Below are 57671 nucleotides of genomic sequence, written 5' to 3'. Positions count from 1 at the left end.
TACTACGGAATGGCTGATTCTAAAATTGGTGTTGCCATCTACCGTCCATAGCTGTTCTAGTGCCCCTCCAGAAATTCAAGTGGTATACGCTCGATTCCCAATAATCATCGGATCTAAGACAGCAAAAGAGCCTTCAAGCACCCCCCTGGTGCCCAAAGGCTCTTTATGATGGTGGAAAGAATATAGGACTTGAACCAGTAGCGCATCAGATGTATTAAACTGAAGTTTAAAAAAGCAAAGTTGCGAACGCTAACCATTATGACGCGGCAACATCCTTGCAGCATTTTTTCGCTGAGACACCATTGCCATGTAACATTTTCAATATGCTTGTTCCGCACGCGCCAGCTCGACTAGACCTCGGTCTCCATTTACCGTAACAACCTGCCCATCCGTCAACAGCGATGTCGCGTTGCCCGTTGCCACCACGGCCGGAATTCGGTATTCACGTGCGATAATCGCGGAGTGCGAGAGAATGCCTCCCGAATCCGTCACCAATGCCCCAATGTTGGGAAAAACCATCGACCACACGGGAGAAGTGATGGGACAAACCAATACATCGCCTGGCTGAATTTTCGAGAACTCCGATTCTTCTCGAATGACTCGTACCTTGCCCGTGTATTCCCCAGTAGATGCCGATATCCCTTCGATGCGAGACGCGTCGCGTTGCACTCTGCCACTCTGCTCTGTCGCGAAAATCTGCTCCAGTGCCCAAGTGACACCTTCCGCCAAGAAACTCAAACACATCGTCGATACAATCCAAATGTCCTCGCGCCACAAACCGCTTGCCAGCTTCCAAGAAACCGTATCTCAACAAACCGACAGGTACATCGCGATCGTAAAATCCATGCTCTTCACGCAGCGGATACGCTCGTTTTGCGTTGTCAAGCAGGAGGCTGAACCGCGCGCGCTCCACTTCTGTCCGCCCCAGCAATCGTTGCTCCGTCTCGGCCAATCGACGCTGGCGCTGCTGCGCCAGTATGGATGCATGTTCCGCTACCTGCCCTGTATTTCCACTCAATTGGTCTTTCAATAGCTGCAAGAGAATGTGCGAAGACTCCCCAACTGTCGGATAATTCAATTCCGCGCGCAAAGCGCGCAGACCAAACTCGCGAACGTACGCAGCGACCTTTTCTGCGAATTTCGGATGCGAAGCTTCTAAATCCCTGAGGGAACACCCCTCTTGTAGGTCGTGCAACAACGCGGGATGGCTTTGAACGAAATTCGCCATCGCCTCTATAGCGCGTCCAGGAGCGCTGGAGATTTCCGATAACCCACCAAAGGCCTGCATCGACTGCGCCTCGTCCCAATCCAAAAGCGCCCGACACTCGAACACAAATCTTGCAATCATGTATTCGATCGCGCCATTGAGCAACATGTGCTGATCCAGACAGTATTTCAGAAACTCAAATGACTCTGAAAGATACGCTGCCAATTGGTCATCGGAGAAGTCATCTAGTTGAACCAAAGCCAAGTTGGAGGCTTTGCGCGTCAACTCCGGTTTCAACCGCACTTCCCAATCGCGCAGCAATTTCCCGGCTCTATCTTCCCTAACCCATGCGACCGCGCCTGCAAGCCGCGACTTGATCTGCGGCACCAAGCGGATGAGGATAGGCATCAGCCAGGCGGGCGGCGCCTTTCTCTCTTTGCCTCCAAGCGGCACCACGCGTTGATACAGCCAGCCGCCGATCTCCTTCTGTTCGAGTGTTTCAATCATCAACGACATCTCCGTGCACAGGTTGCGCATGGCGTGGTTCATCGCGACAATAAAGGTCGATCTCGTTGCTGGCGCCAACACATCGGGATAATGCGACACTTCCCGTTCCCAAAATCCTTCAGGCACTTCGACGGGAAGCGGAATCTGGCGCTTTGCACCTGCGTTGTCACGCGGTAATGTCGTGATGGGCCGCGCCTGCAGCAGATACAATTCACCTCGGGAAATCGCCCATTCGATGTCCTGGGGCTGACCAAAGTGGAGCGCAGCTTTTCTGGCGAGATGAGCCACACGCAAAATGTCGTCCGCCTCCATCGCCCGTTCCGGCAACTGTATCGGTACCGCCTGTTGACCACGCACCGTCCATTCGTCGGGCGTCGCCTGCCCAGACACCAGACGTTCGCCAAGTCCCTTGACAGCGCTGACCAGCACCTCTTTCCGATCACCGGTGACTGGATTGGCCGTGAAAGCCACACCTGCCGCGTCCGCCTCGATGATTGGCTGAATCAGTACAGCCATCCGCCCCGCCATTGCCTGCTTGACTGTCCGGTACTGCAGGATATGGCGGCTGAACGCGGAAGCAAAGCAGGTTCGCACCGCAGACTCGACGGCGTCGAAGCCATGGACGCCAAGCAACGTGTCATATTGACCAGCGAAAGAAGCGTCGGCGAGATCTTCCGCGACGCCCGATGAACGAACGGCGAAAGGCACATCGCCGAACGGCGTGATCGCCTCGCGCAGTTCCTGCTGCAAACGCTCATCAAGCGGCCTCTCCATGATTGCCCCACGGATCACCGCACTGTCTCCGGCCGGAATATCCAACATATATTCCGCAAAAGCTGTCGTTGTCACCACAGCCCCATCGGGCACTGGGAACCCGGCGCGCCTCAACTTTGCCAGGTTGACCGCCTTTCCGCCAGCTTCGTCGATGACGAGACACTGTTCGTCCTGCAACCGACAAATTTTCTTTTTCTCAGCATAATGGTGACTGTCACTGTGAATATTTTTCTTTTGTATCATCTCCATCTCCCCTTTAATGTGACTGCGCCTCCCGTTCGGTCGCCTTCAAAAAAGCGATTTGAGCCGAAATCCCCGCGTTTACCGCAGCAATCAACCCATGTTCATCAAGCCCGTACCGTCCGTGCAACTCTATCCATGTCGACATGCTCACCAGTAGACGGATCACCGAATAGGAAGCTAGTTGAGCGTCATTGGGCAGATTCGGCGCTGTTTTTTGCACCAGACGCAAAATCCACTCGTCTCTTTCGCGGGTACGTATATGTTTTTGAGGATTGGGAAGCGCGTATAAGATAGCAAACAGCGCTTTGCTGTAGGGAAGTGTGTCATAGATCTGCGGAATCATCCGCTCGACCCAACCCGGCAGTTCTTCCAACGTATCCACATAAGTCGGGACGTGCTGATGATAATCCTGCTCCAAACACCACCCTCTAAACGCTTCCAGAATGGCTTCTCGCGAAGCGTAATGTCGATACACGGATCCATGCGACACACCCGCCCGATCCGCCACTTCCTGAATGGTGAAATTGTGCATGCGGCCTTCCAGAATGAGATCTCTCAAAGCGACCATAATCGCCGTACTCGTCATCTCCTGCTGTTGAAGTCGCAGTGAATTGTCATACCTCCGTTTGTTCTTTGCCATATATATCCACACCATTCGTATTCAATGAATAAGCTTTATATCTAATATAGAGATTTTTCAAGAGGATGCAATTGTGCAAACGAGATATATTGATGAAAAGGAGGGCTGACGCCCCCCTTGTTTTCCTTACTGATTGTCTACCCCATGCGAAAACGGACATTTAAAAGCGGATTACTCATCCAAAACTGGTACAGGGTTCTCACCCATATATGACACAGTGTAATGTGGAGCTGGCGCTCCGGGCACATTCTTAGGAATTGTCAGCGTGATCGTTTCTCCGTCTGAACTCAGCTGGATGTTTGAGACAGATACTGGGGACGCAGTAGCCCACAGGGTAGAACCCGTTGTCCCCTTGACAAGAAGCTCAGATGTCCCAGGAGTCACGACAAACGGATTGTCGAATGTCAAAATGATGCTGCCATTGGTCGCGATGGCCGAGGTGATAAAATTAGGCGTATTGATATCTAATTGTTGAGCATTTCCGTCCCATACCCCTGCACCTAATTCTTCAAAAGCGGCCTGAATAAAATCTAGCGGTGCATAGGCCGTTTCTGTCCCTGTATTCGGCGCAACCTCGTCAACAGTATCGATTTTCGCGAGGAGATTGCCGTTGACTGTGACACTCGTGTTCCCAGTTCCAACGCTTCCGCCCGGCGTCTGTGCCAATGCCTCAAGCACAGTACTGGAAGCTTGCAGATTCCATGTATCTGTTTCACCATTCCATGCGACTTGATCGCCGATTTTCTGCAGTGCTGCGTCTATATCAAATATCGGCAAAAAAGTTTCACCATCTTCATGGAAGGCCTGGGGGGAACTCAACACTTGTCCACCTACAGAAATTTCCACCTGAGACCAAGTCGGTGTAGTCTCTGTCCCTGCCTTCATAACTGGTTGCCCCTTGAATCCTGACAATGACGTTGCGCCCATAGGTCTAAATGCAATTGCTTTCACAATCGGCAACTTCTTGTGCGCTGACTGTGTCGCTGGCTTGGTAAAAGTGGTCGTTGAATTTGCCATCGCAACTGGCAGCGCGGCGCCAATGACAATCGATGCAGCTGCAATTCCCGTCAATACTTGTTTCACTCGAATATTCCCCTCTCAAATTCCTCAGCAACAAAATGATTTTTCTTCTAAATTCCCATTTGTCGTTTCATAAAACGCACAACGAACATGCAGAACGCTCAATGAAAGGCCGAAGCCAGTTTGTTCTCACCCCCTGTCGTGTGCATACAGAATCGCAAGTCATACGATTTGTCTCTTCACCAGCATATACACGAATGAATTTTATATTAAATGAACGATTTATATATTCAATATAAAATTAATTAGGGTATGTTTGTCAATAGGGATCGAAGAATTCAGTTGAGTATTTTATATTTCAAGAGGTGATGTTCATACAGAACAGTGCTTTTCTGCACCGTTTGATGTATACCTCATAGAAGGTAAGGATGAGTGGGTGATTCTCGATTTGTCCATCATTTGCGATTCGTCCAAGTTGCACGATATGGGTTGTGTCTGCGCACCTGATCTAGTGGTGGAAATTCTGTCGAAGGGAACTGCTGCAAAGGATAGAACGGTGAAGCTCCAACGCTATTGGGCGACCGAAGTCAAAGAAACTGGATTGTCGATCCGAATTTAGAAACGGTTGAAATGTACAAGTTTGGGGATCATGTGTTTTCTGCCTTTGCACTGCCAGTGCAACGCTCTGCCACCGTGGTCAGTTTCACTACCCAATTGATCATTCCTATGGATTTTTCTCTCCTCAGTTCCGTCATGTCACAGATTAGCTTGAGTCAATCACCCTGGGAACGTCCCTCGTATCATGATCAATCTGTTCATATTCAGTTCACAAACATCAATTATGCTTTGGCTACAGTATCTCATTCTGGATTCCGAACGAAATAGGAGGACTTATGTTTCAGTTCATTTTGGCATTTATCAATCTATTCTTTGTAGGCTTGTTGGCTGGTGAAGAGTTCGTTATCCGATTAGGTGTGCGAGATACTCTGCTTGTGTTAGATGACCCTTCACATATTAAGCTCCGACAGGCTTTAATTCGAACGCTTCGTGTCCTAGTACCAGTGATTATGCTCCCAGCCATTATATCGGGAGTTACGTTAGCCATTGTAGATGCCACGAGTAGAGGATGTGTATTCAGTTGGGCGGGTGCTGTAGCTTTGCTTGTGTTCCTCGCCGTGACGATGTTTGGAACCGTACCCATTAACGCCGGGGCACTCGAATGGAATCCGAATGTTCCACCACAAAATTGGAAATCGTTAATCAACCGTTGGGAAAGTCTAAATAACGTCCGCTGCCTTCTTGCTGTCGTGTCATTTGTTCTCTTTCTCGTATCGGCCGCATTACACTTCTCATAGTCGAGACTATCTAGAATTTCTGCTTCAATTAGTACTTTTCCCTGCGCCGTTTGGCCCAGAAAAAACTATCATGATGGGCAATCGACTATCAGACAAGTGGATTTTCCTTCTCTCGATCTCTGCCTGTGTACTCCACAACTTGCGTGCGTCTTCCATCAGGGTATTCATTCACCTCTATATGCACTATACCGTACCGATGGTGCGAAGTGCACTGACTGTCTCTTCCGGTAAAACACTGTTGCGAACGCTCTACAAATCCATCGCAAACTAAAAAGAGAACCCTCAGACACCCCTCCGTGTCCAAAGGCCCTCATTAATTTGGTGGAGAATATGGGACTCGAACCCACGACCTTTGCACTGCCAGTGCAACGCTCTCCCAGCTGAGCTAATTCCCCTCATCTATCAAGCTTAAAATTCTCTTTTCCAAGGCAACACATTCAGTCAACGTACTCTCTACTTGAGCTACGGTCACAAGAACGTATTTTATTCTACAGGAATCAACGCCATATCGCAAGATGATGTTTGCAATTTAAAACACAAGCAAAAAAGATTTTTGCAAACACAAAATACATAATTATGGAATGTATGGAGAAGTTATAGATAACGGCGCATTGAGGAGGATATCAATGAAAAAATGGCTGGTTAGTCTTTCGCTATTCAGCAGTCTAGCATGTACAACAGGGACGGTATTTGCCAATGATGGACTTCAACGTCCACAAACCTCAGCCACGCACGCAAACCTGCACCCCGTCACAGCAAATGTCCAAAATACAGACAGCGAAGGCACAGAGCAATGGGATGTGCGCTCCAGCGTCCAAGTTACGCGCGACACGTTGCGCGAGGCATACAACGCGAGCCATGCAGCGTACACTGAAAAACTTCAGAAGTACGCAAAGTGTTCCGAAAAGGATGCAAAAAAAGCGATCCTCGCCGAACACCCTGGCATGACCGTCGAAGAATTGCAACTGCGCAACATTCGGACAAGCCTGGTCTACATGTCCATCGTCCGCGATGACGAAGATAAATATTTAGTCATCGTCGATGCTGGCAATGGACGTATCCTCTTGGACAAGCGTGTCCCAACACATCATGAGCGCGTTTTTGCAAATCAAAACCCTGCGGGAAACGACGCAGAGTAACGAATCAGAAAATACAAAACAGCAGCAACCCATTGGTTGCTGCTGTTTTGTGGTATCCCACGCAGTGTTGACCTCAGAATGCTCGCACTTTGACATCTTGAACTTGAATGGGACCGACACCGCGTGGCACTTCTATCGATTCAAGACGCTGTGCGCCCAATTGTTTCGTAATATAATCGCATGCCACATTCGGATCAATTCGCTCCCCACACGTGTATACGTCGATGCTGGCGTAACCGTGTTCTGGGAAACTGTGAATGGTTAGATGTGATTCGGAAATGATAACCACACCGCTCACACCTTGTGGTGCAAACTTGTGGAAAGCGACTTCCCGCACCTCCGCACCAGCTTCCAATGCTGCATTGACCATCGTACGTTCAATACCTTGTACATCATTTAACTTCTCTGCGCTACAACCCCAAAGCTCTGCAATCACATGACGACCCATCGTATCCATAAGAAAATCCCCCTTTGAGCCAATTCGGCCATGCCGTTTACCCGGCATGTGGAACCGCCCCTACACCACGGGGGAAAGTTAGTCCGTAGAGGTCCTAACCCTTTAAGTGTAAGGCCGTATCCCGTGATTTCCAACCCTTCAAGCAAACATTACGAACAGTAGTATAAGACGTGAGACGACAATTTGCAACATATAAATCATAACGCTTCTAAATGCCAGGAATCGGCATAAACAATGTGAATAACAGACAAACTGCAGTCAAGGTACACAAAACAAAAGCAGACGCGCGCCACAACAAAGGTTTACGTAACGCCTTGACATAACCTATTGTAAGCAAGATACCCGTGAGCATTCCCCCAAGATGTGCTAACCAGTCAATGTCATGATTGGATACATCAAGCACCACATTGACGGCTAAAATAAGCAGCAACTGGTTGCGAACCACCCCCGGCAAAATACGAAGTAACGCCAAGGCCAGCATCGCGCCAAATAGGCCGAAAATGGCGCCAGAGGCGCCGGCACTCGCGTCGTTGCCTGGAAGCAACAAATAGCTGAACAGGTTGCCAACGATGCCGCTGAGCAAGTAGAGAACAAGCCAAACTGCACTGCCCAGCAATTTTTCAACAATCATCAAGGACCAAAGCGAGAACATATTGACCAGCAAATGAAGTGTCGTCACATGGACAAATAGTGCGGAGCACAATCTGTACCACTCGCCTTGGTTTACCAACTCGCCGACCAAAGCGCCAGATTTGACCATCCCGACAATCCCATGTCCAAAATAAGTTTGGACAATCAGGTACCAGGCGATCGTAAATATAATAAAAAACCAAGTGGCAGACCAGCGATTCCGTATTTGCCCGTCATTTATCGCGAAATTCCAGCGTCTCAAGCTCTTCGCCCCTCACGATTCAAACCATACCTGCCCCCTCGTGATCGCCATACATGGAGACGTCAGTAACGTCCACTGCGAAGAATATCCTCTTCGAGCACTGTATAGCCTCGTTCATACGCCTCCAACATCTTTTCGGGTGCAAAATGAGGCAATACTTGCGTGTGGAAATTTTGCACATATCGCTGACGCAATGTCTCGTTCTGTGATAATTCATCCAAGCGCTGTGCGAGCGATTCCACATCCCCGACGGGCACCACCGGACCCGCCTCACCGTCACGAAGCAATTCACGTAGACTTGGGATGTCCGATCCGACGTTGACAACGCCATAGTGACCCGCTTCAAGCATACTGAAAGGGGTACCCTCACTTTTCGATGGGAGCACGTGAACGTCCAAAGCAGCGTAAAATGCGGGCATGTCCGTAAGGAAGCCAAGAAAATGAACCCGATCCTGCAAGCCCAACTGCGAAACAAGCGCTTCGAGCGTCTGGCGCTCCGGGCCATCTCCAGCCAAAAGCAGATGCGTGTCGTCAGATGTCAACTTGGCGATGGCCCGAATGAGCACATCGATGTTTTTTACGGGATCAAATCGCGCCGCCATGCCGATAAACCGAGTGGACAAAGGCAGTTGCAAACGTTCTTTCAACTGCGTGGCATACGCCTCTCGCGGCTCCTGTAAAGCAGGTAGGTCGATGGCGTTTGGCACATCTAAAACCGTTTTGACCGGCAATGCGTCAGCAAGCGCGCTCTGCACAACGAACAAGCCTATCGCTTTCTGCAGGCTCCAAATGTTCAAACGAGGATAAATACGGGACTTCAAACGACTTCCCATAAAATCAAAATAAGGATGACTGTGAATGGTCGATGTCCAAGGGACATTCACCTGTTTCGCAGCCAATGCTGCAAGGATATTCAACCGTGGTCCATGTGCATGCAACAATGGATTGTGAATGGTGCGCAGATACTGCTTAAGCTGCCGCATCCCGCCGACAGCGCCTGCTGCAATGACCACAGACTTCACACTCGTTGAAACGACGGATGCCGTCAATGGGCCATCACCTAAACTGACAAAATGATAGTGATGGCGCTTTTCAGAACGAGCGACTGTACGAGCATGGGTTGTAATGTGCGCTGCTGCACCCCCTCGTTCGTTTCCCGCAAAGAAGACAATCACCGTGCGCATGCTTTCCCCCCGAATCAGGCTTACGAAGGACGACATCCTTGCTGTGTGCGTCTCAAGATAAGCTTTCCTGTCATTATGAATGAAATCGTATTTATATCGCAGTTCAATGCAAACTGATGCAAACTCAATGTACGATCACGCCAGTAGTTCAAGTATAACGAAACCATTTTAGGCGCACAAACTACCCAGAATGGCTTAAGATTCACTTTATCGTTTATCCAGATATCTTTTCCGCATGGCGCACCAGGTCTGCTTACCATAATATATAGGTAGGGCAAGCGCTCATGTACCTTATGACGTCAAACACACAGAAAGGAAAGATGTGCTTGAACGCAGCGAAAACATGGACCTTGATGGCAGCATTAACCGTGATCCTCGTACTGATCGGACACTTCATTGGCGGATCGAGGGGCATGCTGATATTTTTGCTCATCTCCATCGCCATGAACGCCTTCGCCTATTGGACAAGCGGAACCATGGCCATCCGTCTCACCCAGTCGTATCCCGTCACCGAGGCGGAAGCGCCAGAATTATACCAAATCATCCGCCGCTTGGCGCGGCGTGCCAACTTGCCGATGCCGGAGATTTATGTAACACCGTCAGAACAGCCGAACGCCTTCGCAACCGGACGCAATCCGCAGAACGCAAAAGTTGCCGTGACGGAAGGGATTCTTCGTTTGATGCCTTCAGATGAACTGGAGGGAGTTCTTGCGCATGAAATGGCGCACGTAAAAAACCGAGATATCCTCATCAGCAGCATGGCCGCGGTCATGGCAGGCGCCATCACCAGCATTGCGAACATTTTGCAGTGGACGATGATTTTTGGGGGTGAAGAGCGGGACAGAGAAGGTGGCAATGTCGCGGCGGAGATCGCCATGATGATTCTTGCGCCCCTGGCGGCGACCGTCATTCAATTGGCCATCTCACGCGCTCGCGAGTACCGTGCAGACGCCACTGGCGCTCGTCTGATGGGAGATCCGCGGCCGTTGGCCAATGCGCTCGAACGGCTTGAGCAATATCACGGACGACCGATGTATCAAGCGAGACCAGCCACAGCGCACATGTTCATCATGAATCCGCTGCACGGCCAGTCATTACTCAATTTGTTCAGCACGCACCCGCCAATGGAAGAGCGCGTCCGCCGCCTGCGCAACATGAACATTCACCGCATGAACTGAGGGCACAAACGACTTTTGTCACTCATAACGCAGCGCGTCAATCGGATTGAGACGCGCTGCTTTGTTTGCAGGATACAGCCCACATAAGACGCCAATCAGCGCAGAGAACAAAAAGCTGCCTACGACGATGGGCCACGATACAAACGTCGGCAACTGCGTCGCCATGCTGACGGCAACGCTCACGCCAACACCCAATAGGATCCCCAGAACGCCACCAATCAGCGTGATCATCATCGATTCAATGAGAAACTGCAGCAAAATGGCGCCACGGGTTGCGCCCAAGGACATACGGATGCCGATTTCCTGTGTGCGCTCTGTGACGGAAACCAGCATGATGTTCATTACGCCAACACCGCCGACCAAAAGGGCAATGCCGGCAATTGAACCAATCACCAACGTGAGAATTGACGTCACTTTGCCGATAATTTGCTCAATGCCCGCCAAAAATCCCGACGAGTCCTCGAACGCATCCGCATTATGCGCATTCACATTCAATGCAGTGACCAACCGCTTGCTCAGCGCCGCCTTGTCTGTGCCTGGCGCAACTTCCACATCCATCTCACTGATGCTCCAGTACGGATAGAGATCACGGCACGTCGTGGCAGGCATATACACATACTCAGTGCCAAGAAACAGAGAAAATAGACTGGCTTCCTGGGAGACCGTGACACCCAAGACCTGAAACGGCTCACCGCCGATTTGCACCACCTGGCCAACAGCGCTCCCCCGCGGAAACAACTGTTCGGCAAGCGGCTGGCTCAGCAAAACAACGTGCCGATGGGCAATGACGTCCGCTTGATTGAACATATGCCCCGTCACAACTTGAAAACGCGCGATGTCATTGAGATAACTCGGCCCCGCCTCGATTGAAGCGTTCAGCGTCTGTGTCGATGCTGTGACATTTGCCTGGCCGGAAAGGGTATAATCCACATTTTCAACACCGGAAAACTGCTCAGCAATATTAAAATCTTCCTGGGATATCGACAATACTTGTCCCGGCTGCGGCAGACCCGGCTGAACCAGTTCTTTCGGCAGAATTTCAATGGTTTGCTGTAGACGACTGCTCGAAATGGCGTTGACAATGGCGCGTTCCCCACCGTTGCCGACTGCAACGATGGAAATAATGGAGCCAACACCTATCAGAATGCCGAGCATGGTCAGAAACGCACGCAGCTTATTGGCCAATAGCGAAGAGAGCGCGGCAAGAAACATTTCGAGAATGTTCATTCGCCCCCCTCCTCTCCCTGAATCACACCATCGACTAACCGAATGATCCGCCCGGCTTGCTTGGCTACGTCCGGATCGTGCGTGATGACGACAATGGTCATGCCAGCTTGATGCAGCGACTCAAACAAAGCCATGATTTCCAAGCCAGTGGTTTGATCCAAGGCGCCAGTCGGCTCGTCGGCCAATAACAAGCGCGGCTGGTTCGCCAACGCGCGCGCAATCGCCACGCGCTGCTTCTGACCGCCTGACAACTCGTTCGGCAGGTGTTTTATGCGATCCGCCAACCCCACTTGCTCCAGCAATGCCCGTGCGCGCGCACGCCGCTCGGCCTTGCGCACACCCGCGTAAACCATCGGCAATTCCACATTCCGCACCGCAGACATCCTCGGAAGCAGATGAAAATTTTGAAACACAAAGCCAATCGAGGTATTGCGCACCTCTGCCAAATCACGCCGTGAGCGCTTAGCGACATCTTCCTCATCCAATATGTACGATCCGCTCGTAGGCAAGTCCAGGCAGCCCAGAATGTGCATCAAAGTCGATTTTCCACTGCCGGACGGCCCCATGACAGACACAAATTCCCCGTCGGCAATCCGCAGTGTGATATTTTTCAATACGGTCAATGTCTCGCCGGCAACCTCATAAGATTTGGACAAATTCTCCAAAAGGATCACTTGGTGTTCACCACACGATTGTTTTGCAGATTTTCAGGTGGGTTATTGATGATTTTCTGCCCAACAGAAACGCCTTTGACCACTTCGACCGAGGTATTGTTGGTGATCCCCAATTGTACAGTCACTTTCTTGACCCGGTTTCCCTCAAGGACATACACCGCATAGTTCGTTCCCTCTTGTACCAATGCCGTATAGGGAATGGTCGGCACTTTGCTGTGCGTCGCACTGGCAATTGTACAGTCCACATCATAGCCATATGGCAGTTGAAAAGTACCTTTAGGCGTGACATCGACTTCAACTTGGCCTGTCCCAGAATCTGTTGTCTGCGCATAAGGCGCGACTTGTGACACGACACCCTTGAACGTCTGATTCGGATACGCGTCACTGGTCATGCTCACGCGCATCCCCTTTTGCGCATGTGTGGCGTCAACCTCTGAAAGTTCGATGACAATTTGCTTCGCCGCTCCCGCCAACTCAATCACCGGGCTCTCTTGCCCACTCGCGTCCACGCCTTCCATGTTGGCAATCAGGACGATTCCCGTGAAATTCGCCGTAACCTTGGTTGCCGCCAATTGCGCCTGAGCTGTATCCAACTGATCCTGAGCTTGATCCACCGCGCTTTGCGCCGCGTCCACCTGCGGCAGCCAGACCTGCTTCAATAACGAAGGCGCACTGTTGTAGCCAGCAAGCGCGCGCTGATATGCCGCATTGGCCTGTGCCAAGGTCGATTCCGCCGAAGCGATGGCTGCTTGTTGTGACGTATTATCCAGCTCCAAAAGCGGCTGACCTTGTTTGACATGCTCACCCACATGGACATCCAGTTTTTTGACTGGCACAGACAGCGTACTCGCATAGATAATTTGCCGATCAACCGGTTTCACCTGACCGGCGGCAAAAATGGTTCGCTTCATGGTCTGCGCCCGAACGGTCAACACCTGTACAGTGGCTGGCTGATGGCGACGATGCCAAAGTATGTAACCGACTACACAGAACAGAATCAACAAAAATCCAACGATGACAATGACAATCCAAGATTTCGATCTCGCTTTGGTACGCTCATGTTGCACAAATATTTCCCCCTGCACGTCACACTGCTGTTCTTACCAACATACCACATGAGAGAGGGACTGCCATCATCAATTGCCGCGATGTTCACTTCGTGCGTACTCTGCATACTCAGACTGGCGCGGGACCGTATCTTCCAGCGCGGATACCAGTCGTTGGCGGGGCGAATTCAAATGTGCGTAGCGACCGCCGTAGGAATCGGTTGGTTGGAGTCGTTCTAATGTTTGTTGCATATCTTCTAAGACCAGTTGAAGTTGCTGAACTTGGTGTGCAAGCTTCTCGATTTCACTCTTTGACATTTAACTTCCCCCTGCCGAAATGATGCGTCTATTGTTTAAGGCTGCAAAACCTTTACGTTCGCTTGCAGTATTGCCCGCTTTGTGCGCTTTTCTCATATCACCATATTCTTCGCATCTCACTCACAGGATATTCCAGACACTGGTCAGTCATACAACCCAAGCTTGCGTCATATATGGGACAACCCCGCCATACACATAAATGAACGTGATGATGAGGGAGTCTGACCTATGAATAGTAAAACGACATGTCGAATCATTGGATGGATTTTCTTAACACTCGGCGGGATTGGTGTGTGCGGCGGGCACGTGGGCACATATTTGCAGTTTACGCACGTGGAATCTTACCTAAACTTAGCCTTTGGCTCCATCAGCGTGCTGGCTGCCAGAAGGCGCCATCGAGTCTCTGCTGCGACAGCGATGCTGACCGGCCTCTTATATTGCATCTGGGGAACCTCCGGCCTTTTTTTTCAACATCCGCTGCTCGGCAGCGTAGAACCATTGGATACCATCATGCACGAACTGGCCGCCATCTGGGGAATCGGGACCGCTGCACACGATGTATTGCTTTGGCGCAAGCAAATATCTTCCGCATCATAACCAGCGACATCGCGGACATACTACCCCCGTACGCGAATTTTTCCTGGGAGGGGTATGCAAATGAAAGTGGAACAAATCATGACGACCAACGTTCATTGCTGTTGCACAACAGACACCATCCAGAAAGCCGCTCAAGCAATGAAAAACCACAACTGTGGTTCCGTTCCAGTGTGTGACAACAAGAAGGTTGTCGGGGTCATCACCGATCGCGACATCGTTTTGAAAGCTGTTACGCAAGGCAAAGCTGATCTCAAAGTGGAACAATGTATGTCCAACAAAACGGTAACAGCAACACCTGACACGGATGCGCACGAGGCGGCTGATTTGATGGCACAGCACCAAATTCGCCGTTTGCCCATTGTCAATGCATCTGGAGAATTGTGCGGCATCCTCTCCATTGGCGATTTGGCCACAGTCGACATTCACATCAATGAAGCAGGTAGCGCACTGAGCAAAATTTCTGCACGCACCGATACACAATCAAACGTCTTGCAATAAAGGCGCTGGAAAATGGACGATCCCGATATTGGGATCGTCCATTTCCTTGTCACTGTGCATCCGTCTGTTTGGTCGGTGGCAATTGGCCGCCGTGCATGTGAATGAAAGCCTGCAAATGCGATTCGAGCATGCCAGATGCGACTTTGACCATCCGATAAATGAGCATGAATCCACACACCAAGGCAGCCTGGCCACTGCCGGTCAGAATGGCCGCAACTGTCGTATCCATACCATATCACCTCCTAATAGAAGAGGTGCTGCGAGAACATCATTTGTGGGACAAGCAAAACAAAAAAACCTCAGCGCGCGAAGCGCCGAGGCTTTTTGCAAGAACTTATTCTTCCGGTGTGTTTTCCGCCATATGTTGTTGCGCGAACGCAACCAGCTTACGCGTGATGCTGCCACCGATGGATCCATTTTCAAAAGAGGATACAAAACCCCAGTAGCCATCAGCCGGGGGAGTAATCCCCAGTTCCGATGCCACCTCGTACTTCATATCCTGAAGTGCCCGTGTTGCCTGCTGAATCACCAAACGATTGCTGTTGCTGTTGGCCATTGTCCATCCCCTCCTTGAGGATATGGTCCCCGCGCGAGGAGTGGCATAGCCTAACACATTCTGCTACTTTACGTCGGTTCTACCTGCATTAGCGCTTGTTTAACGGCACATACTTTTGGTCGACCTTGCCGACATATTCTGCGCGAGGGCGGATCAGTCGGTTGTTTTTGTATTGCTCAAGCACATGCGCCGTCCAACCAGAAATGCGGCTACAAGCGAAGATGGGCGTAAACAAATGTGTCGCAATGCCCATGGCATAGTATGTCGACGCAGAATAGAAGTCGACATTCGGATTTAAGCCCTTCGTCTCCTTGACGTACTGTTCGATGGTCTGCGACATTTGAAACCACTTGGTCTCGCCCTTCAGTTCGCCCGCTTCTTTGCTCAACCTGCGCAAATGGGTAGCCCGCGGATCTTCTGTGCGATAGACTCGATGGCCAAAGCCCATGATTTTTCGTTTATGATCCAACGCGTCTTTAATCCAGCCTTGCGCTTTGTCCTCATCGCCAATTTCGAGCAACATCCGCATAACCTGCTCATTGGCCCCGCCGTGCAATGGTCCCTTCAATGTCCCAATTGCCGATGTGATGGCCGAGTACATATCAGACAATGTTCCGGCTGTGACGCGCGCAGAGAACGTCGAAGCGTTCAATTCATGGTCTGCATGCAGAATCAGTGCGGTATTAAACGCCCGCTCCTCAAATTCGTTCGGTTTTTCGCCGCGTAATTGATAGAAAAAGCTTGCTGCTGCGCTCAGCGAGGGATCTGATTGAATGGGTTCGAGACCCTGGCGGATCCGTTCAAATGAGGTGACAATCGTGGGGACTTGCGCCACTAGACGAGTTGCTTTGCGAACATTCGCCTCAATGGATTCATCGCCATCGTCTTTGTCGTACAAGCCGAGATTGGACACCGCTGTCCGCAACACGGCCATTGCATTCGCATTCTTCGGAATGGTGTACAAAAATTTCAAAACTTCTTCTGGCAATTCGCGTTGCGATGCCAATTCTTTACTAAAAGCGTCAAGTTCCGATTTCGTGGGAAGTTTGCCATGCCACAGCAGGTAGACGACATCCTCAAAACTGGACCCGCCATTGACGAGATCATGCACGTCATACCCCTGGTAAATCAGACGGCCTTCTTTTCCGTCCACAAAGCAAATTTCAGATGTGTTGGCAATGACGTCTTCCAACCCGGCTTTAAACGTGGTTTCATTTGCCATGAAGGTACCTCCTCATCCCTCTTACCGTTTGTGAAGAGCTGTTGCTGCATGCGATATGCGTAACCGGACTTCACGAATCTCCTTCGACATTATACTACAAGTTCCAAATAGCTCAAAAACGCGCTGTTTTGAGCATAATGTCAAACACCCCAAAAGTGAGGAGTCACCATGTGCAGATCACTCCTAAAACAACAGAAAAGACGATGCAACATCAGACAAAAGCCATGACACCAGCCACAATCAGTAAAACCACACCCGTCAACTTGTCCGCGGAAATCGTCAAAGATTTTCCCATAGCTCGTCCAAGTTCCAGGCCTAAAATGGTCATCCCCAGACTGACGAGGCCGAAAACCAACGCGGCCAAGCCAAGCGGCGCATGAAACATCCCTGCGCCAAATCCCACCGTCAGATTGTCCAAGCTCAGCGCGATGGCCAAAAAGACAATTCGCGCGCCATGCGCTTTGGCCACCTTGTCAGATTCATCCACGTCCCCATCTCGTTTGAACAAACTGTAGACACCCATCACAACCAGGACAGCGATGCCAATCAGACGCGCTTTATTTCCCACGGCGCCAGCCAATGATTCCCCAACCGCCATGCCAATGACCGGCATAAGCGCTTCAAAAATCGCAAAGATGATGGCCGTGCGAAATTGGGTCCTGCGCGGCAACTGCGATGTGCCTAGCCCGATGGACGCCAACGCATTATTCGCCCCCATCGCCAAGCCTAATAAAATCAATTGCCAAATCAGACGGCATTCCTCCTGTAACAAATTTTACTCAAGGGATCCAAATGGACTCTGTCGGCGTCTCAAACGCGCGCAGCACATCGCCAACATAAGATTGTGTACCTGCGAAGATGAGCACGTCTTCAGCACGTGATTTGTCCAGAGCCATGGCGATGGCTTTATGTACATCTGGCTCCACATCCACTTGATTCACGTATTGCAAGCCCAATTGCTGAAAATCACGCGTGTAGCGCATATGTTTGTTTGTACAATGTGTAAACAGCAGCCAATCGCAGTAAGACCCAAGTTCCTCCAATACCCCCGGCGCATCTTTCCCGTCCGGCAGTGAGAGAATGGCGCCTATTTTTCCCGTCTTCTCACGCGCCTGGAGCCACTTGGCAATAAACTTCGCATTTTCTTTGTGAATGGTGCCATCGAGCAGACAAGTCGGTTTATCCTGAATCACTTGTAAGCGGCCAGCGAGACGTAGACCGGTCAGCTCTACATCCACATCTTGCACTGTGCCCGTTAAGTCTCTCATCACATGCGCAGCTCCGACCAGCGCTACCGCGACATTGCCAACGAATGGAAACAAACTGTCAGGAATCTTCGCACGCAATATCTTACCGCGCCAGGTGGTAGTCACCGTTGCGACCTTCCCGCCTCCGTCAGATTCCTCAGCGACTGAAACGTCAAAATCGCGGCCCAGCGATGCAATCGACAGCCCTTGCGCCACGTCGGCGCCAGCGGCGCCTAACGCCAACAGTCGCTCCTCAACAAACGACGCTTGCGTGTAGCTGATCAACCATTTGACATCTGGTGTGATGACGCCAAATTTTTCATCTGCGACATCCAACCACGTCGGTCCCAGCTTGTCCAAGTGTTCCGGAAAAACAGGCGTTAACAACGCGCCCCGATGACGAATTTGGTTGACGTCATCGTGGCGTGCGCCACGGCCCAATTCAAAGACATTGACGTCTGTCTGCATATCGCGAAAATAAAGAGAAGCCATCACCGCCAATAAACCGACTGGCCCAAAATACTGCCCGTTCGGCAACGGTGCGCGGTTAACCTCATCTTCCACAAGCTTTGCATATGAAACAAACTGTTCGCCAGCTATCATCTGCCCATCCACACGCAAGCGCTCAAGAAAATCGACCAAATGCGGACTCGTGAACAAGCCGACACGCAGGCCCAGTCGCTGTAAGATAGCTGCCATTAAAATGGCGTGCGAACCCTTGCCCTTGCTCCCAGTCACCGCAACGTTGAACTGGTTTGCATCTGGATTGCCCAACTGATTCAACAGCCAACGGGTCCACTCTGGATGCCTGACATCCCGATCATAACCGCGTTCAATTTGCTTTGAGACACGTCCATATGAAGCATAGACGGAATGTATTGCTTGAGTCACCAATTGCTCGATCACGCCTTGGCCCCCGTTCCTAGTAAGTGTAGCACAGACAAAAGCACGCCGCCGACACTCAAAGTCAAAAACCGAGTGAACAGCGACGTACTTCATCACATTTTATTTGAGATTTTCCATCATGCAGAAGTACAGATTCTAGTATACGTACTGATATGCCTTGCGCTTTGCTTCGTATGCTGCAATTTCCGATTCATACTGCAACGTCAAGCCGATGTCATCCAAACCAAGCAACAACATATGCTTTTTGTGTGGATCGATATCAAATGCCACACGCACGCCGTGATCGGTCTCAATCCACTGCTCCTCTAAATTGACCGTGATGTCATTCCACTCTCCGCGCGCATGGCTGGCCGCCAAATCATCGCGCGCCGCTTGTGAAATCACAATCGGCAACAAACCGTTCTTAAAGGAGTTATTGAAGAAGATATCCCCAAATGACGGGGCAATAATGACTTTAAAACCGTAATCGCTCAAAGCCCAAACTGCGTGCTCACGAGAGGAACCGCAACCAAAATTCGTATCTGCCAGCATGATGCTGACCCCTTTGGCCTGAGGCGCATTCAACTCAAAATCGGGATTTGGCTCGCCAGATGGAAGGAAACGCCAGTCGTAAAACAAGAACTCCCCAAATCCATCACGTTCGATCCGCTTTAGAAATTGCTTCGGAATAATCTGATCCGTGTCCACATGCCCACGGTTGAGACAGACGACTTTACCCTTATGCTGAATGAGTGGTTCCACGTGTCAGTCCTCCTTCTTTGACGACATCCCAACTGCTGACATCCACAAAGCGACCTGCAATCGCCGTTGCCGCTGCTGTCGCCGGGCTGACCAAGTGCGTGCGCGAACCGCGTCCTTGGCGTCCCTCAAAGTTGCGATTGGATGTGGACGCACAACGTTCACCAGCCGGTATGATATCCGGGTTCATCGCCAGACACATGCTGCAACCAGGTTCACGCCACTCAAATCCAGCTTCGAGAAAAATGGTGTGGAGCCCTTCTGATTCCGCTTGGCTTTTCACCAATTTTGACCCAGGGACAACCAGTGCGCGCACGCCTTCAGCCACATGCTTGCCACGAGCAACTGCGGCGGCAACGCGCAAATCCTCAATCCGGGCATTGGTGCAAGAACCAATAAACACGTGTTGAACTTCCACATCCGTCAATTTCGTGCCCGCTTGAAGGCCCATGTAATCGAGCGCCTGTGCGACCGCTTTCTGGTCTACCTGCGATTCGAATGCAGCCGGATCCGGAATCGGCTCATTTACACTGCCGCCCATACCAGGATGCGTGCCCCACGTCACTTGCGGCGAGAGAGATGACACATCAAACACGATGTCTTGATCGAACAGCGCATCCTCGTCTGACTTGAGCTCTGCCCACTCTGCCACAGCAGTATCCCAGTCCGCCTCACGAGGTGCGTGTACTCTATCCTTCACATAGGCAATGGTCACTTCATCTGGCGCAATCAACCCTGCGCGCGCGCCAGCTTCAATGGACATGTTGCACATGGTCATGCGCTGCTCCATCGTGAGCTGCGCAATCAAGCTGCCTGCGAATTCAATCACATGCCCAACGCCAAAATGCACGCCGTACTTTGCGATTAAAGCGAGAATGACGTCTTTGGATGTCACCCCATCCTGCAACTCGCCCTCAAATCGAACACGGATGGTCTTTGGCTTGACCTGCCAGAGACATTGCGTCGCCAGCACGTGCTCTACTTCGCTTGTCCCAATGCCAAACGCAAGTGCGCCAAACGCGCCGTGTGTCGAAGTGTGGCTGTCGCCGCAAACAATCGTCTTTCCAGGCAGCGTGAGTCCGAGCTCAGGTCCGATGACGTGGACAATCCCCTGATGAGGGCTGTCGAGCCCAGCCAACGGCAAACCGAATTCCTCGCAATTTGCAACCAAGGTCTCAATTTGCTTTTTGGCGATCTCGTCTCTGACATCGTGCGGATTCTCTGTAGGCACATTGTGATCCATCGTCGCGTATGTCTGCTGCGGCTGACGCGCCTTGCGTCCGCTTGCGCGCAAACCAGCAAATGCCTGAGGCGAAGTCACTTCATGCACCAATTGCAAATCAATGTAAATCAAGCTTTGTCCATCCGGCAATTGCGTCACGACATGCGCATCCCAAATCTTTTCAAACAATGTCTTTCCCATTGCTCTACTCGCAACCTCCCATCGTGAAAATCACCAATTCTTTTAAGCATATCCATTCTTCAACTAGAAATCATTGGTGATTCACGGTCTGCCTTGAAGTCTCTTGACGTGGGGACAGGCGCCCCCTGTCCCCATCGCATTATCTCGTAGCGGGATAACAATCTATCAAGCTTTTGTGCTAGAAACAGCTTGGCGGCTCGATTTAATGAATGGCATCATCGCCCGCAGTTCACGGCCAACGACCTCAATCGGATGCTCCTGCTCATTGCGGTTGATGGCATTGAACATCGGACGATTTGCTTGGTTTTCAAGAATCCACCCTTTGGCAAATTGTCCACTTTGAATGTCTGCCAAAATGCGTTTCATCTCAGCCTTCGTCTCGTCAGTCACAACGCGCGGCCCACTGGTGAAATCGCCCCATTGTGCTGTGTCCGAGATGGAATAACGCATGTATTCCAAGCCGCCCTCGTAAATCAAATCGACAATCAGCTTCATCTCGTGCAGACATTCAAAGTATGCAACTTCCGGTTGGTAGCCAGCCTCAAGCAATGTTTCAAAACCTGCTTTGACAAGTGCAGCCAAGCCGCCGCAAAGCACAGCCTGTTCACCGAACAAGTCGGTCTCTGTCTCTTCTTTGAATGTGGTTGTCAAGATACCTGCGCGTGATGCGCCAATTCCGCGACCGTAAGCCAAGGCCAATTCCAACGCCTGACCACTTGCATCTTGTTGAACAGCCACAAGAGCCGGAACACCGCCGCCAGCTTCATAAACACGGCGCACCAAGTGACCAGGCCCTTTGGGCGCAACCAAAAACACGTCGACATCGGCAGGCGGTTGAATTTGGGTGAAATGAATATTGAAGCCATGCGCAAACGCAAGCGCTTTGTCTTTGTTCAAATACGGTTTGACTTCCTGTTCGTAAACGGCCACTTGGCGTTCGTCTGGCAGGAGAATCATCACGACGTCTGCGGCTTCTACAGCTTCGCCGACCGGCAAAACAGTAAAACCATCCGCTTCGGCACGTTGCCACGATGCACCGGGACGCAAACCAATCACCACATCAAACCCGCTGTCGCGCAGGTTGAGCGCATGCGCGTGGCCTTGCGAACCGTAACCGAGAATCGCCACTTTCTTATCACTCAATGGCTGTACCGCAATGTCTGCATCGTAGTAAACTTTCGTCATGTCAATCTCTCCTCATAGAATGTGATAATTAGTTCATAGATGGATAATAGGGATGGCATCATCATTAAATTGAAATGACATGGCCCTCTGTTACACGTCTTGCCTCCGTGACAGCAGCTGTATCTCGCAGCAAAGCAGTCAACCCAGTGCGCGCCAACTCTTTAATGCCAAAGGAACGCAGCAGACTGATTAAAGCATCCACTTTCTCCGGACTGCCAACCGCCTGTACCGTGACCGTGTCACGACCTACATCGATGATGCTGGCGCGAAACGGCTCAATCAGTGAAGTCAACCAATCACGCTGTTGAATCGGGCTATTCACTTGAATCAAAGCCAATTCGCGGGCAACCATCGCCTCTGACGTCAAATCCGTCACTTTTAAGACATCTATCTGCTTGTGCAACTGCTTGATGACCTGCTCCAAAGCCGCGTCATTCATGTTGTTCATCACAATGGTCATGCGGGAAAGGCCAGGAACCTCCGTGGCCCCCACAGTCAAATTTTGAATGTTAAACCCTTTGCGCATAAACAGCGCTGTGATGCGATTGAGTACGCCTGCCTTGTTATTGACAATGATGGAAATCACGCGATTCACGGTTTCACCCCCACAATCTCATGCAATCCACAACCACTGGGCACCATCGGATAGACGTTCTCCCTCGGTGCGACACGACAGTCAAGCAACGCTGGACCAGCTGTATTCAAGAACGCTGTCAATGTATCATCTAACTCGGACAATTGCGTCACTTGAAACGATGCAAAGCCATACGCTTGCGCCAGTTTTGTAAAGTCAGGCTGCCAATCCATCAAGGAGTGCGAATACCGTTCCTCATAGAATAGTTCCTGCCATTGGCGCACCATGCCAAGCGCACCGTTGTTGACGATGACTACTTTGATGGGAAGACCCATTTCGGCAATGACGGCCATTTCCTGCAAGGTCATCTGAAAACCCGCATCCCCGACGAGCGCGACCACCAGATCTTCAGGTTTGCCAATTTGCGCGCCGATGGCTGCAGGCAAACCAAAGCCCATTGTCCCAAGTCCACCCGAAGTCACCCAACGATCCGGTTTTTCCATCGGATAAAACTGCGCCGCCCACATTTGATGCTGGCCAACATCGGTGACCACAACCGCATTTCTGTCCGTCATGCGGGCGATCTCGGCGATGAGATGCTGTGGTTTGATAACCTCTCCATCCTGGACATACCAGAACGGGCACTCAGCCTTAAGTTGCATCAATTGCTCACGCCACGCCTCAATCGCAAGCGGCGACAATGCATCATTCAACAGCAGTTGAAGCGCCTCGCCGACATCACCGACCACCGGAATGTGTGTGACGATGTTCTTGCCGATTTCAGCCGGATCGATATCAACGTGAACGATGGTCGCTTTCGGTGCAAAGTGAGCAGTATTGCCCGTCAACCGATCATCAAAGCGCGCCCCGAAGTTGATGAGCAAATCCGTCTCGTACAGTGCGGCATTCGCTGCAGCGCTGCCGTGCATTCCGCCCATTCCCAAAAACAACGGGTCATCTGCTGGAAAACCGCCCAATCCCAGCAGTGTGTGCACCACTGGTATGCCCGTTTTTCGCGCGAATGCTGTCAGCAGTTCATTGGCACCGGCATGCAGAACACCTGCGCCCGCCAGAATGACCGGTTTCTTCGCCGTCTTCATTGCGGACAGCATCTTGCGAATCTGCATCACGTGCGGCACAATCGTCGGCTGATACCCTGGCAACTGCGGTGGATCCTCATAGAGAAAAGGAGCGAGTTCGCCAGCGACATCCTTCGGGATATCAATCAGCACCGGACCTTTGCGCCCTGTATTGGCAATGTGAAACGCCTCTTTAAATACCGCTGGCATTTCGGCGGCAGACTGCACTTGGTAGTTATGTTTCGTGATAGGTGTGCTAATCCCGATGATGGACGTTTCCTGGAAAGCGTCGGAGCCGATGACAGAGCGTGCAACCTGCCCTGTAATGGCGACAATCGGCAACGAGTCCAGCATCGCGTCAGCCAAACCCGTGACCAAATTCGTAGCACCCGGGCCTGAAGTGGCAATGACGACACCAGGTCGTCCTGTCACGCGCGCATAGCCCTCTGCCGCGTGAATCGCGCCTTGTTCGTGGCGCGCCAGCACGTGCCGAATGCCACACTCGTAAAGCGCATCGTAGAGCGGCAAAACAGCGCCGCCAGGATACCCGAAAATGACCTCCACTTCTTCTCTGCGCAAAACCTCGACCAACATGTCTGCACCTTTTAGCATTTTTGGTTTCGTAGATCTCGTGGATTCAGTTGCAATGTCTTTGATTTCTGACATGACACCCATCATCCTTCCTCCTCTCCAGTGAATCTCCAATTAAATTTTAAGGACAGCTCCCGTGTTCGCCGATGTAACCAAGTGCGCGTAGCGTGCGAGATAGCCATGCTTCACAGATTTGTCCGGCGCCACAACCGATGTCCGACGCTTTTCAAGCGTCTCGTCATCGACTTTTAGTTCGATGGTCCGCGCTTTGATATCGATGCGAATCAGATCCCCATCTTCAATCAAGCCAATCAGACCACCTTCCGCAGCTTCTGGTGAGATATGTCCCACGCAAATGCCGCGCGTTGCGCCAGAAAAGCGACCGTCTGTGATCAACGCCACATCTCGCCCCAGCCCTCGACCGACAATGGACGAAGTGGGCGCCAACATCTCTGGCATGCCAGGGCCACCTTTGGGGCCTTCGTAGCGAATGACGACGACGTGTCCCGCCTTGACCTCGCCACTGTCAATGCCGGCTTGCGCCGCATCCTGTGAGTCAAAGACGATGGCAGAACCTTCAAACGTTTCAATGTCTGGGTCCACAGCGCCGACTTTCAATACTGCGCCATCAGGCGCGAGATTGCCGTAGAAGATAGATAAGCCACCTTCAGCGCTGTACGGGTTGGTCACGCGGCGAATGACGACATCATTCGTAATTTCCGCATGCGCCACACTTTCGGCAATTGTCTTGCCGCTGATGGTGATACGCTCACCGTTCACTGCGTTTGTATTTTCGCATAATTCACGCATAATTGCAGCCACGCCGCCAGCCTCGTTCACATCCTGCATGCTGTATTCAGAAGCCGGACTGATCTTCGCCAGATAAGGCACACGCTTGGCAACTTCATTGATTTGCTTGAGGTCGTAATCAATGCCCGCCTCATGTGCGATGGCCATCAAGTGCAATACCGTGTTTGTCGATCCGCCCATGGCCATATCCAGTGCAAACGCGTCGTCAATTGCCTCTTTTGTAATAATGTCACGCGGTCGGACATCCTCTTGAATCATGCGAACAAGGTGGTGTGCTGCTTGGCGTATGAGGTCGTGCCGCTCTGGGGATGTTGCGACAATCGTTCCGTTTCCGGGGAGCGCAATACCGAGCATTTCCATAATACAATTCATTGAATTTGCTGTAAACATGCCAGAACAGGAACCACACGTCGGACACGCAGATTCTTCCAGTTCTTTTAACTCGCTTTCTGACATCTTGCCTGAACGATAGCGACCAACCCCTTCAAACACGCTCGACAGGGACAGATTGTGGCCGCTCCTGCTTTTACCTGCTTCCATCGGCCCGCCCGAGACAAAGACAGAGGGCACGTTGGTTCGCACAGCCGCCATCAGCATACCCGGCGTGATCTTGTCACAGTTGGGGATGTAGAAAACGCCATCGAACCAGTGTGCTTGGATCATCGTTTCTGCCGAATCCGCAATCAGTTCGCGACTGGCCAGTGAGTAGCGCATTCCGATATGCCCCATGGCAATCCCGTCATCCACGCCGATGGTGTTGAATTCAAACGGGATGCCGCCAGCTTCGCGGATAGCATCTTTGACCACTTCCGCAAATTGTTTCAAATGTACATGTCCTGGAACAATGTCGACATAGGAGTTACACACGCCGATAAATGGTTTCGGCAAATCAGTAGGCCGCACGCCTGTCGCATACAACAGACTGCGATGAGGGGCCCTGTCTGCTCCCTTTTTGATCATATCGCTGCGCATTTAGGTCTCTCCTGTTCTCTGTTTAAAGAAATCCTTACTAATGCAAAAAAACGCCAATCAAACCTATGAAATCTCTTCTTTTGAATACAATTGTACACCATCTCGTCTGGTACACACTTGAAACGCTTTGTGCAACTTTTTTGTCACAGCGCCTGGCCGTCCATCGCCGATAACGCGCTCATCCACTTCCACAACAGGCACCATCTCTGCCGCAGTGCCCGTTAAGAACACTTCGTCAGCGACGTACACATCGTGTCTTGTGAATGGCTCCTCTTTGACAGTGAGGTTTAACTCAGCCGCCAACTCCATCACAGTCGCGCGGGTAATGCCTTCAAGCGCACCCAAATAGGCGGGTGGCGTATAAAGGATCTCATCGCGGACGAGGAAAATGTTCTCGCCTGACCCTTCGACCACGTAGCCTTCACTGTTCAAAACGAGCGCTTCGTTTGCGCCCGCGGCGTGTGCTTCTATCTTAATCAGCACGTTATTTAAATAGTTGAGTGACTTGATTTTCGGATTCAATGCATCGGTGCGATTTCGCCTGGTTGCAGCCGTGATCGCTTTTATGCCATTTTCGTAGAGAGATGGGGCAAACATATTCAATTGTTCAGCAATAATGAAAACTTGCGCGGTAGGACAAAGATACGGACTTAACCCTAAATCGCCATTGCCTCGTGTCACAACAAGTCGAATATAGGCACTCGATAGCTGGTTGCGCCGAACCGTTTCGCATACCAACTCCGGCATTTCATCCTGAGAATAGGGAATTTGTATGAGGATTGATTTTGCAGAATCATACAGACGTCGGATGTGCTCACGCAATTTGAAAACATTCCCGTCGTAGACGCGAATCCCTTCGAAAATACCGTCTCCATATAGTAGTCCATGGTCAAATACTGATAGCTTTGCATCTTCACGATTGACGAAAGTCCCATTCAAAAAAATCTGAGAAGCCATGCAAGAGCACCCCTTTCCTGTTGATTCAGACCGTCGTGCAATTTAGGGATTAGAATATTCAAACAAATAACACATAATCCGGTCTAATCTGCCATGCATTCGCCTAAAAATCCTTATGTGGCGCGCTTTATCGGCTTGCTGGTCATTGTAGTACGGGTATATGTACGTGTCAATGTGCGTATGTCATGACCAATTCATTGTAAACGCTTTCTAAATTCAAACAGAAAACGCTTACTATCAGACCAAAACTAGCAAAAGGGAATTTTCAAAAAAATTTTTCATCGAACTCCGTCGCGCTGCGCGGAAACTGTGGGCAGATGGCGTATGTGAGCTTTTCTAACGTATCGATAGAGGACGGATACGCAAAAAAACCGGCCTTCCGAGTATCACTCGGCGGCCGATTCCACAGGCATCACACACTCAACAGAATGAATGTGAAGAATGTCTTGTAGTTGCAATTGCATTTGCCGGGCACTGGCACTTGGGATTTCGTGCGTAACGATGACAATTTCAGCACATCCGCCATGCACACGCTTTTGCAGCACAGTCTCCATGCTTGCGTTTGCTTCGCCAAAAAACTGAGCAATGGCGGCAAAGACCCCCGGTTGATCATGCGCGATCAAACGGAAGTAATATTTATATCGTTCGTCTTCCCGTTCAACGACGGGCTTATAGGACATGGTTCCATTTGGTGAACTGACCACATAGCCAAGCTTTAGATTGCGCACAAGCGAGATGACATCTCCCACGACAGCGCTGGCTGTGGGCATGCGCCCAGCACCGCGGCCAAAGAACATCAAATCCCCCGCTGCATCCCCACGGACATATAGCGCGTTGTAGGCGTCTGAGACATGTGCCAGTGGGTGCACTTTGGGAATCAATGTCGGCCGCACAGACAAGGTCAGTTCTCCTCCGTGATCTCGTCCGACCGCCAACAACTTGATGACATATCCCAATTCATCGGCATAGCGCACATCTGTCGCCGTGATGTGGCGAATGCCGACGACCTTGACATCACTTAGGTGGACCTGCGTGTGAAAGGCAATTGAAGATAGAATCACAAGTTTGCGCGCGGCATCTAGCCCGTCCACGTCACTGGATGAATCAGCCTCAGCATAGCCGAGCGATTGGGCCATATCGAGCGCTTCTTCAAAATCGATGTGGCGCGTTGTCATTTCGGAAAGAATAAAGTTGGTCGTACCGTTAATAATGCCCTTTAAATCTGTGACCTCATTTGCGGTCAGATTCTCTTTGAGTGGTCCTACGAGTGGAATGGCGCCACCCACCGCCGCTTCGAACAGAACGCTGGCATGATTTTCCGCAGCCACGCGCAGAATCTCTGGACCATGCAATGCAATGAGATCTTTGTTTGCTGTGACCACGTGTTTTCCACGACTTAACGCTTGAAGGATGTATGTTTTTGCCGGTTCAATGCCGCCAATGGTTTCCACCACAACCTGAATGTCTTCGTCCTCCAACACATCGCGCGGCTCCTGTGTCAGACGTTCATGCTCAAACACCACGCCGCGATCTTTCGATACATCCCGCACAAGAATGCTTTTCACTACAGGACGCGACCCAGTCATATCAGCGACTTTGCCCGCACGCCGACGAACAAGTGAAACAACTCCCGCTCCGACCGTACCGCATCCGAGCAGTCCAATGTGCAAATCCATCGGCGACTCTCCTCTCTCCCACACATCAAAGCAGAACAACTCTTTCATTTTTCTTTTCGGGAGCAATATTTTGTCTATTTATACAACGGTGGTTTAGGCCTGTCAAGGCGTACAACGCCCTTTTTCACACCGTATGGGCGCTGACGTGAAATACAAGACAGCAGAACAGCGTGTACAATGTGATTCTGATTATAACATCGCTTCCACTTCGGCCAACCCAGGCAATGCAGAAAAACTTCCAGACTTGGTGGTCGTCAAACCACCTGCCACGTTGGCAAAACGCACGAGGTTGCGCATTTGTGCTTCACTTTGCAGCGATGCTTGAGAACCACCACGTGTCAGCGCATATAAAAAGGCGCCTAGAAACGCGTCTCCAGCGGCGGTGGTGTCCACTGGTTGCACAGCGATGGAAGCGACATGCCCAGTAAAATCTGGTGTCGCGTACGTGCAACCTTGTTCCCCCTGCGTCACCAGATACACCGCCGTCTGGTTGAGTGATTGTATAGACTTCAAACCATCCGCGATTGAATCTGTGCCAAAGAGAAACTGAAGTTCTTGCTCTGACAATTTGACAATGTGAGCCAATTTGATTCCTTCCAGCATCATCTGCCGCGCTAAATCAAGGGACGGCCACAGAGGCGGGCGCAAATTGGGATCAAACGAAATGAGGCACCCATACGAGCGCGCGCGCTCGACACCGTGCCATGTTGCCGATCTCGCCGGTTCGTTTGTCAATGACAATGAACCAAAATGGAACACCTTGCTATCCTTTAAACAGTGATCGGAGATTTCAGTGACCGCAAGTTGTGTATCTGCGCCAGGATTGCGCGCAAACGAAAAGGTTCGCTCTCCTTGCGCGTCCAGCTGGACAAACGCCAATGTGGTCGCTTCATCGCCCCGCACCAATCCCTCGGTGTCAATGCCTGCGTCCAGCAGCGAGCCTTCTAAAAAGGCGCCAAATTCATCATTGCCCACCTTGCCGATAAATCGCGCTGTTCCGCCCAAACGAGTCACGGCGGCCAGCACATTTGCTGGCGCGCCCCCAGCAGAGCCACGAATGCTTCGCGGCGTAGATGCATTCGAACCAACAATGGTAAAATCGATGAGTAGTTCACCAAGACCAACAACGTCAAACAAGCCATTCAACTCCTCCGGGTCCAATAAAAGCGATTTCATTTTCTATCATTTAGATCAAACGCGTCCTCCATGCCATCGACGCTGGCGTGATCATGGTATTACATGAATTGGATTAAACGGCCTCACTTTTGCTATACTTAAACATTGATGCAGACGTCATCTGCGCAATCTGCACACATTTCATCTAGCGTATCGCAAACGCTTGAGTAGGGTACGAGGTGTCCCCATATGCATCGAGAGAAAAAATTCTGCAAAGAATCGCGCGTCATTAAAACCAGCCATGTCCTGCCGCCAGACACAAATGTGCACAATACGCTATTTGGCGGCAAATTGATGGCGTATATAGATGATTGTGCGTCCCTGTCCGCCACGCGCCATGCACGCAATCCAGTGGTTACAGCATCGACAGATTCGGTCGATTTTTTGTCCCCTATTGGGATGGAAGACTCGGTTTGCCTAGAATCTTTTGTCACATGGACTGGACGCACATCAATGGAAGTGTTCGTAAAAGTCATCGCCGAGCATTTACTGACAGGTGAACGGCGGATTGCCGCGACATCATTCTTGACCTTTGTCGCCCTAGACCAACAAAAGGTTCCGATTGAAGTGCCAGAAGTGGTTCCAGAAACAGAAGAAGAACGCAAATTACACGAGACCGCAATCAAACGCACAGCCCGGCGCCGACAGCGGCGTGATGAAAGCCAACAACTGGCTGATTTCATCACAACCAACAAGCCCTGGTGATTTGCATACAAAAAACAATCGGAAATTCAACAATGGCGTTGACTCAACACTGGTTTCATGGATCCACCACGATTCATTTGCGCACGTTGGAGGTATGAATGACCACCAACGTCGCAATTCGACTGACCATTTGGCATACTATTCGTCACTTCAAGCGATAATCCCTTTCACAAACACACTACATTTCACCTCTCGCCTTACATTTGAGGATCGATTTCAAGGTCGACCCTGTTCGAATAATCGGCGCAACGCGGCGTGATCAACGACCAAGTCAGCCAAGGAATACGCATCCAGCACAGCCAGGTAGGCATTGAGCGCCTGTCGCAGTACATGCTTCAACCGACAACTGGGATCGAGCACACAACTGCCATTCTCTGTGTCAAAACACTCGACAAGATTCCAATTTTCCTCCGTTTGACGCACGACCCAACCGATGTTGATTTCACTCGGATCCTTACCCAAGCGGATTCCGCCATTGCGGCCTCGAATCGTTTCGATGAGGCCAAGTTTCCCCAATTTATGCACACTTTTCATCAAATGATTGCTGGAAATTCGATAAACATCTGAAATTTCTTGGATGTTCGCCAGCCTTTTCTCCTCTTGTGTCGCCAGATAAATCAACACTCGTAAGGAATAGTCGGTAAAAAGCGTTAAATTCACCTTATTTCACGCAACCTTTCTAAATTGAAGTGACTGTTTTTGCACTCGGTAGGTGTGGCCTATTCTCCGTCATCCACACCGTTCAAATCGACAAAAAGCTACCAATAAAGATGTATTTAAAATATATCTTTAAACAAAAACATGACTTATAATGACGTCGAATCAATCACTGATGTACATCAACGGCTCTCACAAGTATCGGACACGGAGGTTACAACCATGCTGAGTGAAGCGACGAGAAATGTGATCAAATCAACTGTTCCAGTGCTGGAAGTGCACGGTGAACAAATTATATCCCGATTCTATAAACGGTTGTTTGCCAGCCGTGAAAAAAATTGCATACAAACATCGCGGTTTCGGCGTATTGCCTGAGCATTATCCAATCGTTGGCGAAAATCTGCTTCAGGCCATTGAGGATGTGCTGTGCGACACAGCAACAGACGAAATCATCAATGCGTGGGCAGAAGCTTATGGCCTCATCGCTGACGCTTTCATCGGTGTTGAGCATGACATGTATAAACAGACTGAAACAATGTCCGGCGGTTGGTCTGGTTTTCGTCCATTTATCGTTTTCAAAAAAGAACAGGAGAGCGACGTCATCACGTCCTTTTATCTGCGTCCACAAGACGGTAAAGCCATCGCACAATATGAACCTGGCCAGTATATCACTTTAAAAGCGGATATTCCCGGTGAAAATTATACCCATCGCCGTCAATATAGCCTGTCCGATGCACCAGGAAAATCTTTCTAATCTTTGATCCAACATCACCTGCGATGCTATGATTGGACAATGGGTTTTATCGGGTTGCTTCTTCAAAACATTTCACTGGGAATGGGGGTGCCTCATGCAGTCATTCCAGAACGAGACATTTGCCGATGTTGTTTTTGACGATGACGGCTTCTCCACCGCCACATTCAAAGCTTGCCGTTTTCACAACTGTTCCTTTCGCGGACTGCGCTTAAATGAAATAGAGACCGAACGTTGCCAATTCTCCCATTGCGATTTTCAGGCGGCGACACTCAACGCTTCCATTCACCAGACCAGCGCCTTTTTAAACTGCAACTTCTATGTCGCAAACTTGTTCATGGTCAGTTTTCGCGAATGTAAGATGACCGGTTCGCGGTTTGATCAAGCCAACATGAGCAGCGTCACCATCGATGGCGGCGACTGGTCGTATACCAGTTTGCGCCTGCAAATGCTCAAAAAAATCAACTTGCAGCACGTGAATTTACATTATGCGGATTTGTACGCCTGTAACCTCGAAGGCGCCAATTTGCGCCACGCCAACCTGTCTATGGCAACCTTGACAAAGACAAAACTAAAAGGCGCTGATTTGCGGGATGCACGCACGGATGGTGTCAACTTTCGTGACATAGACCTGCACGGCGTCAAATTAGATATGACGCAAGCGCTCGCTGTAGCGAGATCGTACGGGGCGATTGTGGACATATAAATTGAAAGACGTGAGGATTTTGCCAAAACCCTCACGTCAAATCCGGCTGTAACCTTTCATTTTTTCCAATAAACTCCTATAGCTTTTTGACTGTGAACTGATCTTGCAGCAGATACCAAAGCTGTGGAAACTCGTTCCCCAACACCCACAAAGTTACGCCTCGCAAGTTGTATTCATTCACCAATGACAATTTGATGGCCGCACTCAATGGATCATCATACCAAACACGATGTTCTATCCCGCCGCTGGTATACTCATACCACGGCGATGCAGACGCCACATCCCAATTGACCGTCGATTGTTCGGTCACTGCCAAATTCTGTGCATCGTTATTGGAGATCCCACTGGCGCGCGTCTTCCCTTGCACATACGGCAAAGGCCAATCGTAGCCGTAAAGGGACAAGCCCATGAGAATTTTTTGTGGATCTATGACAGATGTCGCGTAATCGAGCACACTTCGAACTTGATTGACTGGCGCGATGGCCATCGGTGGTCCGCCGACCCATCCCCATTCATAGGTCATCAGCATCAGATAATCCACTTCTTGCCCAAGGGTCTTGTAGTCGAACGCCCCCATCCACGACTGATTCGGATTATCAGCCGTCTTTGGCCCCATGGCGATGGACACCGTCAGTTTCCGCGCGTGCGCCGCATCGCGAAGATCGAGAATAAACTGATTGTACAACGGTCGATCCGCCGGTTGCATATGTTCGAAATCGACATTGACACCAGCATATCCTTTACTCGTGCATGTGGATAAAATCTGACTGATAAATTTCGTGCGCAATGAAGCGTTGGCCAAAAGTGTATGGGCCAGACTCGTGCTGAATGTGTTTCCGTCAAAATTCGTGACTGTCATCAAGGGTTGGATTTGATAGCGTTTCGCGGTGACCAACGCCGTACTGTCCTTTGGCGGGACTAACGTCCCATTTGCGCGCGCTTGATAGCTGAACACGCTGACGTACGTCGCGTCAGAATCGTTTGCTAAGATATTTTCGTCTGAGGTAGTGCCTGAAGGCGTCAAATACCCATTCACTTCAATCGCTCGCTTTGATGCAGAGCGCACTGGCAAATAAATGCGCGTCCCTACAGGCAATGACGTCTGGCTGGCCTTCAGCCCCGTCCAAGCCTGAAAGATCTCATCGGACACACCAAATTTCTGCTTAATTTGAGCAACTGTATCTCCTTGTTGAATCACATACGACTGAACGGCAAATCCTTCTCTCGTCGGGATCAACAATCCAAGTCCAGGGACGATCACGTTCTGGGACGAAAGTTCATTCACATGCACGATGTCACGCACGGATACGCCGTACTGTTTCGCAATGTCGCGTAATGTCTCACCTTGTATAACGCGATGGACGCGCATTTCGTTCACTCCCTGCCGCCAATAAGTCTGTGTATCCTATGCAACAAGCAGCACATTGGGCATTCGTCCGTCACGATTTTATGAACTTTGGTTTTTCACAAATAACTCTGCATTTGGACCGCTGTACACAATATGCCAATCCGGGCTGTTGGTCAGATAGACGGTCAGCGCATAGCCATAGGGCAACAAGGCCGATTTAAAGTGATATTTGTCCAGCAGTTCCGGCGCATCCCAGGCTAAATTTTGCAAATCCATGTAGTCGGCAAACACGTTCTTGTGCAAGAAAATATCGGTTCTTCCATCGACAAACGTCGGGATGTGATTCAAAATCAGATACCCGCCAAAGTCGTATGCGTTCAACAGCGGCCCAGGAACATTGTGACGCTTTAGATATTTCACAGCGTCGATGGGGTATGCCTGGGGATCTAAATGATCTTGTATCGGTCCGCGCAAAGAGGGCATCTGGGTCGAAAAGTCTACGACGGCCCCTATCATCAAAATCGCATACACATACCGGAGCACCCGCATCGGGCGCTGCAATCCGCGCAGCCAGTCGGCTGTCATCAGGGCGATCAGCGGTGCGCCAGCAATCGCGAGATAGGGCATGAATCGTTGGTAGACCAGCGTCAATGCCAAACTGCCGCCAAAGTACAACAGATATTTGAGCGGCAATGGCTTTTTTCTGATGATGACCAGCAACAACACGGCGGCCACAAACGGAATGACGCCATACTTGTAGTACTGTGAATGAAAATCAGGCGAATGCCACTCATTGATGCTGCTGACCATCAAATTGTTGTTGGACAGAAGCGCATACGTGAATTCGTGATATGTATTTGGATTGAGGAAACCGATCATAACCGATACGGCTGCCGTCAACAGCAAGTATCCTCGAGCGCGCGACGGCAATGGCATCCTATCGAGTCGCCCAACGCGCGGCACGAAACTGACAATGACCTCAAACACCAACATGAGGATGCCAATACTGACAGAAGCATGGGCGTTGGCCCATATCCATACGAGCGGAGGAACAAGCCAAAGCATTTTCAGTTTGCCGCGTTGAACGTGGACGATGATCCAAAAAAACAGCGCGAACATCGTATAGGAAATCAACTGTGGGCGCAACACCCAAAAGGAGAGACCTGCGGCCACAGCCAGACTTGCTGCAATGGCAGAAAACACCCGCTGACCGCGCGATAGGACACAACAGGCCTGATATAATACGAGCACCGTGACGGTTTGCAAAAAAACCTCTAGAAACCAGGCTCCAGCAAACCCAAATGTTTGCAAGAGCCAAGCCAACATGACTTCAAACAGCCACTCTTGTGTGACCCAAGGCTGACCGCGCATAGACCAGGAAAACGGATCTGTCGTGGGAATCCGATGATGCGCCAGAATATATTGACCTGTCGCAATGTGCCATGGTGTATCTGGATCCCCGATGGGCCAGCCAGCGCGAACCGCGAAGACCAATAGCCAGATGAGCAGCAACAAAAATTCAAGTCGGAAAAGGCGTTCAACGCCGCGCAACCACCTCAAGCGTTCACCTCATTCACCTCTGCGGATGCGTAAATCGACATACATCACAGACATACACAGCATCGCGAACGGCGTCAGGAAAATACTGATGAGCGAATCAATCATCAAACCGCCGCCTGCACTGGGAAAGAAAACACTCCCCATCAATGAAAGGAAAGTCTCAATGACCAGACAAATGAGAAACAACATGACGAAAAAGCCAAACAATCGCTTTGCCTGATCACGTGTTAGACGAAATGATTGGCGAATGGCGCCAAAAAAACTGCGGTGTTCCTCCACCACCACAAGCGACACCATGGACACGCGCAGCAAAAACCAAATCACGCCGATAAACAGCGCAATGCTGCCGAGCACCACGATCACGGACGCCAACGCCTGTGACACACTGCCGAGCAAAGAGAAAATCAGGAAGATGATCAACGTAAATACCGCGATGAAGAAGACGTAAATCAATCCAACCAGCACCAGTGTGCCCACATTGGGCAAGAGACGGCGAAATGCCAAGTTGCCGGCCTCGCTCACTGTCACGTCTTGCTTTTTCAGCATGATCTGCGCCGTCATATGAACCAAAATGCCCTGCAAAAGCGGCACCACCAGCAACATGTACATCAAGCCCAAGACGATAAACCATATCTCACTGCCATGCGGCAACACACTTAAAAGTGAGCTGGTCTGCGCATTTGACCCGACATCCGTCATCAACTGCTGCATTTCATCAGACGACAACATCGTGAAATGCGCCTGAACATAGGCCGCAATCATGGCATATGGGAACAAAATAGACAAAGAAGCCGTTAGGACGAAGCGAAACCGCCGACGGTATAAAAACCAGCCGGCTTGAATCACTTCGCGAACGGACCGTGGTTTCAGCATTTACAATAACTCCCCTTCACGTCAAGCAACCATGATGATATCTCTTACGATGTTTAGAAACAAACACATCATAGCACAGTTGCTCAAGAGGAGTACGGCAGTTCTATGCCACTCTCTGCGTCCAATTGTGCATATAAACCGCCTAAACTGACCAGTTCACTGTGTGTGCCTTGTTCAACGAGATTCCCTTTGTCGAAGACGAGAATGTTGTCAGCTTGGCGAATGGTCGACAGTCTATGCGCAATCACCAATGTCGTGCGCGCTTTCGCCACCGCGGTGAGTCCCCGTTGAACCAATTCTTCTGTGTGACTGTCAAGACTGGCAGTCGCCTCATCGAGAATCAACACACGTGGATCCAAAGCGACAATGCGCGCAAAGGAGATCAGTTGCCGTTCTCCCATTGATAGATTGGATCCTTTGCCATACAACTGTGTGTGATATCCATCAGGCAAACGTTCGATGAGCGTGTGCGCCCCGACCACCTTTGCCGCATGATATACCACTTCTTCCGGTATATCCTCACGGAACAAGCGAATGTTATCCAACACAGTTCCTGTGAACAAACTAACTTCCTGCTGCACAATGCCCATCAAAGCGTGCAGGTCCTTTTGCTTGTATTGCTGAATGGGCTTTCCATCTAATGTGATGACGCCCTCTTGTGGTTCGTAAAAACGGGTCAAGAGACTCATGACAGAGCTTTTGCCCGCGCCCGTGGCGCCGACAACACCGACAAACTGCCCAGGCTCGACTGTGAAATTGATGTCTTTGAGCACCGGCTGGTTTGGCAGGTAGCCAAACGTGACATGCTCAAACGCGACATGTCCTTGAATTCGTCCAGTATCTATTGAAACCGTTGCCGGCAAATCTTGAATTTCCGGCTCAATCACCAGCACTGAACCAATTCGATCCGCCGCCACCATCGATGACTGAAGCGTGTTCCAGTTCTGGGTGATGGAGTTGATCGGCTGGAAGAACTGTTGAATGTAACGAATGAATGCATACAGTATTCCAAAGTCAATGGCGTTTTTCAAAACTGCCTCGCCGCCAATCCACACGACTGCAGCAATCGCGAGATTTCCCAAAATCTCCAAAGAACGATTAAAGCGAACTGACGTAAGATACTCCTTGATGTTGGCGTCCCGATGCGACACATCCAAGGCGAGAAACGCCTGTTGTTGGCGACGTTCCTGGTGAAACATCTGGATGATGCGCATCCCCGCGAGATTTTCCGCCAAGAACGCGTTCAATGTGGATAACCGCGTTCTCGTCGCCTGATAAGCCCGTCGCAACTGCCCGCGAAAGACCAGTGATATCCCAAAAATGATGGGAATGAGGACCATCGCATAGCTGGCGATGCGGACATCGAGCCGGAACATCATGAAGATAATCATCACCAGTGACAATCCGTCGCGAATCAAGCTCAAAAAGAAATTGGTGAAAAATTGGCTGATGGTCTCCGTGTCGTTGGATACGTTTGTGACCAATCGACCAATCGCCCGCTGATCAAAAAAGCGCATGGCCTGCTTTTCAATGTGCTCGAACAAAGCGATACGTATCGCTTTGATGGCGCTTTGACCGGCGAACTGCAACAACAGCATTTGCGCAAAGTTGGCAGCTACACCGATGATGACCACACCGATATAGACGGCGGAGATGACAATCAGCCCATGGTAGTTCGGGTGTTTGCTTGAAATGTCACTGTCAATCGCCACCTTGACCAGATAAGGCTGCAAAACAGAGGTTGCGTTAAAAATCACGACCAAGACCAGCACCAGCACAAAATGCCAAAGATAAGGTCGAGCATATGGCAACAGACGAGCTAGGCTGACCATACCAGATGTACGAGATGATTCAGGTTGGGTTGTGCTCATTGTTCCAGCGGCGCCCCCTCTTGCTGCATTTGATACGTTTTTGCATATAAACCGCCAAGTGCAAGCAACTCTTCATGTGTACCGCGCTCAGCGACCCGTCCCTCTTCCAGGACGAGAATCAAGTCTGCATGTCGCACAGCTGACAGGCGATGCGCAATGATGATGGTTGTTCGATCCCGCCGGACGCGCTCAAGCGCATCGATGATTTTCTTTTCCGTTTTCATGTCCACGGCCGACAGGCTGTCATCCATGATGAGAATGGGCGATTGTTTGAGAAACGCGCGAGCGATGGCCGTTCGCTGCCGCTGTCCCCCAGACAAAGTGACGCCCCGTTCACCAATGACCGTGTCAAACTGCTCGGGAAAATCCATGATGTCGTCATAGACACAAGCTTGTTTGGCGGCCATTTCAATCTCCTCTTGTGTGGCATCCGCTTTCCCGAAGGAGATGTTCTCACCAACCGTGGTGGAAAAGAGAAATCCATCCTGCGGCACATAGGCAATTGCCTCCCGCAAGGTCGCAAGCCGGATATCGCGAATATCGTGTCCATCGACAAAGATACTATGTTCCGGAGGATCAAAAATGCGAGGCAGCAAGTTTGCCAACGTCGTCTTCCCGGCGCCGGTGCGTCCCACAACGCCCAGTGTCTGACCACGCTTCAGCTCAAAGGACACGTCGCTTAACGCCACATCTTTCGCATCCGTATACCGGAATCCAGACACATTGACTTGAATGTCTCCTTGAATATTTACATCCACTGGATGTTCGACATCAGCAATGCTTGGCTTTTCGGATAGCAGCACCTGCAAGCGGATCAACGAAGCTGAGGCCCGCTGAAAGTTGTTGATGACAAACCCGATTTGCATCACCGGTTGCACCAACATACCCAAATACAGCGTAAAAGCGACGAAGGAACCCAATTCAATTTGCTTTGAAAGCGTCAAATAGCCGCCATACAGAAGCGCGATGGCAAAACTCAGTGAACTCATTGTCGGGATGACCGCCTGAAACGTGGCGCTGCGACGGAACATGTCCATCTGCCGCTTGACAATTTCGTTCACACGCTCGCGAAAGCGGTTGGCCTCAATCTCCTCATTCGCCGTCGCCTTGATGAGCCGGATGGAACTGATGCTTTCCTCTGCCAACTCTGACATATCCGACAACCCTTCTTGCACACGACGGGACGAACTGCGAATCTGCGGTCCAAACCAGACGATGAAGAACGGAATGAACAAGAGTGGAATCACGCTGAACAAAGTCAATTTCCAACTGACGGTACTCAGCGTCATCACCAACGTTGCAACCATCAAAAAGATGGCGTTCGTCAGTTGGTTAAAACCAGATGAGACTGCCTCACGCACCTGGCGCACATCATTCATTGCGTGATTGAGCAAATCCCCGATGCTGTGTCTGCGAAAGTATTCGGTCGACAAGCGCTCCCAGTGCTCAAACAAGCGACGGCGGAGCAAAAATTCAAATTGCCGCGCCAGCTTGCCGTTGCGATACTGCCCCGTCGCAAAGAACAGCACGTAGACAACGCCGACGATAAACAACAGCCCGGTATACACAAGGATACTGTGATACGTGAGTCGATGCGCTTGCAGTGCATTGGTGAAGTCGCCTAGGATGTTGGGAAACTGCACATTGATAAACTCAGAGATGATGATTGCAAGAATAGAAATTAGGTAAGCCCATTTATTGCGACTGATGAAATCCCTTAAAAGTGATTTCGTATTCATCTTGCTTCCTCCTTTCCCTACAAATCGTGAACCTTTTAAAGATACTGCAACTACAAAAGCTGGGGCAAGTCGTCTACCGTGAAAAATGCCCCAGCTCGTGCGCACATTTGGCTAAAAAAGCCACTCAAACAGCAGATACAAGACCACACAAATACCTGCGGCAAGCGCCGCACTTTTTGTTTTGTAATTGGCATAGGACATGACAGGCAATTTCATCATTGTAGCCATTGCCACTGTATTGTCACTTAGCGGTGAGGCAAACCCGCCAAACGTCCCGCTGGCAAACACTGCGCCAGCAATGAGCGGCAAGTTGCCCGCTCCACCAGCAGCAAGCGAAAAGCCCAGTGGCATCAACATACCCCAGGTGCCGAACGATGAGCCAATAAAATAGGAAATAACACAGCCAAACACGAACAGCGCAGGCACAATGAACATCTGTGGCACAAAGCGCGTGATTTCTCGCTGACAGAATTGCGAAAAGCCCAAATCACTAGACACGGCTGAAACTGCCCAAATCAACACCAGCAGCACAATGACGGACATCATTTCATTGCCACCTTGCATAAAGCCAAACATGGTCCGACTGATGGGCTGTCGCCGGAATGCGTAAAAGACAAACATAAAAAACAAAGTGACCACCAACGCCTGCAACATCGCGGCCGACGCGTTTGCCTGAACCAATGCTTGAAATGCGCCACGTCCGCCATTGCTATATCCAGACCAGTATGTCAGGCCCAATGTCAACGACAGAAGAACACAAAGGGGCACGATCAAATTGACGGCGCTGGGTTGCACGCGACCAGAAACAATTTCCATCGGATCAGGGATTTCGTTGTCGTGGTGATCTTTTGTTTTTTTGTGGTTGATCACGCCGCGAGCCACGCCGCCAATTGCGCCTGTCTCCGCCGTCACCATGGCGCCCGCATGGCGCACACTCGACAATCTGCGCCGATGCGCTTGGATTGTATCCGCGCGCTCTGTCGACTCGGCGGATTTTTCGTGCCGTTTGCCAACAAAAAACGTCATGACAAACCCCACGGCCAACATCACCCAAGCAAAGAAATTGAAGGGAATGCTGCTGACAAACAAACGGTAAGGCGTATAAGTGCTTGAGGTGTGATCCAGCGACGTGTGCATCAAACCGACCATATAGCCGACAAATGCGGTACCCAGCGGCACCACAGCACACAATGGAGTAGAAGTGACATCAATTGCATAAGCGACTTTTTGCGTGTTGACACCCAGTTTGTTAAAGACGTGCTTCACCACTGGCGCGATGGTAATAATCCGAAAATCAGGCGCCATGAACGTGGCGAGGGAGGAAACCCATGTCAACCCGAAAGCGCCGCGTTCTGTCTGGACACGCTTGGTGACCCACGCGGAAAACCCTGTAACACCACCAGTCGCACGTATGAGTCCGACAAATGAGCCAAACCCGTAAAGGAACAATACGAGGTTTAAATTGCTGCTCGTCGCCGCCTCTTTTACGACATATGTAATCGCTGACTGCAACCCGCCAAACAAGGATGGATGCACCAGATATGCACCTATCAACAAACCCACGCCAAGACCTGGAATCACTTGCTTTGTCCACAGTGCAATGGGGATGACGACAAAAAACGGAATCAGGGACACGATACTGCCGTACATGGACATTCTCCTTCCGAGCATACACCCATAAAGTGCGCGGCAGAAGGAAAAACATGCACGGATATCGGCAACATTTGCGCGTGAAACGCACCTGTTTCAGTTACATCAGGCTGAACTCATAGTTCAATGCAGGTTGCGCAAATTAAACATACTCACCGCAGAAGCGCGAAAGGAGACTCAACCGATATTGTGGCACACATTGGACATGATTGAATGTGCGACCATTGTGTCATCCCTGGGTACACTGGCCATGGCCATCTGTTCCTTGTATCAATTACGGAGGAGCCAACGTGACTCATTCCTTCCCATTCTCTCCTTAGATGATGTAGAAAGAGCGTCATCCGGCGTATATCGACTGCAGGTGCGCAATTATGGCACAGGCCCGGCTCTGAATGTGCGAATCCAAATACATATCCACGAGAAGCCGTTGCAAGCCGTCACGTCATTTCAAGGCCATCGGTTTCATGTATGTCATGTCGCCACAAACGAAGTGAAGGAAATTCTGCTCTCCACCACAACGCCGTTATCAAATGAAATGAAACTGAACATCGATTATGAGTGTATTCGCCACCGCCACTTTGCCAGCGACATCCCCCTGCATGATTTTGTGCCCTTAGAAAATGAAGAATCCATACATTGACAACTGTGCTGCGACAAAAAAGGCTGCCTTTAACAGGCAGCCCAGAACGTTCAACTGGAGATATACGATTATTTTACGAATGACGGATCAAATGCGTCGCGCAATCCATCACCAATAAAGTTGATGCACAAAATGGTGAGCGTAATCAGTGCGGCAGGCGGTATCCAAACCCACGGCTCCGTCTGCAGCGTCAAGAAGTTCAAAGCGCCGGACAACACGTTCCCCCACGAAGGAGACGGTGGTTTAACCCCAAAACCGACAACGGCGAGTGCCGCTTCCGCACCAATCATGCCAGCCATCAACAAAGTGGCGTTCACAACCAATGGCCCTAAGCTGTTTGGCAACAGATGCCGGAAGATGATCCGCCACACGTTTGCGCCAGAGATTTGCGCCGCCAAGACATATTCACTTTCCCGAATACTCAAGAACAATCCCCGCACCAAACGAGTGATGCCCGGCCACGAAGTGAACGCGATGACGAGAATGAGCAACCATATGTTCGACACGTTGAAAATGGCCACGATGACGATGATGAGCAGAATGAACGGGAAGTTGAACATAAAGTCACAAGCCCGCATGATAACAGCATCTACCCAGCCCCCGTAATAGCCAGCCAATCCCCCCAGAATGATGCCGATAGCCATGATGATGATGGTATCGACAAAACCGATGAGCAAATCGGCGCGGCCACCGTAAACGTCGCGCGCAAACAGGTCAATTCCTTCGTCGTCCGTCCCCAACAGGTGATGGATGGAAGGCGGCAAATCGGTTTGCAACAATGAGGTCTGCCAAGCGCTCTGATGCGTCAAGAGCGGCGCGCAGATGCTCATGAGTGCAATCAACACAAGGATGATCACACTTGCGACTGCCAGTTTGTTATGCATAAATCGTTCAAATGCCAAACGGTTCGGGCTTTTTGTTTTTCTGCCCTGAACCACTTTTTCTTTGTCCTTGGAAACTGAAACATTGACCGCCAACTTTGTCCCCTCCCCTCTTAGTCGTAGCGGATACGCGGATCCACCATTGCATATAGAATGTCCGCAATCAAATTCCCGAGCAAAACGCAGACAGCGATGATGAGACTCGTCGCCATGATGACGTTGTAATCCCGCTGTTGGGCCGCTTGCAGAGTCACATATCCCATTCCCTGGTAGGCGAACAACCCTTCCAAAATCACGGCGCCACCGGCCAAGCCGCCGATGTCAAAACCAAACTGCGTGATAATCGGAATCATCCCATTGCGAAAGACGTGTTTGCGAAAGACAACGGACTCCGGCAGACCTTTCGCACGCGCTGTGCGAGTAAAATCACGCCGAGCAATGTCCAACATGGAGCCTCGTGTATAACGGCTGTATACAGCACTTGAAGCAAGTGCGATGGAAAACGCCGGTAAAAACGCGTGATACAGATGGTCAAGGACAGAACCCGCATTTGGGCCGGAACCAATCGCATTTTGCGATGGAAAGACATTCAGCTTAATGGCTAGCAGATAAATTAAGAATATCGCAATAATAAAGTAAGGCACCGAGAAGAGAATAATATTCACGATAGATGCCGAGTTGTCGAATGTCGAGTAAGGCTTACGCGCTTGCATGATGCCCAAAGGCACACCGATAATCAAAATGAAGACCTCTGCAAGTGCGGCCAAGATGAGTGTGTTGCCAAGCGCTGGCAAGACAAGTTGCGTGACTGGAACGTGTTGCGCGAAACTGTAACCCCAATCGCCGCGAATAAAGTTCCAAAGCCAGTCAACATATTGAATATATAATGGTTTATTCAATCCGTTTTCTTGAATTAACTGTTGTTTTAAAGCTTGAATATCTTGGATTTTAGGATTGATCATACTTTCGATGGCGTTACCTGGCGCTGCGTGCATCATGAGGAAGATAAAGATTGTAATTGCCAACAGCATGGGTATCATACCGAGTAACCTGCGAATAATATAGGTCCCCATGATAAATTCACCTCTTTTTAAAGAGCAGTGTCGGACTTGGGGACGCCCGCCTCCGACACCGCCGAAATCATTTCTCTGTCATTATTGGCTGATCCACCAGTTTTGAATGCCTGTATAGCCGCCAGGAATCCAAGAAGAAGCAGGAATGTGCACGTTCTTGTTGTATGCCCACGTGTCATCGCGATCATACAGGAACAACTGCGGCACTTGCTGGTTCACGTTCAACTGCCACTTGATAAACGCCTGTTTGCGATAAGTCTTGTTAAATGCCTTCGCACTGTAGGTCTCCGCAATCAAAGCGTCGTTCTTCGCATTGACCCAACGGCCAAAGTTTTGCGGGTCATTCGAGCCCCATGTGCCACGCGGATCTGGATCCGTGCCGACACCATTGGCCAAGAAAAACATATCCAAACCAGGCGAGTTGTTTTCCAACTTGGTGAGCATGACATTGAAGTCAAGCGGCGTACCGAGTTGTACATCCAAACCGACCGCTTGCAAGTTTTGAGCAACTGCTGTACAGATGGACTGTACTTCCGCGCTACCGCTGGAATAAACCAACGTGTATTTTGCCGTTTTGCCCGTCGCTGGGTCAATCCGGTACTTCTGGCCTTTTGGAATCGTGAACCCAGCTTCATTCAACAATTGCTTTGCCTTCGTCGGATTATAGCTGTATGTGTTCATGCCATCTGAAGGTTGTGCAGCTGCCCAGTCAAAGTACGGCAACGGACCGTAAGCCGGTTTGCCCAAGCCTTTGTAGACGCCCTGGATGATTGCCTGTTTGTCGACTGCATAGTTCATCGCTTGGCGAAGCTTCACGCTTTTGAACTTCGATTCGTTCAACTTCATGCCGACATAGCCATAGGACATTGCCGGTTGTGCTTCAGTTGAAAGATTTGAATCCTTTTCCATCTTGACAAATGAATTGGTATCCAAGTTGTTGCCTTCGATGTTCATGTCAATTTGACCATTTTCAATCAAACTCGGCAAAACATCCTCAGATACGTATTTCAATTGAACGTGCGCAATGTGCGGCTTGCCGTGCAGGTAGTTCGGATTGGCATCATACGTGATGCTGCTTTGGCCGTTGACCTTTTTCGGAATGAATGCGCCGTCCACGACCGTAGGCACTTTATCAAACGACATGTTCTGCCATTGGGAGAACGGAATTTTACCGAGAATGTGCGACGGCAACGGCGTGTAGCTCGACACATCGGCAGCCAACACAGCAGCATCAACGTTCGTGAAGTTCAATTGGAACTCCGTGTTGCTGATCTTTTTAAAGCCACCCGTATCGGCAAATGACTTAGCTTTGCCGCTCATCACATCAGCGGAACCGACAACCGGTTGCACCATGTAGCCATAGTCACCTTGGAAGGTCTTGTTGTATGCTGGCGAAGCGATGAAATTCATGAACAACAATACGTCATCCGATGTGATTGGCTTGCCATCAGACCATTTCGCATTCGGATCCAACTTGATGGTCAAAGTTTTTTTGTTTTTGGAATAGGACCATGACTTGGCGATGTTCGGCGTGAGGTTCAAGTTCTTGTCATAGGACATCAAGGGCTCAAAGGAAAGTTCCCACATGGCGAATGTCGGCGAAGCGTCATTCAAATACGGGATAAACATATCTTCCCATTTGGTCGTATCGGCCATCGTCAGTGTGCCGCCGTTGACAGGCTTGCCTGCAGCAGCATTGTTGCTTGAGCCACTGTTGTTGTTCGAAGATGTGGAGTTGCCACACCCAGTCAGCACAATAGCAACCGATGCTGCCACAGCAATTGTCGAAAGTGTTGTCTTTTTGATCTTGCTCAACGAATTTGCCCCCTTAAGTACATAGCGATTTATATCTTCAATCGCCGGACCGCGGATTAATGAAGGTGACAAGCCGCAAAGTGGCCTGGTCGTATTTCACGCAGTTCCGGACGCTGAATTCGACAGACATCCATTACCCTTGGGCAACGCGTGTGAAACGGGCAACCTTTGGGCGGATTGGCCGGACTAGGCACATCGCCCTGCAGAATGATGCGTTCTCGTTTTTCTTTCCGTTTCGCTTCAGGCGCTGCGGATAATAGCGCAATCGTATATGGATGAAGTGGGTTCTCATACAGGTCGGACTTTGGCGAGACTTCCACCATTTGTCCAAGATACATGACGCCCACCCTATCGCTGATGTGACGAACAACCGCAAGGTTGTGTGAAATGAAAATGTAGGACAAATTAAACTCTTTTTTCAAATCAACCATCAGGTTCAGCACCTGTGACTGAATGGAGACATCAAGTGCGGAAACAGCCTCGTCCGCGACAATCATTTTGGGATTTAGAGCAAGAGCTCGCGCGATGCCGACACGCTGCCGTTGGCCACCAGAAAATTCATGCGGATAGCGCAGCATGTCGTCCGGGCGCAATCCGACTGTTTCCAATAAATGCGCAACGCGATCGACAACCTGCTTGCCGGACGCAACTTGATTGACCAACAGTGGCTCTGCAATGACTTCGCGAATCGTCATCTTCGGATTCAAAGACGCGTAAGGGTCTTGAAACACCATCTGAAACTTGGTTCGAATGTTGCGCAGGCCGCGACCCTTTAATTTAGTAATGTCTTGTCCGTCAAAAATGATTCTTCCTTCGGTGGAGTCCATGACGCGCATAATCATTCGTCCAGTTGTCGATTTGCCACAGCCAGATTCGCCGACAATCCCGAGTGTTTCCCCAGGCGCGACAGTAAACGAGACCCCGTCGACCGCCTTCACATGACCGACAGTCCGTTTCATCAGACCTGCGTTAATGGGGAAGTATTTTTTCAAATTGGTAACTTCCAACAAATTTTCCGACATTTCAATCCCTCCTTATTCCACGAGGTCACAGCGCACGTGATGGCCATTGCGGACTTCGCGCAACGCTGGCATCTTCTCAAAGCAACTCGGCTGCGCAATCGGACATCTCTCCGCAAAGCGACATCCTTTAGGAAAATTCGCAGCATCCGGCACCGTACCAGGAATGGAGTACAAAACATCCTTTTCTTCATCAATCGATGGAATGGATTGCAACAATCCCTTTGTGTATGGATGCAGCGGCTCATCAAACAATTCATCGGCATTGACCGATTCCACAACCTGTCCTGCGTACATCACCACGACATGGTCGGCCATTTCAGCCACAACACCTAAGTCGTGCGTGATCAAGATAATGGCAGTTCCAAAGTCTTCCCGCATTTTGTGCATCAATTCAAGCACCTGGGCTTGGATGGTCACATCGAGCGCGGTCGTCGGCTCATCGGCGATGAGCAACTTGGGTTCACACACCATCGCCATTGCGATCATCACGCGCTGCCGCAGACCGCCTGACAACTGGTGTGGGTATTCATGTACAATTTGTTCGGCGCGCGGCACACCAACCACGTTGAGCACCTCGACGGCGCGTTTGAGCGCCTCTCGCTTGCTCAAACGCTGATGTCGGTGTAAAACTTCCGTAATCTGATCCCCTATAGTCAAGACAGGATTGAGTGCTGTCATTGGTTCCTGAAAGATCATCGATATGTCATTGCCGCGAACAGCGGTCATTTGCGTCTCGGTCAAAGTGAGCAAATCCTTGCCGTCAAGCACCACTTCACCGGACACGATTTTGCCGCGTGGCTGCGGCACCAGACGCATGATGGATAGAGATGTCATGCTCTTTCCAGAGCCAGACTCACCAACGATGCAAACAATCTGCCCTTTTTTCACGTCAATATCTATGCCATCGACTGCACGCACTTCAGCATCTTTACTGATAAAATAGGTGCGCAAGTCTCGAATAGACAGTAATGATTCTGCCACCAGAACTCCCCCCTCAAGTCAGATACACCCGTACCTGGCTTCCGGTCCCTGTGAATTCTCCGCCTCTTTCTATGAAATAAAAATTCACAGACAATTAAACTCTATATGCGGATTGTATATAGGCACAATAGGGTTGTAAAGGCTCCACAAAATGGTCTTTTCCCACTAGCCATGCGAAAATCCGCGCTATAACGGGAATTTTCGACTTTAACAGCGTTTCTTAAGAATTCTCTTATTTTCCACTTACGTAAAAAAACATGACATCAGAGGGCTTTTGGGCCTTTTTTGGACGCCATTTTGCCCCCTTGCCGCTTGATAAAATCTTGTCGATCCGGCGATGTTCTGAACTTTAAATCGCAACTCCGTATATTTCGTGCTATCTCACACGGAGAAAACTCACCATCAAATTGACAGAAAATTTAACACAAAGACACATGCGCTGTCCGTTGGTTTCTTTATCATTTTCGAATCAAAATCAATGTAAGGCCTGTAAACTGAGCGTCGGTGCCTCCACCGCACCACACAGCGCCGGCTGTCGCGTGTCCTGCGGCCTTGAAACCTGTACAATATCAATAGGGATCAATAAGACTGCGGGCACGCGGCATGACGGCAGAAGCAATCGGAAAAGCAATCAGCTGTTATCATGTGCCATGTATCCATCTAATTTGAATATAAAGTTGATAAGGGGGCAGATTCACGTATGCGGATTTTGTTAGTTGAGGACGAGCGCAAACTTGCCTCTGCATTGAAGCAATTGTGTAAGGAACACCAATACGTCGTCGACATGGCCCACGATGGGGAAACAGGCTGGGATCTGGCGATGACCAACAGTTATGATTTGGCCATTCTCGACATCATGCTGCCCAAGATGACCGGCATTGAGATTCTGCGCGAGATGCGCAAACACGATATACACACACCCGTTCTGCTCTTAACCGCCAAGGACACGGTGGAAGACCGGGTCGCGGGACTCGACGCTGGGGCTGACGATTACTTGGTCAAACCGTTTGACAACAAGGAGCTCTTGGCGCGCGTGCGCGCATTGACGCGTCGAACAGGGCAGTTGGCGGGCACCGATGCGATGGAAGCTGGACCATTTCGCCTAGATCTGACCACGCGGACCGTCACGCGCAATGACGACATGCTCACATTGACGACGAAAGAATTTCAACTATTGGAGTTGTTCATCCGCAACCAGGAAAAAGTGCTTTCAAAGGAGATCATTCTGGACAGGGTCTGGGGACCCGACGCCGATGTGATTGGCAACGCGGTAGAAAACTACGTGCATTTTTTGCGCAAAAAAATTGACATACCTGACCTGCCGTCATTTATCGCCACCGTGCGCGGAGTTGGTTACATTTTTCATTCGAATCCACAAAACACGTAATCGCCATGTGCCATCCGCAAAAGCAAACCAGAAAGATGTAGAGAAGATTCATTCAAAACAACGCGGATGGCGCGCGCCAAGACGCCGCAGGTTAAAGTCGCACAAAGCAAAGAGGGATGCTGTTGTTTCAACGATTGCGCTATCGAATCACCCTGTTGGCCGTGTTGCTGCTGGTTGTACTGTACAGCATTTCGTCCATCGCGGTTTATACCATTGTGCGAGGAAATATAACACGGAATCTGGATGCGAATTTGAAAAACTCAGCATTGACGGTTTTGCAGAATCCACCGACATTAAACACATACAGACATCTGTTGCAATCAGGTATTTATGTCCTGCCTGATGATGTGCAATTGCAGTTCATCACACCGTCGAACGCCAACGCGGTGATAAAGGCGCTGCCAACCGCCAGCAAGAAACAAGAGTGGTTCAGTTTGACGGTGGGAGACAACCATTATCGCATCTACTACTTGCCGGTCGTCGCGGCGGACGGCAGTCAAACATACATCGCCACCATGATGGATGCGTCGCCGGAACTTCAATTTTTGACGCGGCTGAAACGCGTGATTTTGACAGTGGGACTCGGCGGGCTCGCCGTGGCGATTCTCGTCGGCTTCTTCCTTGCCGAACGGATGTTGCGCCCGATACGCATCGCCTGGCAGCGCCAACTTGAATTCGTGTCGGACGCGTCGCACGAATTGCGCACACCGCTGGCGGTGATTCAGTCCAATCTCGGCATTGTCATGGAGCACACCGACGAATCGGTCATCGAAAATCTGGAGTGGCTCAACAACGCGCATGGCGAATCAAGACGGCTGTCCAAACTGGTGCAAGACTTGCTGACACTCGCCCGTTCCGACTCGGAGCGGATGCCGATTGAACAAGAGACGGTCAATCTGAAAAATTTGGTTGAACACGTACACGAGCTATATGAAACCATCGCTGAGATGAAGGGCATCACCCTGGCCGTACATGCGCCAGAGAACGTAGAAATCATTGGCGACCGGGATAGACTGCACCAACTGCTGGTGATTCTGTTGGACAACGCCATGAAATTCACGGAGGCTGGCGAACGGGTCGAGATCAAATTGAATACCAACAAAAACCTCGCTGTGCTGACGGTAGAAGACACGGGACTTGGCATTGCCAAGGAGAACATCCCGCGCGTGTTCGATCGCTTCTTCACTGTGGATCCGTCGAGATCGCGCGAGCACACACAAAAAGGCACTGGGCTTGGCCTGTCCATCGCCCGCTGGATTGTGGACGCCCATCGCGGCCGCATCGCGCTCTACAGCGAAGGACTGGGCCACGGGACCACTGTGAAAGTGGAATTGCCCATCGGCGCGCCGCATCCGAGTCAAGACAAATCGACTTGAATGCCCTGCTCCGTATAATACCGCTGGAGAAAACGGACCAAATCACGTTGCGCGCATCGCGCGTCATAATCTGTCGCGAGGCGATGTTGGCGAAGTAAAGCAAGCAAACTCGTCGATGTAGCCTCTTCGACGCGATAGGGATCCCCAATTTCGCTGTAAAAGCGATTGATGGCCGCCGTTGCCCAGGCAAAATCGACGTCGATCACGATGCAAGCATGAGCCAACACATACCCGGGATGCTTGGAAGCTGTCCCAGCGAGGCCGCCGCGCCACGCCTGCGCCGTCCCCACGAGCTTCTGACCGTCGACGAGCACATTGTAGTTGCCGTCGCAGTAACTCCCCGGCAAGGCCCCTGTCGCGACCTCTGTCAAACCCATGCCGCGCAGCCAATCGAGCAATGGCTGGCAAAGCAGCTGATAGTAGCTGTCGGTCGACACCTGCTGCGTTTGGCGTGGCAGCAAGAACGACAAATTGAGCACGCCTTCACCGTGCGGCACCGCTGTGCCGCCTGTATGCCGGACAATGATGGGGCAACCTTCATCGGCCATCAACTGTACGGCACGCTCGCCCGCTTCCCCCGCTGCGTCGCGTTTGCTGACGACAAGCCCTCGCACAGCTGTGTGCCGCCAAACGCGCACAGTAGGCGGGCGAATGCCCTTGCCCACTTCGCGCGCCAGTGCATCATCCAAAAGAATGTTGGCGCTGCTGTCTGCTTCATCTTCACTGGTTGTCACTTGAATGCGCTTCGGCATCAAGTCGAGTATTTCTCTGTCCAGCACTGTCCGCTGCCCCCTTTTGTCGCGTGTCAGTCTCCGCCGCAATGCCGTCTTGCAGGCGACGCTGCATCGGGATCAAAATGACGACCGTTGTCCCCTTGTTCACGCGACTATGTACATAGATCTTTCCTTCATAGATCTCGACAATCTTCTTGCTGATGGACAGCCCAAGCCCAGAACCCTTGCCCCTGCCGCGGCCGTCGTCAGCTCGATAAAATCTGTCAAACACATGTGGTAACACATCTTGCGGAATCCCTTCGCCGTTGTCGGACACCGTGAAGCGCACCGCCATTTCATCCCCCGTCGCCATCAGTTCGATCCGCCCGCCGTCGGGTGTGTGCCGCTGCGCATTATCAATCAAAATGAGCAAAATCTGATGCAGGTCATCCTTGTCGATGTACGCGCGCGTGTCTTTGGTCAAATGCACCATGTAATCTAACTGAAGCATCGGACGCAAGATGACGACGTCATCGCGAATCTGATTGAACAACATCTCCAGCTCTGTGCTGGTCATCCCAGGCACGCTGGGCGCAGAAGCGTCTTCTGTCCGCGCCATCCACAAGAGGTGATCGACCAATCTCTGCAATCGTTCGACTTCCGATACGATGTTGCGCACGGCAGGCTCCCACACGCGCTCATTTTTGTTTCCCCAGCGCCGCAACAGATTGGCGTGTCCATTGATAATGGCCAACGGAGTTCGCAACTCGTGCGACGCATCCGCAATGAAGCGATTTTGTTCCTGCACCCCCGTGTCGATTTTCGCCAACAGGTGATTGATGGACTGCTGTAAAGACGCCAGTTCGGCGGGAAGACGATTGAGCGTGAGGCGTTCAGACTGTTTCCACTCAACCGCTTGAATGCCTTCCATCAGCTTGCCGAGCGGTCTTAACCCGCGGACAATCAACCTGTGCATGCCCAGCGCAAACAAGCCTAAAATGACGAAGTCAATCGCCAACAACAGGCGCAAAGTCTGCCACATTTGATGGCGCAGCGAATCCGTCAAACTAAACAGGGTCAATTCCCCGGTGGTCCCGTTGAGGAATTTGACATACCTGGTCGCGGCAACAACCTGGTGTGATCCGTCTTTGTCGTGCCACTTGTAGGGATAGCGCCAGAAGACCGTGGTGATGTCTTTCCCTGGTGGCGGTATCTGCTCCTTTGCCAGGTTGTTGATCATGTCCGACATTTTCACGCGATTAAACAAGGGACTTTTCACTTCAAACAATTCTGTCCCCTGATTATCTGTCAGATAGATGGCCGAATCCGTGACCTCTACATACCGTTGCCAATCGGTTGTCATCTCATTGTTTGCCAGATTGTTGACGCCTTGACCCACCAAATTTTCGATTTCCAACTGTAACACGCGTTTGAATGATTGAAAATTCCTATCCTGAAAAGTGGTCATATAAACGAACGTATAGACCATCAAAATCACGCCGCCCCAGATAATCGTCCACCATATTAGGCGTGATTTCAAACTTTGTCGACTCATGGGTTACACCTCAAACTCAAAGCGATAGCCCTGACCACGCACCGTCTTGACAAACGCCTTGGCGGGATCGACCTTTTGTCTTAAATACCCAATGTATACATCAACCACATTGGTGTCTCCAATGCCGTGAAAGCCCCAGACGTTTTGCAACAATTCCTGCCGCGTCCAAACTTGATTTGGGTGGCGCAGCAAAAAGAGGAGCAAATCGTACTCGCGTGCAGTCAACTCAACCTCTTCGCCTGCGAAGGTGACATGACGGGTATCCAAGTAGACGGTCACATCGCCAAACTCCAATACGGTCTCGCTGACGCTATTTTGCGCAGCGTTTTGTCGACGAAACAAGGCCCGAATGCGCGCGAACAGCTCCTCGATGGAAAACGGTTTGACCAAGTAATCATCTGCGCCTGCGTCGAGGCCTGTCACTCTGTCCGACACTTCACCGCGCGCGGTGAGCATGATGATGGGAACGGAACTTTGGCTGCGAATCGCCGTACACACTTCGATCCCATTCATGCCTGGAAGCACGATATCCAACAGGATGAGGTCGTAATCATTCGCCTGAAACACCTCAATGGCTGTAGTTCCATCCGTCGCCACATCGATCTCAATGTCCTGCAGTTCCAATTCCAGCCGCAAGAACTCTACGAGCCCCGGCTCATCCTCCACTAGCAAGACGCGCACTGATATCAACTCACTTTATCTTAACTTAGCTCTTCCAATTCCGCTTCCCGCGCAAGTTGTGGCAGCGCATCGGTAAATGCCTTCGTCGCAGCGGACATACTAGAGCTTGTCCGCACCACAGCGGTGATGGTGCGATAACCCAACGTCACATCCGTCAATGAAAGTTGCACCAAACGCTCTGCCAAAATGTCATCCTGGACTACGGATTTGGGCAGGACGGCCACCCCCAACCCTGTTTGGACAAAACGACTAATCGCTTCTAAGCTATCTGTTTCCAACACCATATTCAATCGCTCGTTCGGCACCAGTTGTTGCTCGACAATCTGCCGCAGCCCTGACTCCGAGCGCATCAAGACCATCGGCAACTGCGCCAGTTCTGTGCGGTTGAGCGGTGACGACGGCAAGGCGTACTGTGGTGACGCGACCAACAGCAAATCATCGCGCCAGAGCGGAATACTCGCCAACTCGGCCATATGCGCCGGCGCTGTGGTGACCAGTCCCACATCGATGACACGCTCCAACAGTCGTGTCACAGTTTGCTTAGAAGAACCCGTTATCACCTGAAAGCGAACGCCAGGGTGCAAACGCCGATAACGGGCAATGACGCTTGGCAAGCGGTAAATCGTCGGCGTAAGCCCAGCGCCAATCAGCACAACGCCTCGTTCCGGATCTGTCAATTGATTCAACTCGTCGTACATCCTGGTCTCTGTCATCAGCAACTGGCTTGCATAATCGCGCACACGCTCGCCTGCGCGCGTCAGCATCAGCCGCTTGCCCACCCTGTCAAACAAGAGCACGCCTGTCTCCCGCTCCAATTGCTGAATTTGGCGTGTAATGGTCGGCTGCGTCAGGTGAAGCACCTCGGCGGCCTTGGATAACGTCTCCTGCTCCACAACGCAAAGAAACGTCCGATAGTGATTGAGCATCTTCGCATACCACGCTTTACAAATTCCATTCTACTCTATAAATGATCCGATACCTTGTGCGCGCCATCCGCGCTGCCTCGATTAACTGACATTTTCACGATTCTGCTGATACGAGATGCATCCCCCATGACGGTCTCTCAGAAATCACGCGCTATGTATCATACACTTTCCGTATAAATTACATACACATCATTCATTTTACACATATAAGAAGAAACCGTACACTACTTGTGGGGCTCCGAAGGAGACTAGAAATTTCAAAACACATCATCGACGACATCACATTTTCTTCTAATTAAGAGAACCCTAAGGAAAGCTTTTGAGGAGGATTTACCATGATGCACGCGGTTATTGGTGCTCAATATGGAGACGAAGGCAAAGGCAAGATGGTGGACTATTTAGCCGAACAGGCGGATATCGTCGTTCGTTATCAAGGCGGCGGCAATGCAGGTCACACCATCGTCAATGAACATGGCAATTTTGCGCTCCACCTAGTGCCTTCCGGTATTTTTCACAAACATACCATTTGCGTACTTGGCGCTGGTACAGTCGTTCATCCAGGTCAACTGATGAATGAATTGGCGACATTGGAAGCGGCAAACATCGATACATCTTCGCTCGTCATTTCCGAACGCGCGCATATGGTGCTGCCTTATCACATTTGGCAAGACAAGTGGGAAGAAGAGCAACGCGCGAAAAAAGTCGGCACCACCTTGCAGGGCATCGGGCCTGCATATCAGGACAAAGTCGGTCGTTTCGGCCTGCAGTTTGGTGAACTCCGCCAGCTGGATCGATTTGAACAGCGCTTGCGCCAAGCATGGGAAAACAAACTGAATCGCATTCCACAACTGTCGGCATACGGACAATTCGATGACTTGTGGAATGAGCTCATCGCGGCGAGAGAGCGCTTGCTGCCGTACATCCAGGATACCACGCCGCTTTTGTACAAAGCGGAGCAAGAAGGACGCCACGTGTTGCTCGAAGGCCAGCTTGGCATCATGCGAGATCTCGATTGGGGCGTCTACCCATTCGTCACCTCCTCTTCACCAATCGCTGGCGGCATCCCGGCCGGCGCTGGCATTCCGCCTACGGCGCTCAAGCGCGTGACCGGCATCACAAAGGCTTACACAACTGCGGTCGGCGAGGGGCCTTTCCCGACAGAATTGCACGACGAATACGGGCGCTATCTGCAGGAGCATGGCCATGAATACGGCGCTACAACGGGACGCCCGCGCGCATGCGGCTGGCTTGACATCCCGACACTGCGTTATGGCGCATGGATCAATGGCTACACAGAACTGGCTTTGATGAAAATGGACGTGTTGAGCGGTCTGAAGGAAATCGGAGTTTGCCAAACATATCGGGTGAACGGTGAGCGCCATGAGTGGCCGCTGCAGACATATCAAATGGAGCAGGTGGAACCAGAGTACACCATGCTGCCAGGCTGGGACGAGGACATCTCTGGTTGCAAGTCGTTCGACGAATTGCCAGCCAATGCGCAAGCATTTGTCCGCCAGATTGAAGCGTGGGTCGGCGTGCCAGTGCGCTTTGTATCTGTGGGTCCCGGTCGGGATCAAACCATCATCCGCGAGGGCTAACGCGCTATCCTAAATTACAAGCTCAAGTAAGCACATGGGCCACCAGCAAGCAGGTGGTCCTTTTTTTCATCAAAAAAGCCCGACCAGAACGCGCTTTGCGTACGGGTCGGGCTGAAAAAGTCAATTACAGCTTCGATGCGATATAGGTTGCCAAATCGACAACGCGGTTGGAGTAACCCCATTCGTTGTCATACCAAGCAACGACTTTCACCATATCGTCGATCACCATTGTGGATAACGCATCAACGGTGGACGAATGCGCATCCCCGTTGAAGTCGCGGGAGACTAGCGGCTCTTCTGTGTAAGCCAAGATGCCTTTGAGCGCGCCTTCTGCAGCATTCTTCAACGCGCCGTTGATGTCCTGAACAGTCGCCGATTTTTTCACCTGAGCGGTCAGGTCGATGAGCGAGACATTCGGTGTCGGCACGCGCATTGCCATACCGTTCAAACGGCCTTGCAAATGAGGCAATACCAGACCGACTGCCTTCGCCGCACCAGTCGAGGTCGGAATGATGTTCAAAGCTGCAGCACGAGCACGACGCATGTCGCTGTGCGGCAAGTCGAGAATTTGTTGATCATTGGTGTACGAGTGAACGGTCGTCATCAAGCCCTTTTCGATGCCAAACAAATCGTCAATCACTTTTGCGACTGGCGCCAAGCAATTGGTGGTACAAGAAGCATTGGAAATGACGTTGTGATTTTGCGGATCATATGTCTCATGGTTGACGCCCATGACAAACGTCGCATCTTCGTTCTTTGCAGGCGCCGAGATGATCACTTTCTTCGCGCCGCCAGAAGTGATGTGGGCTTGCGCCTTGTTCTTGTCGGTAAAGAAACCTGTGGATTCAACCACAATCTCCACACCAGCGTCAGCCCACTTGATGTTGCCGGGATCGCGCTCGGAGAACACTTGAATCTTTTTGCCGCCTACCACAAGTGCACCGTCTTCTGCATGTACGTCCTGTTGCAAAATCCCATGTACAGAATCGTACTTCAAAAGAGCTGCCAACGTGTTTGCATCTGTCAAATCATTGACTGCGACAATATCGATATTTTGATTGTTCAGTGCTGCACGAAATACATTGCGTCCAATAC

Annotated in this window: 55 protein-coding genes, 1 tRNA gene and 1 pseudogene (2 of these 57 cut by a window edge); 14 read left to right on the top strand and 43 right to left on the bottom strand. The window is 50.8% G+C overall.

Annotated features, from left to right (window positions below; genetic code table 11):
- A protein-coding gene (locus ACFSB2_RS06025) for a glycoside hydrolase family 130 protein (RefSeq protein WP_377942138.1) crosses the window boundary here: on the top strand, window positions 1-51 show its final stretch. 906 nt of this gene lie to the left of the window's left edge; 51 of the gene's 957 nt are visible here — the last part of the coding sequence; the start codon falls outside the window, past its left edge; it ends in the stop codon at window positions 49-51.
- 267 nt (window positions 52-318) lie between these two features.
- On the opposite strand, the gene ACFSB2_RS06020 is transcribed toward ACFSB2_RS06025, so the two are convergent.
- The 4 genes from ACFSB2_RS06020 to ACFSB2_RS06005 all read right to left on the bottom strand — a co-directional run bounded on the left by ACFSB2_RS06020 (window position 319) and on the right by ACFSB2_RS06005 (window position 4454).
- On the bottom strand, window positions 319-519 hold the full coding sequence (locus tag ACFSB2_RS06020; RefSeq protein ID WP_377942137.1) for a PEP-utilizing enzyme: 201 nt from the start codon (window positions 517-519) through the stop codon (window positions 319-321).
- Complete coding sequence (locus ACFSB2_RS06015) at window positions 443-2731, bottom strand: PEP/pyruvate-binding domain-containing protein (RefSeq protein ID WP_377942136.1); 2289 nt, start codon at window positions 2729-2731, stop codon at window positions 443-445. The genes ACFSB2_RS06020 and ACFSB2_RS06015 overlap by 77 nt, the downstream gene beginning before the upstream one ends.
- 13 nt (window positions 2732-2744) lie before the next feature.
- Window positions 2745-3371 carry a TetR/AcrR family transcriptional regulator gene (locus ACFSB2_RS06010; RefSeq protein WP_377942135.1) on the bottom strand — a complete coding sequence of 209 codons (627 nt, stop codon included), beginning with the start codon at window positions 3369-3371 and terminating at the stop codon, window positions 2745-2747.
- A gap of 171 nt (window positions 3372-3542) precedes the next feature.
- Window positions 3543-4454 (bottom strand): hypothetical protein, encoded by a 912-nt coding sequence (locus ACFSB2_RS06005; protein WP_377942134.1) that lies wholly within the window; start codon window positions 4452-4454, stop codon window positions 3543-3545.
- Window positions 4455-4827: 373 nt separating this feature from the next.
- Between ACFSB2_RS06005 and ACFSB2_RS06000 the strand changes: the two genes are divergently transcribed.
- Both ACFSB2_RS06000 and ACFSB2_RS05995 read left to right on the top strand, forming a co-directional pair.
- Window positions 4828-5010, top strand: coding sequence for a Uma2 family endonuclease (locus ACFSB2_RS06000; RefSeq protein WP_377942133.1), 183 nt, complete (start codon window positions 4828-4830; stop codon window positions 5008-5010).
- A 274-nt stretch (window positions 5011-5284) separates the two neighbouring features.
- Window positions 5285-5746: an anthrone oxygenase family protein gene (locus ACFSB2_RS05995; protein WP_377942132.1), complete on the top strand. Its 462-nt coding sequence runs from the start codon at window positions 5285-5287 to the stop codon at window positions 5744-5746.
- 319 nt (window positions 5747-6065) lie between these two features.
- Here ACFSB2_RS05995 and ACFSB2_RS05990 read toward each other — a convergent pair.
- A tRNA-Ala gene (locus tag ACFSB2_RS05990) sits at window positions 6066-6141 on the bottom strand.
- A 231-nt stretch (window positions 6142-6372) separates the two neighbouring features.
- Between ACFSB2_RS05990 and ACFSB2_RS05985 the strand changes: the two genes are divergently transcribed.
- A complete protein-coding gene (locus ACFSB2_RS05985; protein WP_377942131.1) occupies window positions 6373-6885 on the top strand; it encodes a PepSY domain-containing protein in 513 nt (170 codons plus the stop codon).
- 73 nt (window positions 6886-6958) lie between these two features.
- Here the strand turns inward: ACFSB2_RS05985 and speD are convergent, their stop codons facing one another.
- The 3 genes from speD to ACFSB2_RS05970 form a co-directional block, all read right to left on the bottom strand.
- On the bottom strand, window positions 6959-7342 hold the full coding sequence (gene speD / locus ACFSB2_RS05980) for an adenosylmethionine decarboxylase (protein ID WP_377942130.1): 384 nt from the start codon (window positions 7340-7342) through the stop codon (window positions 6959-6961).
- 208 nt (window positions 7343-7550) lie between these two features.
- On the bottom strand, window positions 7551-8234 hold the full coding sequence (locus ACFSB2_RS05975) for a rhomboid family intramembrane serine protease (protein ID WP_377942129.1): 684 nt from the start codon (window positions 8232-8234) through the stop codon (window positions 7551-7553).
- Window positions 8235-8296: 62 nt separating this feature from the next.
- Window positions 8297-9418, bottom strand: a complete 1122-nt coding sequence (locus ACFSB2_RS05970; protein ID WP_377942128.1) for a glycosyltransferase family 4 protein — start codon at window positions 9416-9418, stop codon at window positions 8297-8299.
- Between the two features lie 326 nt (window positions 9419-9744).
- Here ACFSB2_RS05970 and htpX point away from each other — a divergent pair, with 326 nt between their 5' ends.
- Window positions 9745-10596, top strand: a complete 852-nt coding sequence (htpX, locus tag ACFSB2_RS05965; protein ID WP_377942127.1) for a zinc metalloprotease HtpX — start codon at window positions 9745-9747, stop codon at window positions 10594-10596.
- Window positions 10597-10614: 18 nt separating this feature from the next.
- On the opposite strand, the gene ACFSB2_RS05960 is transcribed toward htpX, so the two are convergent.
- From ACFSB2_RS05960 to ACFSB2_RS05945, 4 genes are all read right to left on the bottom strand, one after another.
- Window positions 10615-11823 carry an ABC transporter permease gene (locus ACFSB2_RS05960; protein WP_377942126.1) on the bottom strand — a complete coding sequence of 403 codons (1209 nt, stop codon included), beginning with the start codon at window positions 11821-11823 and terminating at the stop codon, window positions 10615-10617.
- A complete protein-coding gene (locus tag ACFSB2_RS05955; protein WP_377942125.1) occupies window positions 11820-12497 on the bottom strand; it encodes an ABC transporter ATP-binding protein in 678 nt (225 codons plus the stop codon). Before ACFSB2_RS05955 ends, ACFSB2_RS05960 begins: the two co-directional genes overlap by 4 nt.
- Window positions 12494-13564, bottom strand: a complete 1071-nt coding sequence (locus tag ACFSB2_RS05950) for an efflux RND transporter periplasmic adaptor subunit (RefSeq protein WP_377942124.1) — start codon at window positions 13562-13564, stop codon at window positions 12494-12496. Before ACFSB2_RS05950 ends, ACFSB2_RS05955 begins: the two co-directional genes overlap by 4 nt.
- Before the next feature lie 69 nt (window positions 13565-13633).
- Entirely contained in the window at window positions 13634-13861 is a 228-nt protein-coding gene (locus ACFSB2_RS05945; protein ID WP_377942123.1) for a hypothetical protein, read from the bottom strand.
- Between the two features lie 228 nt (window positions 13862-14089).
- Here ACFSB2_RS05945 and ACFSB2_RS05940 point away from each other — a divergent pair, with 228 nt between their 5' ends.
- Together ACFSB2_RS05940 and ACFSB2_RS05935 are read left to right on the top strand one after the other, a co-directional pair.
- Window positions 14090-14458 (top strand): hypothetical protein, encoded by a 369-nt coding sequence (locus tag ACFSB2_RS05940; protein WP_377942122.1) that lies wholly within the window; start codon window positions 14090-14092, stop codon window positions 14456-14458.
- 60 nt (window positions 14459-14518) lie between these two features.
- Window positions 14519-14956, top strand: coding sequence for a CBS domain-containing protein (locus tag ACFSB2_RS05935; protein WP_377942121.1), 438 nt, complete (start codon window positions 14519-14521; stop codon window positions 14954-14956).
- A gap of 49 nt (window positions 14957-15005) precedes the next feature.
- On the opposite strand, the gene ACFSB2_RS05930 is transcribed toward ACFSB2_RS05935, so the two are convergent.
- The 14 genes from ACFSB2_RS05930 to ACFSB2_RS05865 all read right to left on the bottom strand — a co-directional run bounded on the left by ACFSB2_RS05930 (window position 15006) and on the right by ACFSB2_RS05865 (window position 30029).
- Entirely contained in the window at window positions 15006-15185 is a 180-nt protein-coding gene (locus ACFSB2_RS05930; RefSeq protein WP_377942120.1) for a hypothetical protein, read from the bottom strand.
- 105 nt (window positions 15186-15290) lie between these two features.
- Window positions 15291-15512 (bottom strand): small, acid-soluble spore protein, alpha/beta type, encoded by a 222-nt coding sequence (locus tag ACFSB2_RS05925; RefSeq protein WP_377942119.1) that lies wholly within the window; start codon window positions 15510-15512, stop codon window positions 15291-15293.
- Between the two features lie 88 nt (window positions 15513-15600).
- Window positions 15601-16734, bottom strand: coding sequence for a citrate synthase (locus ACFSB2_RS05920; RefSeq protein WP_377942118.1), 1134 nt, complete (start codon window positions 16732-16734; stop codon window positions 15601-15603).
- 211 nt (window positions 16735-16945) lie between these two features.
- Window positions 16946-17506: a manganese efflux pump MntP gene (locus ACFSB2_RS05915; RefSeq protein WP_377942117.1), complete on the bottom strand. Its 561-nt coding sequence runs from the start codon at window positions 17504-17506 to the stop codon at window positions 16946-16948.
- Between the two features lie 7 nt (window positions 17507-17513).
- Window positions 17514-18887 (bottom strand): folylpolyglutamate synthase/dihydrofolate synthase family protein, encoded by a 1374-nt coding sequence (locus ACFSB2_RS05910; RefSeq protein ID WP_377942116.1) that lies wholly within the window; start codon window positions 18885-18887, stop codon window positions 17514-17516.
- 135 nt (window positions 18888-19022) lie between these two features.
- A complete protein-coding gene (leuD, locus tag ACFSB2_RS05905) occupies window positions 19023-19628 on the bottom strand; it encodes a 3-isopropylmalate dehydratase small subunit (protein ID WP_377942115.1) in 606 nt (201 codons plus the stop codon).
- Entirely contained in the window at window positions 19606-21048 is a 1443-nt protein-coding gene (leuC, locus tag ACFSB2_RS05900) for a 3-isopropylmalate dehydratase large subunit (RefSeq protein ID WP_377942114.1), read from the bottom strand. The genes leuD and leuC overlap by 23 nt, the downstream gene beginning before the upstream one ends.
- Window positions 21049-21213: 165 nt before the next feature.
- On the bottom strand, window positions 21214-22233 hold the full coding sequence (ilvC, locus tag ACFSB2_RS05895) for a ketol-acid reductoisomerase (protein WP_377942113.1): 1020 nt from the start codon (window positions 22231-22233) through the stop codon (window positions 21214-21216).
- Between the two features lie 64 nt (window positions 22234-22297).
- Entirely contained in the window at window positions 22298-22828 is a 531-nt protein-coding gene (ilvN, locus tag ACFSB2_RS05890) for an acetolactate synthase small subunit (RefSeq protein ID WP_377942112.1), read from the bottom strand.
- Window positions 22825-24552, bottom strand: a complete 1728-nt coding sequence (gene ilvB, locus ACFSB2_RS05885) for a biosynthetic-type acetolactate synthase large subunit (RefSeq protein WP_377942187.1) — start codon at window positions 24550-24552, stop codon at window positions 22825-22827. The genes ilvN and ilvB overlap by 4 nt, the downstream gene beginning before the upstream one ends.
- Before the next feature lie 39 nt (window positions 24553-24591).
- Entirely contained in the window at window positions 24592-26259 is a 1668-nt protein-coding gene (ilvD, locus tag ACFSB2_RS05880) for a dihydroxy-acid dehydratase (RefSeq protein ID WP_377942111.1), read from the bottom strand.
- 63 nt (window positions 26260-26322) lie between these two features.
- Window positions 26323-27216, bottom strand: coding sequence for a branched-chain-amino-acid transaminase (ilvE, locus tag ACFSB2_RS05875; RefSeq protein WP_377942110.1), 894 nt, complete (start codon window positions 27214-27216; stop codon window positions 26323-26325).
- A 386-nt stretch (window positions 27217-27602) separates the two neighbouring features.
- A complete protein-coding gene (locus ACFSB2_RS05870; RefSeq protein WP_377942109.1) occupies window positions 27603-28892 on the bottom strand; it encodes a homoserine dehydrogenase in 1290 nt (429 codons plus the stop codon).
- Between the two features lie 189 nt (window positions 28893-29081).
- On the bottom strand, window positions 29082-30029 hold the full coding sequence (locus ACFSB2_RS05865) for a carbohydrate kinase family protein (protein ID WP_377942108.1): 948 nt from the start codon (window positions 30027-30029) through the stop codon (window positions 29082-29084).
- A 228-nt stretch (window positions 30030-30257) separates the two neighbouring features.
- On the opposite strand from ACFSB2_RS05865, the gene ACFSB2_RS05860 reads away from it, so the two are divergent.
- On the top strand, window positions 30258-30773 hold the full coding sequence (locus ACFSB2_RS05860) for an acyl-CoA thioesterase (protein WP_377942107.1): 516 nt from the start codon (window positions 30258-30260) through the stop codon (window positions 30771-30773).
- A 216-nt stretch (window positions 30774-30989) separates the two neighbouring features.
- Here ACFSB2_RS05860 and ACFSB2_RS05855 read toward each other — a convergent pair whose 3' ends face one another.
- On the bottom strand, window positions 30990-31433 hold the full coding sequence (locus tag ACFSB2_RS05855; RefSeq protein ID WP_377942106.1) for an Rrf2 family transcriptional regulator: 444 nt from the start codon (window positions 31431-31433) through the stop codon (window positions 30990-30992).
- Between the two features lie 219 nt (window positions 31434-31652).
- Here ACFSB2_RS05855 and ACFSB2_RS05850 point away from each other — a divergent pair.
- Window positions 31653-32181: pseudogene (locus ACFSB2_RS05850) on the top strand (globin domain-containing protein); the annotation flags it as partial.
- Window positions 32182-32278: 97 nt separating this feature from the next.
- Window positions 32279-32887: a pentapeptide repeat-containing protein gene (locus ACFSB2_RS05845; protein ID WP_377942105.1), complete on the top strand. Its 609-nt coding sequence runs from the start codon at window positions 32279-32281 to the stop codon at window positions 32885-32887.
- Between the two features lie 76 nt (window positions 32888-32963).
- Here the strand turns inward: ACFSB2_RS05845 and ACFSB2_RS05840 are convergent, their stop codons facing one another.
- From ACFSB2_RS05840 to ACFSB2_RS05815, 6 genes are all read right to left on the bottom strand, one after another.
- A complete protein-coding gene (locus ACFSB2_RS05840; RefSeq protein ID WP_377942104.1) occupies window positions 32964-34256 on the bottom strand; it encodes a glycosyl hydrolase family 18 protein in 1293 nt (430 codons plus the stop codon).
- 78 nt (window positions 34257-34334) lie between these two features.
- Window positions 34335-35795: a hypothetical protein gene (locus ACFSB2_RS05835; RefSeq protein WP_377942103.1), complete on the bottom strand. Its 1461-nt coding sequence runs from the start codon at window positions 35793-35795 to the stop codon at window positions 34335-34337.
- A gap of 9 nt (window positions 35796-35804) precedes the next feature.
- Window positions 35805-36668, bottom strand: a complete 864-nt coding sequence (locus ACFSB2_RS05830; protein WP_377942102.1) for a hypothetical protein — start codon at window positions 36666-36668, stop codon at window positions 35805-35807.
- A gap of 83 nt (window positions 36669-36751) precedes the next feature.
- Entirely contained in the window at window positions 36752-38539 is a 1788-nt protein-coding gene (locus tag ACFSB2_RS05825; RefSeq protein WP_377942101.1) for an ABC transporter ATP-binding protein, read from the bottom strand.
- Entirely contained in the window at window positions 38536-40278 is a 1743-nt protein-coding gene (locus tag ACFSB2_RS05820; protein WP_377942100.1) for an ABC transporter ATP-binding protein, read from the bottom strand. The genes ACFSB2_RS05825 and ACFSB2_RS05820 overlap by 4 nt, the downstream gene beginning before the upstream one ends.
- Before the next feature lie 111 nt (window positions 40279-40389).
- Window positions 40390-41928, bottom strand: coding sequence for a Na+/H+ antiporter NhaC family protein (locus ACFSB2_RS05815; protein WP_377942099.1), 1539 nt, complete (start codon window positions 41926-41928; stop codon window positions 40390-40392).
- A 187-nt stretch (window positions 41929-42115) separates the two neighbouring features.
- Between ACFSB2_RS05815 and ACFSB2_RS05810 the strand changes: the two genes are divergently transcribed.
- A complete protein-coding gene (locus ACFSB2_RS05810) occupies window positions 42116-42568 on the top strand; it encodes a hypothetical protein (protein WP_377942098.1) in 453 nt (150 codons plus the stop codon).
- 68 nt (window positions 42569-42636) lie between these two features.
- Here the strand turns inward: ACFSB2_RS05810 and opp4C are convergent, their stop codons facing one another.
- The 5 genes from opp4C to ACFSB2_RS05785 all read right to left on the bottom strand — a co-directional run bounded on the left by opp4C (window position 42637) and on the right by ACFSB2_RS05785 (window position 48340).
- Window positions 42637-43545, bottom strand: coding sequence for an oligopeptide ABC transporter permease (opp4C, locus tag ACFSB2_RS05805; RefSeq protein ID WP_377942097.1), 909 nt, complete (start codon window positions 43543-43545; stop codon window positions 42637-42639).
- Window positions 43546-43562: 17 nt separating this feature from the next.
- On the bottom strand, window positions 43563-44522 hold the full coding sequence (locus tag ACFSB2_RS05800) for an ABC transporter permease (RefSeq protein ID WP_377942096.1): 960 nt from the start codon (window positions 44520-44522) through the stop codon (window positions 43563-43565).
- An 81-nt stretch (window positions 44523-44603) separates the two neighbouring features.
- On the bottom strand, window positions 44604-46337 hold the full coding sequence (locus ACFSB2_RS05795; protein ID WP_377942095.1) for an ABC transporter substrate-binding protein: 1734 nt from the start codon (window positions 46335-46337) through the stop codon (window positions 44604-44606).
- A 56-nt stretch (window positions 46338-46393) separates the two neighbouring features.
- Window positions 46394-47359, bottom strand: coding sequence for an ABC transporter ATP-binding protein (locus ACFSB2_RS05790; RefSeq protein ID WP_377942094.1), 966 nt, complete (start codon window positions 47357-47359; stop codon window positions 46394-46396).
- A gap of 12 nt (window positions 47360-47371) precedes the next feature.
- Complete coding sequence (locus tag ACFSB2_RS05785; protein ID WP_377942093.1) at window positions 47372-48340, bottom strand: ABC transporter ATP-binding protein; 969 nt, start codon at window positions 48338-48340, stop codon at window positions 47372-47374.
- Between the two features lie 700 nt (window positions 48341-49040).
- On the opposite strand from ACFSB2_RS05785, the gene ACFSB2_RS05780 reads away from it, so the two are divergent.
- Together ACFSB2_RS05780 and ACFSB2_RS05775 are read left to right on the top strand one after the other, a co-directional pair.
- Window positions 49041-49727: a response regulator transcription factor gene (locus ACFSB2_RS05780; RefSeq protein ID WP_377942092.1), complete on the top strand. Its 687-nt coding sequence runs from the start codon at window positions 49041-49043 to the stop codon at window positions 49725-49727.
- 122 nt (window positions 49728-49849) lie between these two features.
- On the top strand, window positions 49850-51103 hold the full coding sequence (locus ACFSB2_RS05775) for a sensor histidine kinase (RefSeq protein ID WP_377942091.1): 1254 nt from the start codon (window positions 49850-49852) through the stop codon (window positions 51101-51103).
- Here the strand turns inward: ACFSB2_RS05775 and ACFSB2_RS05770 are convergent.
- Genes ACFSB2_RS05770 through ACFSB2_RS05755 form a run of 4 tightly spaced genes read right to left on the bottom strand, consistent with a single transcriptional unit; the run spans window position 51085 to window position 54978 of the window.
- Window positions 51085-51882, bottom strand: a complete 798-nt coding sequence (locus ACFSB2_RS05770; protein WP_377942089.1) for a lipoate--protein ligase family protein — start codon at window positions 51880-51882, stop codon at window positions 51085-51087. The two genes, ACFSB2_RS05775 and ACFSB2_RS05770, sit on opposite strands and share 19 nt — an antisense overlap.
- On the bottom strand, window positions 51824-53371 hold the full coding sequence (locus tag ACFSB2_RS05765) for a sensor histidine kinase (RefSeq protein ID WP_377942087.1): 1548 nt from the start codon (window positions 53369-53371) through the stop codon (window positions 51824-51826). Before ACFSB2_RS05765 ends, ACFSB2_RS05770 begins: the two co-directional genes overlap by 59 nt.
- 3 nt (window positions 53372-53374) lie before the next feature.
- Complete coding sequence (locus tag ACFSB2_RS05760; RefSeq protein ID WP_377942086.1) at window positions 53375-54052, bottom strand: response regulator transcription factor; 678 nt, start codon at window positions 54050-54052, stop codon at window positions 53375-53377.
- Between the two features lie 20 nt (window positions 54053-54072).
- Entirely contained in the window at window positions 54073-54978 is a 906-nt protein-coding gene (locus tag ACFSB2_RS05755) for a LysR substrate-binding domain-containing protein (protein ID WP_377942084.1), read from the bottom strand.
- Between the two features lie 335 nt (window positions 54979-55313).
- On the opposite strand from ACFSB2_RS05755, the gene ACFSB2_RS05750 reads away from it, so the two are divergent.
- Window positions 55314-56576 (top strand): adenylosuccinate synthase, encoded by a 1263-nt coding sequence (locus ACFSB2_RS05750; RefSeq protein ID WP_377942081.1) that lies wholly within the window; start codon window positions 55314-55316, stop codon window positions 56574-56576.
- Window positions 56577-56700: 124 nt separating this feature from the next.
- Here ACFSB2_RS05750 and gap read toward each other — a convergent pair whose 3' ends face one another.
- Window positions 56701-57671, bottom strand: the 3' portion of a protein-coding gene (gene gap, locus ACFSB2_RS05745; RefSeq protein ID WP_377942079.1) for a type I glyceraldehyde-3-phosphate dehydrogenase. It continues 34 nt past the right edge of the window; only the last 971 of its 1005 coding nucleotides appear in the window; the start codon falls outside the window, past its right edge — the gene reads right to left on this strand; the stop codon is at window positions 56701-56703.

The sequence above is a fragment of the Alicyclobacillus fodiniaquatilis genome (assembly GCF_042678105.1).
GTDB lineage: Bacteria > Bacillota > Bacilli > Alicyclobacillales > Alicyclobacillaceae > Alicyclobacillus > Alicyclobacillus fodiniaquatilis.
The sequence above is the reverse complement of the archived record's forward strand: the minus strand, read 5'-3'. Positions and strand labels throughout refer to the sequence as shown.

Coding starts and splice junctions, on each gene's coding strand:
- ACFSB2_RS05870 (WP_377942109.1), bottom strand. CDS start 28,892: ATGGATTTGCACATTGGACTGCTCGGATGCGGTACGGTCGGAGCGGGA.
- ACFSB2_RS05925 (WP_377942119.1), bottom strand. CDS start 15,512: ATGGCCAACAGCAACAGCAATCGTTTGGTGATTCAGCAGGCAACACGG.
- ACFSB2_RS05845 (WP_377942105.1), top strand. CDS start 32,279: ATGCAGTCATTCCAGAACGAGACATTTGCCGATGTTGTTTTTGACGAT.
- ACFSB2_RS05920 (WP_377942118.1), bottom strand. CDS start 16,734: ATGGCAAATGAAACCACGTTTAAAGCCGGGTTGGAAGACGTCATTGCC.
- ilvD (WP_377942111.1), bottom strand. CDS start 26,259: ATGCGCAGCGATATGATCAAAAAGGGAGCAGACAGGGCCCCTCATCGC.
- ilvE (WP_377942110.1), bottom strand. CDS start 27,216: ATGGCTTCTCAGATTTTTTTGAATGGGACTTTCGTCAATCGTGAAGAT.
- ACFSB2_RS05800 (WP_377942096.1), bottom strand. CDS start 44,522: ATGGGGACCTATATTATTCGCAGGTTACTCGGTATGATACCCATGCTG.
- ACFSB2_RS05935 (WP_377942121.1), top strand. CDS start 14,519: ATGAAAGTGGAACAAATCATGACGACCAACGTTCATTGCTGTTGCACA.
- ACFSB2_RS05930 (WP_377942120.1), bottom strand. CDS start 15,185: ATGGATACGACAGTTGCGGCCATTCTGACCGGCAGTGGCCAGGCTGCC.
- ACFSB2_RS06020 (WP_377942137.1), bottom strand. CDS start 519: ATGGTTTTTCCCAACATTGGGGCATTGGTGACGGATTCGGGAGGCATT.
- ACFSB2_RS05820 (WP_377942100.1), bottom strand. CDS start 40,278: ATGAATACGAAATCACTTTTAAGGGATTTCATCAGTCGCAATAAATGG.
- ACFSB2_RS05750 (WP_377942081.1), top strand. CDS start 55,314: ATGATGCACGCGGTTATTGGTGCTCAATATGGAGACGAAGGCAAAGGC.
- ACFSB2_RS05970 (WP_377942128.1), bottom strand. CDS start 9,418: ATGCGCACGGTGATTGTCTTCTTTGCGGGAAACGAACGAGGGGGTGCA.
- leuC (WP_377942114.1), bottom strand. CDS start 21,048: ATGGGAAAGACATTGTTTGAAAAGATTTGGGATGCGCATGTCGTGACG.
- ACFSB2_RS05985 (WP_377942131.1), top strand. CDS start 6,373: ATGAAAAAATGGCTGGTTAGTCTTTCGCTATTCAGCAGTCTAGCATGT.
- ACFSB2_RS05840 (WP_377942104.1), bottom strand. CDS start 34,256: ATGCGCGTCCATCGCGTTATACAAGGTGAGACATTACGCGACATTGCG.
- ACFSB2_RS05960 (WP_377942126.1), bottom strand. CDS start 11,823: ATGAACATTCTCGAAATGTTTCTTGCCGCGCTCTCTTCGCTATTGGCC.
- ACFSB2_RS05860 (WP_377942107.1), top strand. CDS start 30,258: ATGCATCGAGAGAAAAAATTCTGCAAAGAATCGCGCGTCATTAAAACC.
- ACFSB2_RS05755 (WP_377942084.1), bottom strand. CDS start 54,978: ATGCTCAATCACTATCGGACGTTTCTTTGCGTTGTGGAGCAGGAGACG.
- ACFSB2_RS05945 (WP_377942123.1), bottom strand. CDS start 13,861: ATGTCAAAGAGTGAAATCGAGAAGCTTGCACACCAAGTTCAGCAACTT.
- ACFSB2_RS05830 (WP_377942102.1), bottom strand. CDS start 36,668: ATGCTGAAACCACGGTCCGTTCGCGAAGTGATTCAAGCCGGCTGGTTT.
- ACFSB2_RS05815 (WP_377942099.1), bottom strand. CDS start 41,928: ATGTACGGCAGTATCGTGTCCCTGATTCCGTTTTTTGTCGTCATCCCC.
- ilvB (WP_377942187.1), bottom strand. CDS start 24,552: ATGTCAGAAATCAAAGACATTGCAACTGAATCCACGAGATCTACGAAA.
- ACFSB2_RS05825 (WP_377942101.1), bottom strand. CDS start 38,539: ATGAGCACAACCCAACCTGAATCATCTCGTACATCTGGTATGGTCAGC.
- ACFSB2_RS05780 (WP_377942092.1), top strand. CDS start 49,041: ATGCGGATTTTGTTAGTTGAGGACGAGCGCAAACTTGCCTCTGCATTG.
- ACFSB2_RS05790 (WP_377942094.1), bottom strand. CDS start 47,359: ATGTCGGAAAATTTGTTGGAAGTTACCAATTTGAAAAAATACTTCCCC.
- ilvC (WP_377942113.1), bottom strand. CDS start 22,233: ATGACGAAAGTTTACTACGATGCAGACATTGCGGTACAGCCATTGAGT.
- ACFSB2_RS06015 (WP_377942136.1), bottom strand. CDS start 2,731: ATGATACAAAAGAAAAATATTCACAGTGACAGTCACCATTATGCTGAG.
- speD (WP_377942130.1), bottom strand. CDS start 7,342: ATGGATACGATGGGTCGTCATGTGATTGCAGAGCTTTGGGGTTGTAGC.
- ACFSB2_RS05995 (WP_377942132.1), top strand. CDS start 5,285: ATGTTTCAGTTCATTTTGGCATTTATCAATCTATTCTTTGTAGGCTTG.
- ACFSB2_RS05765 (WP_377942087.1), bottom strand. CDS start 53,371: ATGAGTCGACAAAGTTTGAAATCACGCCTAATATGGTGGACGATTATC.
- ACFSB2_RS06010 (WP_377942135.1), bottom strand. CDS start 3,371: ATGGCAAAGAACAAACGGAGGTATGACAATTCACTGCGACTTCAACAG.
- ACFSB2_RS05940 (WP_377942122.1), top strand. CDS start 14,090: ATGAATAGTAAAACGACATGTCGAATCATTGGATGGATTTTCTTAACA.